At 46.1% G+C, this 42,696-nt stretch carries 29 protein-coding genes; 16 read left to right on the top strand and 13 right to left on the bottom strand.

What is annotated here, in order from left to right; all coding sequences use genetic code 11:
- Nucleotides 1-1,100 precede the first annotated feature (1,100 nt).
- The 5 genes from QUB35_RS21885 (at nt 1,101) to QUB35_RS21905 (ending at nt 10,793) form a co-directional block, all read left to right on the top strand.
- Nucleotides 1,101-2,351, top strand: a complete 1,251-nt coding sequence (locus tag QUB35_RS21885; protein WP_333143840.1) for an alpha/beta hydrolase — start codon at nt 1,101-1,103, stop codon at nt 2,349-2,351.
- Nucleotides 2,352-3,305: 954 nt separating this feature from the next.
- Nucleotides 3,306-5,480: a glutamine synthetase III gene (locus QUB35_RS21890; RefSeq protein WP_333143841.1), complete on the top strand. Its 2,175-nt coding sequence runs from the start codon at nt 3,306-3,308 to the stop codon at nt 5,478-5,480.
- A 110-nt stretch (nt 5,481-5,590) separates the two neighbouring features.
- Complete coding sequence (locus tag QUB35_RS21895) at nt 5,591-6,685, top strand: BMP family protein (RefSeq protein ID WP_333143842.1); 1,095 nt, start codon at nt 5,591-5,593, stop codon at nt 6,683-6,685.
- 41 nt (nt 6,686-6,726) lie between these two features.
- Nucleotides 6,727-9,558, top strand: a complete 2,832-nt coding sequence (locus QUB35_RS21900; protein ID WP_333143843.1) for a PAS domain S-box protein — start codon at nt 6,727-6,729, stop codon at nt 9,556-9,558.
- Nucleotides 9,559-9,785: 227 nt separating this feature from the next.
- On the top strand, nt 9,786-10,793 hold the full coding sequence (locus QUB35_RS21905; RefSeq protein WP_333143844.1) for an ADP-ribosylglycohydrolase family protein: 1,008 nt from the start codon (nt 9,786-9,788) through the stop codon (nt 10,791-10,793).
- 482 nt (nt 10,794-11,275) lie between these two features.
- Here QUB35_RS21905 and QUB35_RS21910 read toward each other — a convergent pair whose 3' ends face one another.
- The 6 genes from QUB35_RS21910 to QUB35_RS21935 all read right to left on the bottom strand — a co-directional run bounded on the left by QUB35_RS21910 (nt 11,276) and on the right by QUB35_RS21935 (nt 18,747).
- A complete protein-coding gene (locus tag QUB35_RS21910; protein ID WP_333143845.1) occupies nt 11,276-12,685 on the bottom strand; it encodes a cation:proton antiporter in 1,410 nt (469 codons plus the stop codon).
- A gap of 341 nt (nt 12,686-13,026) precedes the next feature.
- A complete protein-coding gene (hisA, locus tag QUB35_RS21915) occupies nt 13,027-13,800 on the bottom strand; it encodes a 1-(5-phosphoribosyl)-5-[(5-phosphoribosylamino)methylideneamino]imidazole-4-carboxamide isomerase (protein ID WP_333143846.1) in 774 nt (257 codons plus the stop codon).
- A 126-nt stretch (nt 13,801-13,926) separates the two neighbouring features.
- The gene (locus QUB35_RS21920; RefSeq protein ID WP_333143847.1) at nt 13,927-14,601 is read right to left on the bottom strand and encodes a TIGR02117 family protein; all 675 of its coding nucleotides are present in this window, start codon (nt 14,599-14,601) and stop codon (nt 13,927-13,929) included.
- 155 nt (nt 14,602-14,756) lie between these two features.
- Nucleotides 14,757-15,959, bottom strand: a complete 1,203-nt coding sequence (locus QUB35_RS21925; protein WP_333143848.1) for a glycoside hydrolase family 10 protein — start codon at nt 15,957-15,959, stop codon at nt 14,757-14,759.
- Nucleotides 15,960-16,090: 131 nt separating this feature from the next.
- On the bottom strand, nt 16,091-17,224 hold the full coding sequence (locus QUB35_RS21930; protein WP_333143849.1) for a serpin family protein: 1,134 nt from the start codon (nt 17,222-17,224) through the stop codon (nt 16,091-16,093).
- A 113-nt stretch (nt 17,225-17,337) separates the two neighbouring features.
- Entirely contained in the window at nt 17,338-18,747 is a 1,410-nt protein-coding gene (locus tag QUB35_RS21935) for an amidohydrolase (RefSeq protein ID WP_333143850.1), read from the bottom strand.
- 212 nt (nt 18,748-18,959) lie between these two features.
- On the opposite strand from QUB35_RS21935, the gene QUB35_RS21940 reads away from it, so the two are divergent.
- The 3 genes from QUB35_RS21940 to QUB35_RS21950 all read left to right on the top strand — a co-directional run bounded on the left by QUB35_RS21940 (nt 18,960) and on the right by QUB35_RS21950 (nt 20,793).
- Nucleotides 18,960-19,730 carry a cysteine hydrolase family protein gene (locus QUB35_RS21940; protein WP_333143851.1) on the top strand — a complete coding sequence of 257 codons (771 nt, stop codon included), beginning with the start codon at nt 18,960-18,962 and terminating at the stop codon, nt 19,728-19,730.
- 159 nt (nt 19,731-19,889) lie between these two features.
- On the top strand, nt 19,890-20,342 hold the full coding sequence (locus QUB35_RS21945) for a cupin domain-containing protein (protein ID WP_333143852.1): 453 nt from the start codon (nt 19,890-19,892) through the stop codon (nt 20,340-20,342).
- Nucleotides 20,343-20,445: 103 nt separating this feature from the next.
- Entirely contained in the window at nt 20,446-20,793 is a 348-nt protein-coding gene (locus QUB35_RS21950) for a DUF952 domain-containing protein (RefSeq protein ID WP_333102344.1), read from the top strand.
- A 265-nt stretch (nt 20,794-21,058) separates the two neighbouring features.
- On the opposite strand, the gene QUB35_RS21955 is transcribed toward QUB35_RS21950, so the two are convergent.
- Complete coding sequence (locus QUB35_RS21955; protein ID WP_333143872.1) at nt 21,059-22,315, bottom strand: CCA tRNA nucleotidyltransferase; 1,257 nt, start codon at nt 22,313-22,315, stop codon at nt 21,059-21,061.
- A gap of 107 nt (nt 22,316-22,422) precedes the next feature.
- Here QUB35_RS21955 and QUB35_RS21960 point away from each other — a divergent pair, with 107 nt between their 5' ends.
- The gene (locus QUB35_RS21960; protein ID WP_333143853.1) at nt 22,423-22,671 is read left to right on the top strand and encodes a Ycf34 family protein; all 249 of its coding nucleotides are present in this window, start codon (nt 22,423-22,425) and stop codon (nt 22,669-22,671) included.
- Between the two features lie 78 nt (nt 22,672-22,749).
- Here QUB35_RS21960 and QUB35_RS21965 read toward each other — a convergent pair whose 3' ends face one another.
- On the bottom strand, nt 22,750-22,935 hold the full coding sequence (locus tag QUB35_RS21965) for a hypothetical protein (RefSeq protein ID WP_333143854.1): 186 nt from the start codon (nt 22,933-22,935) through the stop codon (nt 22,750-22,752).
- Between the two features lie 45 nt (nt 22,936-22,980).
- Between QUB35_RS21965 and QUB35_RS21970 the strand changes: the two genes are divergently transcribed.
- Nucleotides 22,981-24,693, top strand: coding sequence for a serine/threonine-protein kinase (locus tag QUB35_RS21970; RefSeq protein ID WP_333143855.1), 1,713 nt, complete (start codon nt 22,981-22,983; stop codon nt 24,691-24,693).
- Nucleotides 24,694-24,695: 2 nt separating this feature from the next.
- Nucleotides 24,696-25,595 (top strand): tRNA (adenosine(37)-N6)-threonylcarbamoyltransferase complex dimerization subunit type 1 TsaB, encoded by a 900-nt coding sequence (tsaB, locus tag QUB35_RS21975; protein WP_333143856.1) that lies wholly within the window; start codon nt 24,696-24,698, stop codon nt 25,593-25,595.
- 43 nt (nt 25,596-25,638) lie between these two features.
- Here the strand turns inward: tsaB and QUB35_RS21980 are convergent, their stop codons facing one another.
- On the bottom strand, nt 25,639-25,902 hold the full coding sequence (locus QUB35_RS21980) for a hypothetical protein (RefSeq protein ID WP_333143857.1): 264 nt from the start codon (nt 25,900-25,902) through the stop codon (nt 25,639-25,641).
- A 150-nt stretch (nt 25,903-26,052) separates the two neighbouring features.
- On the opposite strand from QUB35_RS21980, the gene QUB35_RS21985 reads away from it, so the two are divergent.
- Nucleotides 26,053-29,352, top strand: coding sequence for a CHAT domain-containing protein (locus QUB35_RS21985; RefSeq protein WP_445252058.1), 3,300 nt, complete (start codon nt 26,053-26,055; stop codon nt 29,350-29,352).
- Between the two features lie 277 nt (nt 29,353-29,629).
- On the opposite strand, the gene QUB35_RS21990 is transcribed toward QUB35_RS21985, so the two are convergent.
- Complete coding sequence (locus QUB35_RS21990) at nt 29,630-29,989, bottom strand: hypothetical protein (protein WP_333143858.1); 360 nt, start codon at nt 29,987-29,989, stop codon at nt 29,630-29,632.
- A gap of 58 nt (nt 29,990-30,047) precedes the next feature.
- Here QUB35_RS21990 and QUB35_RS21995 point away from each other — a divergent pair, with 58 nt between their 5' ends.
- From QUB35_RS21995 to QUB35_RS22005, 3 genes are all read left to right on the top strand, one after another.
- Nucleotides 30,048-30,437 (top strand): transposase family protein, encoded by a 390-nt coding sequence (locus QUB35_RS21995; protein ID WP_333143859.1) that lies wholly within the window; start codon nt 30,048-30,050, stop codon nt 30,435-30,437.
- A gap of 192 nt (nt 30,438-30,629) precedes the next feature.
- Nucleotides 30,630-31,205 carry a transposase gene (locus QUB35_RS22000; RefSeq protein ID WP_333143860.1) on the top strand — a complete coding sequence of 192 codons (576 nt, stop codon included), beginning with the start codon at nt 30,630-30,632 and terminating at the stop codon, nt 31,203-31,205.
- A 246-nt stretch (nt 31,206-31,451) separates the two neighbouring features.
- On the top strand, nt 31,452-31,751 hold the full coding sequence (locus tag QUB35_RS22005; RefSeq protein ID WP_190743481.1) for a DUF7734 family protein: 300 nt from the start codon (nt 31,452-31,454) through the stop codon (nt 31,749-31,751).
- 92 nt (nt 31,752-31,843) lie between these two features.
- Here QUB35_RS22005 and atpC read toward each other — a convergent pair whose 3' ends face one another.
- From atpC to QUB35_RS22020, 3 genes are all read right to left on the bottom strand, one after another.
- Nucleotides 31,844-32,251, bottom strand: coding sequence for an ATP synthase F1 subunit epsilon (gene atpC / locus QUB35_RS22010; protein ID WP_333058306.1), 408 nt, complete (start codon nt 32,249-32,251; stop codon nt 31,844-31,846).
- A 176-nt stretch (nt 32,252-32,427) separates the two neighbouring features.
- Nucleotides 32,428-33,885: a F0F1 ATP synthase subunit beta gene (gene atpD / locus QUB35_RS22015; protein ID WP_333143861.1), complete on the bottom strand. Its 1,458-nt coding sequence runs from the start codon at nt 33,883-33,885 to the stop codon at nt 32,428-32,430.
- Between the two features lie 126 nt (nt 33,886-34,011).
- The gene (locus QUB35_RS22020) at nt 34,012-34,812 is read right to left on the bottom strand and encodes a PEP-CTERM sorting domain-containing protein (RefSeq protein ID WP_333143862.1); all 801 of its coding nucleotides are present in this window, start codon (nt 34,810-34,812) and stop codon (nt 34,012-34,014) included.
- A gap of 907 nt (nt 34,813-35,719) precedes the next feature.
- Between QUB35_RS22020 and QUB35_RS22025 the strand changes: the two genes are divergently transcribed.
- A partial coding sequence (locus QUB35_RS22025; protein WP_333143863.1) for a two-partner secretion domain-containing protein occupies nt 35,720-42,696 on the top strand: 6,977 nt, incomplete at its 3' end.

Here is a 42,696-nt window from a genome sequence, read left to right on the forward strand (position 1 = left end):
GTTGATGTTTTACTAGCTACGGCGCTTGACGCGGGTTAATCCACAGCACTTTAAAAACTGGTTTACAAGCTGCTGCTACTGTACTTCATAAACCTGGAATCCGCTGTATAGCGGTGTGAGATGGGCTTTTTGTACTATACATTTTAACCGATAAAAAGGCTCTTGACGCCGATTATAAGTCAATACGGTTCAGTTAAGATCGATCCCCCCTAGCCAAGCCAAGGGCGGGCACGGGGAGTAGGGGTCGCACCGCCCCTACAAGGGGGGGACAAGAAGTTGCTCAAAGTCAACCCCTACTCCCCAACAATCAGGGGGATTTAGGGGGATCTCCGGGGAATTAACAGTGTTAACTGAACCGTATTGGATTATAAGTGGCTCCACCTAATTCAACCGAATTAGCGCAGTTGATAAGCTGTCGGGCATCTAACTTGTATTTTGGGGCGGGCAAGATACGCACAATAATTTCATCAAACGTGAGTATAAAATTTAGATGCGCCTTAGCTTACCAGTTTCAAAAAAATGCAATTATAGAAAATGTCCAAACCCGATAGTCATCAGTCATATAGAAATCCTTGCAGGAGTCGTAAATTTTTACCCCACCCCAACCCTCCCCGATGCCTTGGGGAGGGAGTAAGAAATTCACAAATGATTTAGGATTGCTAGAGCTAATGCTTGAATCTAAAATGTACTTCCAATTATCCAAATTTATGCAATAGTGATGTAAGAACTCGTTCCCCAAAGATTTATCCTGTTGGTGGCGCAAGGCGATTAAATTATTTTTAACGACTTAGGTGTTAAATCAATGCTTTTTGGGAATCTACTTTGAGGCAATTTTTGTTAAAGTCTCAGTGTCATTGTAGCATATTTTAGGGCGATGATATTAGTTTAATACCAATTTAATGTGAAGTTGCACATATCTCGATCCCCCTAAATCCCCCTGATTGTTGGGGAGTAGGGGTTGACTTTGATCGGAATCTTGTCCCCCCCTTAGTAGGGGCGGTGCCAAGAGTGCCCGCCCTCTTGGCTAGGGGGGATCGGATTCTACGAGGCCTCATAAAAAATTGGTATAAACTGATTAAAAATTAGGCTGCAAAAATCCGATGATCCACAAGAAGAACCGCAAAAAGTTACCCTTATTGGCAGCATTCTTAGTCTCGCCATTTATTTCTTGGTTCCTAAGTACGATCGCCCTATTTCTCAGTCTCTGGGTGATCGTACCAGCACCCACGATGTTCCTGTACCCTTTGGCGGTGGGAGCACCAGAAATCAGTCCTTGGTTGGTTGCTATCAATACGATCGCCCTTCTGCTGAACCTGCTCAGACGGCATCAAGGTAAAGTCTACATTATTTTACTGATTTGTAACCTGTTCGCCCTCATCCTGGGCCTGCTTCCCCTGATTCAGTTCCCAGCAGCCAATGCAGCCATAGCTACCCAAATGCAAGCTGTTTTAGGGGAAAACTATTTAGCAGCGATTCCTCAAGCCGATCGCGCGCAGCTACGCCCTCAAGCGTTTATCCTCGCAGATGCGTTCCGAGGAATTCCCATCAGAGAGGTTAGGATCGATCGGGCTATTGGATTTGCCAACCCTGACGGAGTTTCACTGCAACTAAACCTTTATCGGCCGATGCAAATTGGCAAATATCCGGCGATTATCACGCTCTACGGAGGAGCTTGGCAGAGAGGCAATCCCGATTCCAATGAGGAATTCAGCCGCTACATGGCCGCCCAAGGCTATTGTGTGGTTGCAATCGCTTACCGCCACGCTCCCAAGTATCGATTTCCTGCTCAGCTTGAGGACGTACAAGCCGCTCTTTCCTATATCAAAACTCATGCTGCTGATTGGGAAATCGATCTCGATCGAATTGCTCTGATGGGAAGGTCTGCAGGTGCCCATTTAGCAATGCTAACTGCTTATGATTCTAGTGTGCTTCCAGTTCGAGCAGTAGTGAACTATTACGGGCCAAATGACCTGATCCGGGGATACAATGACCCACCTTTTCCTGATGCCATAAATGTTCGAGCCGTCTTACGTGCCTTTTTGGGAGGAACGCCAGATGAACTCAATGAGCTTTACCGTCGGGCTTCTCCCATAAATTATATTAAACCCAATCTTCCCCCTTCTCTACTGGTTTATGCAGGTCGCGACCATATCGTTCAGCCCAAGTTTGGTCGATCGCTCTACCAACGATTGCGAGCCACGGGCGAGCGGGCTATTTTGCTCGAAATTCCTTGGGCTGAACACGCCTTTGATGCAGTTTTTAATGGGCCGAGCAATCAATTAGCTTTGTACTACACAGAACGCTTTTTGGCTCATACTCTGAAGTCTTCCGATTACCAACGAGTTAACTAAAAATTATCAACTTATTCATTTATGCTCAATAAACTGCGGCTATAACAGTTTAATAAGTTCCCAAATCTCGTAAAGATTTCTACGGCAAATTGTCGCACCAACTTTTAGAAGAGTTGCCAGACTTTATTTATTATATAGCGGTTCGATCGCGTGGTGAGGTATGCCCCATGCCCCATGCCCCATGCCCCATGCCCTATGCCCCATGCCCCATGCCCCATGCCCCATGCCCTGTTACACTGAAACCCTGGGGTTGTGTGCGATCGGTGCGATCGACCTTTCTAAAAAAAACATAAAATTCTGTAGCCTGCGATACATTTATTTTGTTAATGATTGTTTAAACTCTCCAAGTGTAGATTGTGTACTCTCCATAATTCTCCAAAACCCCTAAACGAGTGCGTTGTTTGCTGGACTGCGATTTATCGATCGTCGAACCGTTAAAAACCATAAGTAGTTTTGACCTGAATTCATCGGAATTGATTCGCACAAAATTTTTGAGCTGACCAGGGTGAATATTAGTTACTAAATTTGTGCAGTGCAGACATCTATAATGTTGACTCAAGTTTGTACAGGCTCTTGCCATCTATCTTCTTGCTAATAACCGAAATCCAACCGCATCTCACACAGGATTGTCACGCCCGGTGGACGGCGAAGTGATTGCGCCTCGCTCATCCAATCTTGTAGAGCCTGCCAAAAAAGGCATTCTCGCAAAAGTTAGCTTTGACAAAAAATGTTGGGTAAATCTCATATGTTGCACCATTCTCAATTAGCCTTTTATGAACAGGCTGGACGGGCTGTGAAGCGAGAAAATTGATCTCTTGTGGAACGGGCCGAAGAGCCCGTTCTTGAGAATGGTGCAAAATCTTGGGTAAATCCAACATATTCGTCAATCGTTAGACTTTTGCTAACATCTATTTTTTATCAACAACTCGTCCTGCAATCCCAATAAAAATAACCATGAGTGGAAACCAATCGCGCGTTCAAGCAATTTCTCAAATCGTCAACCGCAAACAGATGCCTGCCCAGCCTCCCAAGCGGCTAGAAGATTTGTGGGCAACAGACGTTTTTAGTCTGAGCAAAATGCAAGAAAGTCTGCCCAAAAGTATTTTCAAATCAGTAAAAAACACCGTTCAAACAGGCCAAAAACTCGATGATTCCGTAGCTGATGTAGTTGCAGCAGCAATGAAAGATTGGGCTATTTCCAAAGGAGCCCTCTACTACGCCCACGTATTTTACCCGCTAACCAACAGCACCGCCGAAAAGCACGATGCTTTCATCTCAGTGCAAGGCGATGGCTCCGTCATCTCAGAATTTGCAGGTAAAGTTCTAGTACAAGGCGAACCCGATGGCTCCTCATTCCCCAACGGCGGCATTCGCTCCACTGCCGCCGCTCGCGGATATACAGCCTGGGATGTCACCAGCCCTGCTTATGTCATGGAAACAGACAACGGCATGACATTGTGCATTCCCACTGTTTTCATCTCCTGGACAGGTGAAGCCTTAGACAAGAAAACGCCGCTTTTGCGTTCCATTGCCGCAATGAACAAAGCAGCAATCCGAGTGTTAAAGCTATTAGGAAATACCGAAGTTGCTCCCGTCAATTCCAGTTGCGGGCCCGAACAAGAATACTTCCTGGTAGATGCCAATTTCACCACCAGTCGCCCCGATTTACTGCTAGCAGGTCGCACCCTTTTTGGCAAACCTCCTGCGAAAGGTCAGCAATTTGACGACCACTATTTTGGAGCGATTCCAGAGCGCGTTCAAGTCTTCATGCAAGAAGTAGAAGAAAGAATGTACCGGCTGGGAATTCCTGCCAAAACCCGCCACAACGAAGTAGCTCCCGGTCAGTTTGAAATTGCACCAGTTTTTGAAGCTGCAAACGTCGCCAGCGACCATCAACAATTAACCATGACAATTCTCCGCAACACTGCGAAGAAACACGGTTTTATGTGTTTGCTGCACGAGAAGCCTTTCGCCGGCATTAACGGTTCTGGCAAACACGTCAACTGGTCGGTCGGCAATGCCACCCAAGGAAACTTATTAGACCCAGGCGATACACCGCACTCGAACATACAATTTCTAGTATTCTGCGGCGCTGTGATTCGCGGAGTTCACAAATACGGCCCGCTATTGCGCGCGGTAGTTGCGACTGCCAGCAACGACCACCGATTGGGTGCAAATGAGGCTCCGCCAGCAATTATCTCTGTCTATTTGGGTTCGCAATTAGAAGATATCTTCGGGCAAATTAGCCGGGGAGAAATTAAGGACTCTCAATGTCGGGGAATTATGAACTTAGGTGTAGAAACACTGCCTACTTTCATGAAGGATGCTGGGGACAGAAACCGGACTTCGCCCTTTGCCTTTACTGGAAACCGATTTGAATTCCGTGCAGTAGGTTCCGGTCAGTCTGTTTCCGGGCCGCTGGTGGCGATGAATACAATTCTTGCAGATTCTTTGGACTGGATTGCTAACAAATTAGAAAGCGATTTGGCTAACGGAACTGAACTGAATGCTGCCATCCAAACTGTTTTGAAAGAAGTGATGGATGAGCACGGCGCGGTTATATTTGGCGGCAACGGCTATTCGGAAGAATGGCACAAAATGGCCGTTGAGGAACGGGGTTTAGCTAACTTGCGGACTACGGCAGATGCTTTGCCCGTATTGAAGGAAGGATACATTGAAGACTTGTTTGAAAAGACAGGTGTTCTGACTCCCGTTGAATTGGAAAGCCGTTACGATGTTTATGCAGAGCAGTATTTGCTGGCAATTGAAGTCGAAGCAAAACTGGTATCAAGCATGGCAAAAACCATTATTTACCCCGCAGCGGTGAGGTATTTAGCTGAACTTTCCGGCACGATTTCTAAATTGAAAGAGATTGGGATTGAGCTGGAAAAGGAAAGTGCCGAAAAAGTAGCGGTGCTGGTTAAGTCAATGATGGATACTGCGAGCAAGTTGAGTGATGCTTTGAGCAAGCACGATTTTGCTTCGACCGAAGACCATATGCAGTATGCTTCGCAAACAATTCGTCCTTTGATGGATGAGGTTCGCCAGTATGCGGATGCTCTGGAAGGTGAAGTGGCTGATGATTTGTGGCCTCTGCCTACTTATCAAGAAATGCTGTTTGTTAAGTAATCGCGAATTCGGTTAATTGCAGGTTAGATTTGTAAGGACACGGCAGTGCCGTGTCCTTACTTGTTTTTGAGGTTAAATGAGTGGTACGCTGAATCGGCCAGAGTCATTAAATGCCAGCTACAGTAAGAGTTGTGAAGATTGTTGAGGTACCATTCAACAAATTTATCGACCTAGAAAAAGTAATATTCCTGCGAAAAGCTATTATGCGAATTCAATCTCTTTTCAAACAAATGACTCTGGCGGCTCTAGCTCTATTTTTGGCGATCAGTTGCAGTCGATCGACTCCGAACGTAAACTCTTCCCCTGAAGCAACTACCTCTAGCAGCTTTAGAGTGGCAATGGTCACCAGAGGCTCCAAAGACAACAACAGTTGGGCTCAAGCTTCTTTTGAAGGATTGAATCTAATCAAAAATAAATTTAATGCTCAGGTAGACTTTACTGGTCTTGACGGTGAAGATAGTGAAGCTGCCATTAGCAAATATGCCCAGTCAGGCTATGACCTGGTAATTGTAGCCAATGGTGGCTATGCCAAAGCTGCCGAAAAGGTCGCTCAAGAATTTCCACGAACGAAATTTGCCCTGGTTACAACGCATCCAGGGAATAACAGAAATTTGGGGGCTGTTGCCTTTCGCTCGGGTGAGGTGGGGTACCTCACAGGCGCTTTGGCTGCCATGAAGACCAAAAGCAATAAAGTTGGCTATATTGTGGGTGCACCTTATCCGGTTTATAAAGAAGAAGAAGCCTTGTTTAGGCGGGGAGTGAAGGCAACGAATCCCTCTGTTCAAGCTTCGACTGCTTTTCTCAACACTTGGAGTGATACGGACAAAGCCACCAAAGTCGCAACGGATATGGTTGCCTCTGGAGTAGATGTTTTGACCTTCAACGCGGATGAGGCAGGATTAGCCGCCCTAAAAGCCGTTACGCAAAAGCCAGGAGTCTTTGTGATTGGTTGGGCAAAGGATCAGTACGAACTGGCTCCCGGCAAAGTCCTAACTAGCGTTCTGCAGGACATTCCCAATCTGGTGCTAAATGCGGCCGTGTTAACCCAGCAAGGTCGCTGGGAAGGAAAACTTTACAAGTTTGGGCTCAAGGAAAATATCTACGACTTTGCCCCTTTCCGTGGTAGTCTCACGTCTCAGGAAGAGGACACTTTCAAGACCATCCGAGAAGCTGTGACGACTGGCAAAATCGATGTTTCTCCTTAGTGCGCCGATTAATTGATTTACCAAAATTGATCCTAAGTCCGATGCAAAATCAACGCAACGATCGCGCTCTGCCGATCGCCAAAAGCTCTCCTTCTCATCCCTGGCCACGCTTCTTATCTATTGCACATCAGCTCCGGTATGGTTTGATATTTTTGGTTCTCCTGAGCTTACTGCCCACTGGTGGGTTGTTGATCTACCTCAGCTTTCAGGCGCAGATCCAGCAATCGCGATCGCTCCAACAAGCGCGTAGTCAGACAGCAGCAGGGCAGATTGATAATTATCTAGATGACTTGAAACGAAAACTGAGCTATTTAGCTAGGGTCAAAGGACTCACCAACTTTCAACCTCAAGCGCAGCAGAGCCTGTTGGAAGGGTTGACTCGTCATAATGATGCTTATGAAGCCGTTGCCATTTTGAACCGGAAGGGACAAGTTGTCGCGTCAGTTTCGCCCTACGAACCGCTCAATTTAGAAAATCCCGCCAATTCGCCACTGTTTATTCGTGCCTTTAAACAACAGGAAGATTATGTCAGTCCTGTAGAAATTAATCCTCAAACCCACGAACCAAAGACCATTCTGGCGGTTCCGATTCGGAATGAGCGAGATGAGGTGGATGGGGTGCTATTAGCAGAGATAAATCTCAACTTTCTCTGGTTTATTGTTTCCCAAACGGAGGTGGGCAAGACGGGTTATGTCTATGTAGTTGATGAGCGTAATTTTCTCATTGCTCAAAAGGGTAGTAAGCCAGAAACATTTCAACTTGAAGATATTTCTAAGCGTCCCTTTTTTCAATTCTTGAAAGCATCCCAAGATACTAAGCGCCTTAACGTTTATCAGGGTCTAAAGCAGGTAGAAGTATTGGGAGCCAGTGCCTTAGTTCGGAGCGTGAATTGGAATGTGGTTGTAGAACTGCCAACGGCTGAGGCGTATGCTCCCGTTTACCAAATGCTCTCAGTTATGGGAGGCTCATTGGCGCTGGTGACGATCGTCGCTGTTGGCATTGGCTTTGTATTTATTCGGCAAATTGTGGTGCCCCTCCAGCGCTTAACCACGGCAGCTACTGAACTCAGTGCGGGGCAATTAGAGACACGGCTCAACATCGACAGCCAAAACGAACTGGGGACATTGGCGATCGCCTTTAACAATATGGCAACCCAGTTAGAGGAACTGATTAAAGCTGTTGAAGTGGAACGCAATTTTGTTTCAGCTATTCTTGAAATTGCAGGTGCCCTGGTAGTTGTGCTCGACCCGCAGGGACAAATCGTTCGCTTTAACCGAGCTTGCGAACAAATGACTCATTACTCGTTTAGTGAAGTGAAAGGGCGCTACATTTGGGACTTGTTCCCCAACTCAGACTTAGCTAGACAAGCCAAAACTACTTTTGAGTCTTTACAATCTGGTAATTTTCCCCAGCAGTATGAAGGCAGTTGGATGACCAAAGATCGACAACTCAGACTGATTGCCTGGTCAGATACTGCTTTACTGGACGATCGGGGAGAAATTGAGTACATCATCAAAACAGGGATTGACATTACTCAACGGAAACAGGTAGAAGAAGAACTCAAAGCCTCGCAGCAGCGGCTATCTTTTCTATTCCGCCAAACTTCACTGGCCGTTTTGGAATGGGATTTAAACTTTAAAGTCACGGCCTGGAATCCAGCGGCAGAGAAGATTTTTGGTTACACGGCGAAAGAGGCGATCGGACACCATGCCGCAGAATTAATTGTGCCTGCGTCTGCCAGAAAGGTAGTCGATCGAGTTCTGAACGAGCTGTTGAGTGAGCCCAGAGGACGCTACAACGTCAACGAAAATATTACGAAAGACGGCAAAACCATTATTTGCGAATGGTTCAATACGCCTTTAGTAGGGGAGGCTGGAAAGATTGTTGGAGTTGGCTCCTTCACACTCGATATTACTGAGCGCAAGCAAGCCGAAGCTGCGTTAAGGCAAGCAAAAGAGGAAGCTGAGGTTGCACTCAAAACCTTACAGCAAACTCAGGCACAGCTTATTCAGGCAGAGAAAATGTCAGGTTTGGGGCAACTGGTTGCTGGTGTTGCTCACGAAATTAATAATCCAGTCAACTTTATCTATGGCAACCTGAGCCATACTGCCGACTACACGCAAAATTTACTAAAGTTGATTCAGCTTTACCAGCAAACCTATCCAACTAATGCCCAAATTCAGGAAAAAATTGAAGAGTTCGAGCTGGACTACATTAGTGAAGATTTGCCCAAAATGCTGACTTCAATGAAGGTAGGAGCCGATCGCATTCGTCAAATTGTCCTGTCGCTACGAAACTTCTCGCGGCTGGATGAGGCAGAAATGAAGCCAGTTGATATCCACGAGGGAATTGACAGCACATTGATGATTTTGCAAAATCGGCTGAAGGCAAACCCGGCTCATCCTGCTATTGAAATTGTCAAAGAGTACGGTGACTTACCGCGAGTAGAGTGCTATGCCGGACAGTTGAACCAAGTCTTTATGAATATTCTGGCAAATGCGATCGATGCTTTAGAAAACTACGACAATCAGCGTTCTCGAAAAGACATCCAAACAAATCCCAGTCGCATCACTATTCGGACTAAGCTAGTCACAAACGAAACTCATTCTGGTTATTCAAAAAATGTAGTAATTCAAGTTCAAGACAATGGGCCTGGGATGCCGGAAACTGTTAGACAACAGGTATTCAATCCCTTCTTCACCACAAAACCAACGGGTAAAGGAACTGGATTAGGGCTATCCATCAGCTATCAAATTGTAGTTGATAAGCACGGTGGCTTCATCCAGTGCTTCTCTCAACCCCATCAAGGAGCAGAGTTCCGAATTGAAATTCCTGTTTTGCAAAGCGGTGCTGTAGCAATTGTTGGTAAATAACTGCTTGCACATTCCTCTATATAGCATTTATTAAGTAGGTTGGAAACTGTTATATCGTATCTAAATTATTTGTTTAAATAAAATAAAAGTCGTCAGCTCAAATTCAAGAAAAAAAGGGGATAGACAAGTAGTTAGTGCTAGTAGCGGGCGCTCTGACTCTCCACAGCAGGCTTTAAGAATTCGGGGATTTAACATAAGATTAGATCGACCTACTCAAAACTACATAAATGACAGTACCGCGTCTCGAACAATTTAGAGGTTGTCTGATCGGTCAGTGTCTGGGCGACGCTATAGGCTGTAGAGTAGAAGGCTATCCTCCCGAAGTTTGCCAAAACTTTGTCAACTACGAAGTTAGACTCAAAAAAATCAAAGATCGCGATCGGTTCGGCTTGCCTTTTGGTCAATACACCGACGACTCCCAACTCGCCCGCGAACTCCTCCAAAGCTATGTCGCTTGCGGGGAATTCGACCCCAGCGACTACGCCACCCGTATTGCTGACATTTTCGCTCAAGAGCGCATTGTCGGGCGCGGTCGATCGACAGAAGAAGCTGCAAACCGCCTGATTCGGGGCGTTGCTTGGCAAGAAGCTGGTACTCGTGCTCCCAATGCTGGTAATGGCAGTGCGATGAGGGCTGGATCGATCGGCTTAATATTCTACGATGACCCGTCCCAGCTTGTACAAGCTGCTTGCGATCAAGGGCGCATCACCCATCAAGATTCGCGGTGTTCTGCTGGGGCTGTGGCGATCGCCGGGGCTGTGGCGATCGCCCTTCAATCTGACATGATGATAGAAACTGAGCCATTTCTCGGTCAACTGAGCGAATGGGTAGGAGAAGTCGATCCTTCCTTTGCTGCTTTGCTCAAAGATTTGATTGATTGGGTGAAATTGCCCCCAGAAGAAGCCGTAGAGTTGATTTCTAGAGCTGGACTCCCGTTAAACTACGAGCACTCTTGGCAAGGAATTTCCCCTTTTGTAGTTGGTAGCGTCTTGTGGAGTTTATATGCGTTTTTGAGAACGCCTCAAGATTACTGGGAAACTCTCTGCACTAGCATCGCCGTCGGTGGCGATGTGGATACCACCGCAGCAATGGCTTGTGCCATCAGCGGGGCATTTCTGGGCGTAGAAGCCATCCCGAATCAACTAGCGGAACTTTTGAACGATCAAGGTACTTGGGGCCTGGGCGAACTGATTAAACTCGCTGACAATTGTTATCAGTTGAAAGTCAAGCTGTAGCCGCTTCTCACAACTTAGGACTTATGATTACGGCTAGATAAATTTGGGCGATCGATTGACCATAATATCCCGGCCGGGGCGGGTTTTTGAGATTGTCAATTATTGGCAAATATGGTTGGTGAACCCGCCCCTACGTGATTTCGGGTAATCGAGGGGACAGGATATTACGGGTAAGACAATTTGGACGATCGATTGACCATAATATCCCGGTCGGGGCGGGTTTTTGAGATTGTCAATTATTGGCAAATATGGTTGGTGAACCCGCCCCTACGTGATTTGGGGGAATCGAGGGGACATGATATTACGGGTAAGACAATTTGGACGATCGACCTTTGTGTCTAAATTAGTCGATCGCCCAGACTCAAATTCCCTCTATCATATCGTTTCCGGTTGGATGGGAATGATTAAACCGCAGAGTACGCAGAGAACGCAGAGTTCGAGAACAGAGAGATGAATAATTCCGATGAAGGGCGGATTTGATATCAAACGATTTTCTCGCTAGAAAGTTCCCCACTAGCAGGAGGCTCTACCGTATCACCAAAGGCAATCCGCAGAAAAGGCGGCGCTAAAAATGTCGTCAGAATCACCATGATAATAATCGAGACTTCTAACGGTTTATCCAAAACCCCACTCGCGGAACCGATGCCGGCAAACACTAACCCGACTTCGCCCCGAGGAATCATCCCCACTCCGATCGCCAATCGATTGATTCCAGGCTGACCAAACACCACCCAACCTGTTACGATCTTGCCCAAAATAGCAACCACAATCAAAAATACGGCAATCAAAAGTCCCGCCCGATTATCCGGCACTGTTGGGTTCAAAACCCCCAAATCCGCCCGTGCTCCCACCGTCACAAAGAAGATGGGCACAAATAAATCGGCGATGGGTTTCACCAGTTCATCCAACTCATTGCGCGCATCGCTTTCATCCAACACCAAGCCCGCAGCAAACGCACCCAAAATCGCTTCGAGATGAATTGCGTTGCCCAGAAAAGCCATGAAGTAGGCAAAAATAAATGCCGGGATGAGAATATTGCCGCGAGTTTTGAGTTGACCCACCACCGCCGAGAAGGTTTTGTCGAAGACACCACCCAACAGAATCGAACCTAGCAGAAAAACAGTTGCACTGACAATCAAATAGATGACATTAACAACATCAATCTCCCCGGTTTTGGCTAAACTGGCGACAACAGCCAGGACAATAATTCCCAACACATCATCAATCACCGCCGCACCGACAATAATTTGACCTTCTTTAGAGTTCAGTTGTCCTAAGTCAGACAACACTTTAGATGTAATTCCAATGCTGGTTGCCGTCAAAGCTGCCCCCGCAAAAATTGCTGGAATTGCCGCCGTGTGGAAAATTATCATCAAGCCCGCAGTACCGGCGGCAAAGGGAACTGCCACACCTACGCAGGCGACAACGGTAGCTTGAATTCCGACTTGCTTGAGTTGTTTGAGATCCGACTCTAAGCCAATTTCAAACAGCAGAATAATTACGCCCAATTCAGCTAGCACTGAAATGACTTCACTCTGCGATTCAAACACACTGGTGAAGGCGGCAGGAGACAGATGATTAATCGATTGCAGAACTGTCATAATCCCTGAGTCTGAGGCTGACAGCTCGCTTCCGGGAAAAACGATCAAGTGTAAAGCAGATATTCCAATAATCACCCCTGCTACAAGTTCACCCAAAACCGGGGGAAAATCAAACTTTAGAGCCACTTCCGCGCCGATTTTACTGGCGATATAAATCACTACCAAACTGAGCAAAACTCCGCTGAGGACGATCGGCGAATTTTCTGCTTCGACTGTTGCTAACAAAGGTATGGGGGCAACTAGAGAAGCCATCCCAGAACTTAAAGCTGTAATTGTATGGTTCAAAAACATGGTTACGGTGATGGTAAGAAAGACAATGCTACGTTAATTGATGATTGAATTTATGAAGTGTAGTAGGGACACTCCAAGAGTCCATTAGTGTCAACTTAAGCCGAAAGACCGCCAGGGACTGAAGTCCCTGTCTAATAGCAAAAGTCCTCTGAAGAGGACTGATGAGTTGTTACCCATTTCTTTAGTCCTCTTCAGAGGACTTGTGCTTTGAGACAGGGGTTTCAACCCCTGTCGGACTGCGGGTTTGACGTGGAAAGTTGACACTCCTTGGGCGAAAGCCTTTGTCCCTACGGGGATTGAGCCAGAGGCGGGTGTACTTCATAAATGTGGAATTTGCTGTATCAAGCAAAACTTGAAGAACCCAAATCTGGCGGTACATCTTGCCACCGCCCTTGTCCGACTGCTTGAATTGCTTCTTTTAGCAAGATATCGCCGGTATAAATTGCCCTACCGACGATCGCACTTTTGACACCAATTGGTTCCAAAGCCAGCAAACTCAACAAATCTGCGATCGAACTAACGCCACCGGAAGCAATCACCGGAATCGAAATAGCGTTAGCAATTTCGCGCAAAGATTCCAAATTCGGCCCTTCCATAGTACCGTCGCGGTGAATGTCGGTGTAAATAATTTCAGCCGCCCCTAACTCGGCCATTTTTTGCGCCAATTCTGTCGCTAAAACTTCCGAAGTTTCTAGCCAGCCTCTAGTAGCAACTTTACCATTTCTGGCGTCGATGCCGACCAGAATTCGATCGGGAAATTCGGCGCACAATTCGCCGACTAATTGCGGTTGTTCGACTGCGACAGTGCCGAGAATGACGCGCCGAACGCCTAAATTGAGGATAGCAGCAACAGAAGCGCGATCGCGCATTCCCCCACCTACTTGACAGGGAACGTCTACTGATCGGACGATCGCTTCAATGGCTGCTTGGTTGACTGGATGACCTGCTTTGGCGCCGTCGAGGTCTACTAAATGCAGCATGGTTGCGCCTTCATTTACCCACTGTCTGGCGACTGCGACGGGGTTGTCGTTAAAAGTTTGAGACTTCGCGTAGTCTCCCTGATACAATCTGACGCATTTTCCATCCAATAAGTCGATCGCTGGAATTACATTCATAATATTTGGGAATGGGGAATTGGGCATCGGGCATGGGGCATCGGGCATCGGCCAAACAGGGCATTAGGAATTGGGAATAGTTTATTTTTGTTCCTTCTTCCTTCTTCACATCGATCCTCTTCCTTCTTATATACATTCGCAGCCGCTATTTAAATGAAACATAACCGCAGAAGAAAGCGTTGACCATAAAGGAGTATTGACATCAGCTTTTTGCAAAGCTTCTGCCGTCCAGTCGTTGCAAGTTCTCAAAATAGAGTAACTGCGATTTGCTTCATAAAAACTATCACTGTTGTGGTAGCCATAACTAATTTTTAGTTTATTACCTCCTGCGTCTAGTTGGAATGAATTTTTAATGAAATTCACAATGTTTAGATAATTAGACCCGCTAAGTTTAACACATTTTGTTTCTTTATTTTGTGGCCAAACCCGATAACCTTGTACTTGCACCGTAGACGGAGTAGGGAGAAATAGCGCCTTGAAAGCTGTAACTGGGTTGATACTTCCTGATGTGGGAGTTTCCAACATAAAAGCTCTATCTCCCCAGCCAAAAGACAAATATTGATAATCAGAAGTGGCATCCCGCCCTATTTCTGTTAGCCGTAAATATTGATTCCAGTCAAAAGATTCATTTTTAACTGGAACAATGATTTCGGTGTGGATGCCTTGGTTGGAAATGTATAGAGAGATTGTGCAATCTGCTTGCGAGTAATTTCCCCACTTTCTGGGAGTGAGATAGCCAATTGTTAGGAAAGCGCTTAAAAATAAGATGACAATTCCTAAGCGCTGTATGCTTTTTCTCATTTTAAGCGTGGGTTTCAAATGGGAGCATCTCATATTTGTAAAAACACTTCTTCTGGCTCCTTTCTTCTTCCTTCTGACTCTTTTCTCCTGACTCCTGACTCCTAACTCCTAACTCCAATTTAGGGCTTGGCTGCTTTCATTGAGATGCTCCCGTTTCAAATTCTGCCTTCGGATGGCGGGCGCTGCATCTTTGTGGGGAATAATTCTTGTAAGGCATAATTGCGCTGTTCGGGGGTTTCCCTAGCCCAATTCGACAAACTTTCGTAGAAAAAGAACGACACCCCAGCGAAATCTCTTTTTCGCACTTCTTGCACTTGTTCTTGAATTTGTTTGAGGGGCACGGAATTATTTTTAAGACCAGTCAAAATGCCGATCGCAGTTGGAATGTTAAGTTTAGCCAATTTAACTTCTTCCCGTTCCAGTTCGGCACTAAAACGCTTGATATCGCTGCGATAAACCTGCAACACAATTTCGTCGATGTAGCCGCGTCTTTCCCAGGTAAACCAGTCCTGCAAGTGGGCGGGTAAAGCAAAGTGAAAAGGGTTGGGAGATAAGCTGACAATACATTTTTCTTTGCGGGATTTGATGGCGCGGGAAACTCTGCCCACGAAGTCGTTAATTTTGTCAGCGCGCCAGCGCACCCAGAAGGTTTCGCGGGGGTCGTCGGAGGGAGGACTTTTGATTTGTTCCTGATACATTGACACTGTTAATGGCTCGTAGCCAAATTCTACTGGCAAGCCGAAATGGTCGTCAAATTGAATGCCATCTATATCATAATTATCGACAACTTCTAGGATTAAATCTAAGATAAATTGCTGCACTTGGGGATGAAAGGGATTCAGCCAAACTCGATCGTGTTTGCCTTCTTTCCAAATAGTTGAACCATCGCGCCGCTGCGCCAGCCAGTCGGGGTGAAGTGTGGCTAATTCCGATTCGGCGGGAGCCATGAAACCAAACTCAAACCAGGGGATTACTGCTATACCTTTTTGGCGGGATTGTGCTATAATTTCTTTGAGGATGTCTCGGTCTTTCAATCCGGGCGATGGGTCGATCGCCTGTCCGAATACTCGTTGGGCTGCAGCACTCGGATAAAGCGTATACCCTCCTTGCCAAACCGTGGGATAGATGGTATTGAAATTGAGTTGATCGAGTCGATTTACAGCGTCAATGATGTTGTTGCGGGAGAAAATAACGTCGCTGTCAATGTTCGTCAGCCAGACGCCGCGCAATTCGGTTGTTGGGGTTGGGGGGCGGGTTTGAGCTAATAGACGCGGGGATAATATGGCGGAGGAGGTAAGGGCGATCGTAAAAACAACTATTAAAGCCAGTATCCGCTGCCATTTGTGCAGTTTAATCATCAATTTGTCGCAAATATGATTATTTTTAGACTGATATTTTACCGTATAATTAGCTTGGTAGGGTGCGCCAGCGAGGGTTATTTTATTAAAAGGCGATCGAACATTTCCTGACGCACCTAATAATTTTGATATTATTGGGGGTCAAAGATGGTACCCATAAATAATATTGTTCCTGTAGTATCGTCTTGAATGGCACAAAAGAATGGACGGTTTACATTCATTAGAAAAGGCAAACTTCTGAATAACTCGATGGAAGTCACTGCGGCTGCTTCTGTACCTTCTTCGTTCACTTCGACAAATGTTTTGTGTTTTACTGAAGCTACTGCTACGTTGTCATCAGTCATCGGAGAAAAGTCGGCTTTTGAGATTTCAAAAATTCCTGCCATTCCCAAAGCTATGAGTGTGCTTTTGAGTTCAACTTTATACTCCATTGTGAAGCGGGGTATTTCAATTATACAATTTATTTCTCTAAATTCTTGCATCCATTTATTCCAGTTTTCGGCTGTTAATTGCTGCAAAAAAGTTTCCAAGTTGCTATTGAGCCTGGGCATAAAAATATACATACTCAGAGAACCTTCTTTGCCGTAAGGTAAACTAACTGCTTCAAATTTGTCTGTTTCGTAGTACCCATAAATGCCTGTCTGAGACATCATCGGATGCTGTTTTGAACTGCCGTCGCTTAAAGAAAAAGTTTTGTTGGCAGTTTGAGATTTATCAAAGGGCGTTTGCCAGTTGCCTTTGAAATAAATTGCGTTAATCAAAAACAAGACTTGAGCAGGGCTAATTTCCTCGACTATTTGATCAATTTTTCCTTGAGTTTTTTGGCTCACCCAGTTGTTAATGATGCTGGGAGCTTGCGGATTCGTAAAATCTAGTTCGGTAAGATTAGCTTTGTAGTATTCTTGATTTGTTTGCTGAAATTCGGGTTTTAATGAGAAGCCTTGTTTCGCCCAAAGCGAGTTGGCTATTGATACTTGGACATTGGGGTCAACTTTCTGCAAACTATTTTGCAAAGCTTGATTTGCTGCGTTGATTTCTTGGGGAGTCATTCCCGTTAATTCGAGAGCTTTTGTCATTTCTTGTTTGGTTTCTCCGCTGACTCCGTTGTATGCCATTGACAGTGCGAGGGCGACAGAAGTAGGGGAAATAAAGATATTTTGATTCGGCTGTTGTTTGGTGAGGGTGTTGAACAAGTTAAAACCAAATTTGGTATTAGCTGCAACAAGTCTGGCGTCTACATTTATCTGGTTGTTAGGGGGTGTCATGGCTAGAAGTTCTGAGTGATTGGGATGTGGGAGGTGGATGGCGTTAATTTTTAGTGGCGGCGCTAATTATGTGATTCAACCGGACATGATATCATATTCTATTGGTTAATTTTTTAAGAATAACCTTGCAGTTTCATAACTTGGCGGTAGTGCGCTTCAATCTCGCTCACCGTTTGCGATTGACGCTTGCTCGTCCACTCGCTGCGATCGAATAATTCCCGCATCAAAGCATCAACATCGATCGTTTTCACCTTACCTTCGGCGACAATTTGTTTGCCGTTTACCCAAACGCTGTCTACCGCATTAGTCGGGCGCCCTAAAATCAGCAAGCCGATCGGATCGGTGCGCGGCAGCAATGATAAACTGGTTAAATCATACAGCACAAAATCTGCTTTTTTCCCGACTGTCAGCGAACCCATTTCATCGGCGAGATTCAAGCCTTGCGATCCTCCCAGGGATGCCATTTCTACAGACTGGCGCGGTGTAATCCATTGGCGGTAATCCAAATCCGTGATATTGTGCAAAATAGAACCAATTTTAATCGCTTCCAGCAAATCTTGAGAGTCATTGCTAGCAGCGCCGTCGCAGCCAAAAGATACGTTAACTCCCGCTTGACGGTATTTCAAAATCGGTGCAATCCCGCTTCCCAGGCGCAAGTTGCTGAGGGGATTGTGTACGACTGTCGCTCCACTTTCGGCCATAATCGCAATGTCGGAATCGTCCAGCCAAACGCAGTGCGCTAAGGAAGTTCGGGGACTCAAATAACCAATTTTTTGCAGGTGCTCGACAGCGCTACAGCCGTATTTTTCGTGAGCTAACTGTTTTTGAGCGGGGGTTTCCAAGAGGTGGGCGTGCCGACAAAGATTGTAGCGATCGCTCAATTCGATGCAGCCTTCAAACAAAGCATCAGAACACAGTTGAATTCCCGTCGGCGCCAATAACATATTAACACCTTTTTCGGGATGTTGAAACTGTTTTATGGCTGTTTCCATTAATTCCAAAGTAGCTTTAGTCGAGCGAATGTAAGCCGCGTGTTCCATGCCGCTATCGCCCGCAGGCATCCCCGCTGTCAGGGATTCATCTTGAATTAACGGCCCGATAAAAGCGCGGATGCCGATTTCTTGATAAGCGCGAACTGCGGCGGCGATTGTCTCTAATTCTTGCCCCGGAATCAAAACTAAATGATCGACTACGCTTGTTCCGCCCGACAGTAATGTTTCTACCGCAGTTCCCAAGGCGCTCAAGTAAACTTGTTCGGGATCGAGAGGTGTAAAATCGTATAATTCGGCAATCCACAACTCCAGCGGCAGAGGGGGAATAATGCCCCGCTGCCACATTTCTGAAGAGTGAGTGTGCGCGTTGACAAAACCGGGTAGCAGCAGCTTATTTTTGCCGTTAATAACTGTTCCCGCAGGTTTTAACTTGGGGGCGATCGCACTTATGCAATTCTCCACCACTTGCACATCTGCGGTTTCATAACCGCTATCAACCGGAATTAAAGCATTTTGAATTGTAAAGCTCATAGATTTACCCTTTTTGTAAATTTACCTTAATTTTTATTTGATGATTGCCCGGCGTTAACATTTGCGATCGCCTGTAATAAAGTTAATAAATCCTAAAGATTATCAAAAAGTTGCCACGGATACTTAATTATTATAACAAAGATTTAAGATATGACAAGTTAGTAACAATCAAATAGTTATAAGATTGAAATTGTTTTTGAGCCAAAATCCATATGAATCCTGATTCTCTCCGCACCTTGGGTGTACCGCCGAATGCTTGGAAAGTTGATGCCAAAATTGCTGATATCACCCGATCGCCGATCGCGCCTCAACCTGTTACCCTGGAAACAGAAACTAAAACCCTGCGTTTGGACTTAGCAAAAGCAGCAATGTTGGTGATAGATATGCAAAACGATTTCTGTCATCCCGACGGTTGGCTAGCACATATTGGCGTAGATGTAACGCCCGCCCGAACTCCAATTAATCCTTTAACAAATTTGCTGCCAGAATTGCGATCGCACGCAGTACCAATTATTTGGATTAACTGGGGGAACCGCCCCGATTTGCTCAATATTAGTGCAGCTTCCCGTCACGTTTACAATCCCACAGGATCCGGCGTAGGTTTGGGAGATCCGCTGCCAAAAAACAACGCACCTGTACTGATGGCAGGGAGTTGGGCGGCGCAGGTTGTCGATGAATTAAAACCCAAACCGGAGGATATTTGCGTTGATAAATATCGGATGAGTGGCTTTTGGGATACTCCTTTAGATAGTATCTTGCGGAACCTCGGCCGAACTACACTTTTCTTTGGAGGAGTAAACGCCGATCAGTGCGTCATGGCTACCCTGCAAGATGCTAATTTCCTCGGTTATGACTGTATTTTAGTCAAAGATTGTACAGCTACGACATCTCCCGATTATTGCTGGCAAGCTACTCTTTATAACGTTAAACAATGTTTTGGCTTTTTGTCGGATTCTCAGGCTATGTTAGAAGCAATTAAATAGTAGTCAGCAATGATTCCTAGAATGAGTGTAGGGGCAATCCCTCCGTGGTTGCCCCTCTTGATTAAGAAACTGAGTAGGCGGGTACGGGGCTGGGCGGGCACGGGGCTGGGCGGGCACGGGGGCACCGCCCCTACGATAATTAACAATTAAACAAAAAAAATGACAAACCACTGCATGATTCCTGTTATAAAGTCTCCGAAAGACTACCAAGCATTTCGGATCAGTCCGGGCGATACTAATAGATTAGCTATCGTCTTCGATCCGGTAATAGCTAATGTTTCATTAACAGTTTGCGTGGAGATTTTCGATGTGGGCGGCAAAACCCCTCCCAACCGCCATCAATTTGCAGTAGAAATGTTTTTTGTACTCAAAGGAACAGGGCAAGCAACCTGCGACGGCAAAACAGTTAGTATTCAACCGGGAGATAGTTTGTTAGTGCCTCCAACAGGCACTCACGTAATTGAGAATACGGGCAGTGAACGTTTGTACGCTTTGTGCATCATGGTGCCGAATGAGGATTTTGTGGAACTAATTCGCAGCGGTACACCAGTCGAGCTCGATGAGGAAGATATGAGAGTTCTTGGGCGATCGGATGTACTCGTATCGTGTTAGGTTTTTAGTAAGGACTTTAATCCTTTAATCTCGTCCTAGGTAGAGCCTTGGAACATATATCTAGATGCTCTGCCTAGCTTCTTTTTTGCAGGTAAAATAATTTATGAGCGTTATATTTCACATTGCTAAAAGCCAACAGTGGGAAGAAGCAAAACACCTTCAATCCTATCGCGGCGATACCCTAGACTCGGAAGGATTTATCCACTGTTCGACACTCCCGCAAGTTGTTAGAACTTCCAACAAATTTTTTGCTGGACAAACAGGATTGCTGTTGTTGTGGATTGACTCGGAAAAAGTGGAAGCAGAAGTTAAGTATGAACCTGCTGCTGGAGATTTTTATCCACACATTTACGGGCCGCTGAATGTTGATGCTGTGTTGAAAGTTATTGAGTTTGAAGCAGGTGCCGATGGCAAGTTTGAATTGCCGGAAGAATTAAGAGATGTTGTTTAATACTCTGATTTTTGACCAGTATCAACTAACTTTTCATGGCGGGCTATAAGCACACCCCACGGGAAAGTTGAATGTTGTGGAACGGGCATCTTGCCCGTTCAACTTTTGAGGGGAAAGTTGAATTTTTGAGGGAAAAGTTGAATTTTTGAGAAGAAAGTTGAATTTTTGAGGGCGGGCTAGAAGCCCAACCCCTACTCCCCACAATACAATTAAGTGTCTTGTGGAACGGGCATCTTGCCCGTTATGATTGCTGCAATATATCAATTTAAATTGACTGATTAACCAACTCTGCCGCCAATTTCAGCGCATCTTCGCGAGTCGCAATTCTCCCCTCCACCCGCGCTAATTGAATCTCCATTAAAAATTGACCGATGCGTGGACTTCTGGGCAATTTCAAATATTCCATTAAATCATTGCCGCTAACTAATTGTGTGGGATGAGCAATAATATCATCAGCATCCAGATAGCGATTAATTAACAGTGAAATATCCTCAACCGCAACTCCCGCCGCCACCGCCAAAACCGCTAAAACAGGAAATACTATTCCCACATCCCGAAACAAAAAATACTGTTCTCTCAAAGACATTTGGGCGATAGGTTTTGCTTGCAACTTCGGCAAGTATTTCAAAAGCCCGATCGCACTTTTAATCTCCGCATTGCTGTACTTCAACCGCAGCAACTGCGTTTCAGCAATTGTCGGGTCGGAATCGGCCAAAACAGCCAACTTCGCAACCGCCAACAACGGCGTTTTAATCGTATCTCGAATCGATCGCGAAAATTCTCTCCCCAAATCTGGATAAATTGCCGCTAACTTGGCAGCAGACGCATCAATTTTTGTCAAAATATCAAAACGGTCGATCGCACTTTCAAACCAAATCGAAAACAAACCATCTTCCCAACCGCGACAAATCCAAGGAACACCGTTAGGATTGCTCAACAAATAACCTAATTCCGTCCGCACCCGTTCCACCGCTACCCGACTCAACAGCGGCGCCAATTCCCGAATCGCAGATTGAGTTTCAGGTTCGATCGCAAAACCCAACTGCGCCGCTTGACGGTAAGCTCTTAATAACCTTAGCGGATCGTCCTCCAAATTTGACCGCGAAACCATCCGCAGCAAACCCAACCGCAAATCAGTTTGACCGTCCAAAGGATCGATGATTTCTCCGGTAAAAGGATTGCAGGCGATCGCATTTATCCGAAAATCCCGGCGCAGCAAATCCCCCTCCAGACTCCCCCCTTCCGCCTGCGCCAAATCCACCGTACCGCCCGCAAATACCACCCGCGCAATTTGGCGTTCCGCATCCAACAAGACAAATCCACCTTTCGTGCGATCGGCAATTTTTCGAGCAGTCTTCACCGCCCGTGTTAGCATGACAAAATCCAAATCAAAATAGTGCGATCGCCTCCCCAGCAGCGCATCCCGCACCGCACCGCCCACCAGATAAGCAGGCGGTGTCAGCAGTTCCAAATCAAACGGCCAAGTATCAGAAGACAATGCAGAGGGCAAACTAATCGGCATCGCAACAAAAATAAACAAACTTACAAACAATTAAGCTCTTGCTACGCTAGATTAACAGAAAGCTCGAAATTCACCAATCTTTTTGAAATGCACAGAGGATATCAAGAATGTGTATTTGTATTAACTGCCACTATGTAGACCGCTGCTTCACCTACCACGCCGTAGAAGAACAGCACGAACAGATTCACCTCACCGAAACACCCGATTTCGACCCCGTAGAACCCACCATCAACGTCAACATCCGTCCCCGCCAAGACGAAATTGAAATGGAATGGGATGTAGTCGGGTGTCAGAGTTTCAAGCAAGAGACCGGCAAATGGGCCGCATTGCGGCCAGGCGAACTCGTCCCCACTTAAGTCATTAGTCATTAGTCATTAGTCATTAGTCATTAGTCAGTAGTCAGTAGTCAGTAGTCAGTAGTCAGTAGTCATTAGTCAGTAGTCATTAGTTATTTGTTGGTTGTTGGTTGCTATTTGTTGTTTTTTATAGGTTTTTTGTGAGTTGTTGGCGATAACAACCAATAACCAATTCCCAATTCCCGATGCCCAATGCCCGATGCCCGATGCCCAATGCCCGATGCCCCATTCCCCATTCCCCATTCCCCATTCCCCATTCCCCATTCCCAATTACAAATCTAAAATCTAAAATCTAAAATCTAAAATCCAATGTGCTATTGCTTAAACCCAACTTGTCAGAATCCGCAAAACCCAGGGGATGCAGAATTGTGCCAAAGTTGCGGCTCCAATTTGTTGTTAACTCTTGACGCAGAAACGCCATCAGCATCTCGCTACCGAACCATAAAGCCGATCGGGCAAGGAGGCTTTGGCCGAACATTTCTAGCAGTTGATGAAACCAAACCCCTGATTTTTTCGCAGTGCGTAATCAAGCAATTTTTGCAGCAAAATACCGCAGCCGAAAAAGCCGCTCAACTATTTCACCAAGAAGCAGCCCAGCTAGAAACCTTGGGAAAACATCCCCAGATTCCCGAATTAATCGCGCATTTTGAACAAGACGGGAGACAGTATTTAGTACAAGAATTTATAGACGGCAAAAACCTAGCCAGAGAATTAGAACAAAAAGGAGCATTCACCGAAACTCAAACTCGGCAAATCCTCAACGATTTATTGCCAGTGCTCCACTTCGTCCACAAATCCAAAGTCATTCACCGCGATATCAAACCAGAAAATATCATTCGCCGCAGGCTAACTCCAGCCCCTTTACCCGCCTTAGAAAATTCCTATCAACCCTCTCCTTTCCAAAAAGATATTGTTTTAGTAGACTTTGGTGCAGCTAAGAAAGTAACAGCAACCGGGTTGCCGCAAACTGGTACAATCATCGGCAGTGCTGCTTATACAGCCCCAGAACAATTGATGGGAAAAGCCGTTTTTGCCAGCGATATCTACAGTTTGGGCGTTACCTGCATTCACTTGCTGACTGAAATTCCTCCCTTCGATTTGTTCGACAGTACAGAGGATTCTTGGGCTTGGCGAAATTATTTGAAGACTGCTGTTAGCGATGATTTCGGCCGCATCCTCGACACCATGCTCCAAAGTGCCACCAATCGGCGCTACAGTTCAGCATCAGCAGTCATCCGGCACTTGAACCCCAAACCGGTGTATTTAGACGCACAACCGGTGCTAGACGCGCCGGAAACGCCCGCAGAACGGGTGGTTACACCTGCGCCCGGTGTCTCGCTTTTCACTCGCCAACAGCAAGCCGAAATTCAGCAAGCTTTGCAAGAGGATCTCGCCCCCTACAATGTTACAATCCAAGTCAGTCAAGCCAAGCAACAGCTCAATATCGTCATCAACAGAACCGAAGACAACCCCGTTTACTATCCGCACTTATCTCAAATAATTGCCACCAGACTTACCGATTTGCAGTTAAATAAAGTCGCAGCCGTGAAGCTGTTGGGAAGACTCAACAATTCTCGCCGCCCGGAGTGGAAGCAAATATTGCAAATCGATCCCAAGATTAAATTGAGAAACAAACTCGTGCGGCTGCAACACAATCAATTACTCAAGAAAGCGGCCTCTGTTACTACCCAAGAATTTTGGCTGCCGAAGTTGAAAACTCAGGATTTTTGGATAGATGCGCTAATGTTTGCCTTAGTTTGGTTTATCTTTGGCTCTCAAATAGTCATTTTTAATTCTTGGTTTGCTCTAATAGTTTCGTCGGGTTTTATGACGGTGAAGCATCAAGTTTCCCAACACAAAGAATTTGCCAATAAAAATTTATTTGCAAGTTTAGTAGTGCTGTTTCTGGTGAGTGGGGGCATGGGTAATTCGAGGATATTAAACACGGGAATATTTGGCATTCTTTTGGGTTGCTTAGTTGTGGCTTTGCCCCTGTTTTTTGTTAAGGAAAATTACCACTAATCGTGAATAGCAATCCCCAAGACGGAACATCAGTTAAAAAATACGGCTTAGCCCTGCACACAGCTAGTCGCGAACTCGGTTTAGCCATCAGCAATTTTGCAGGTGATTCTCGCTGCCAAACTTGGAATTTGGATCGCGATTTAGCCACTCATTTGCATCAGTATTTAGTCGAGTTTATTGGGCCGCAAACTTGGGCGGATTTGGCTTTTATTGCAGTGGCGAAGGGGCCCGGAGGTTTCACGGGGACTCGCATGGGTATGGTGACGGCGCGGACTTTGGCTCAACAGTTGGATATTCCTGTTTTTGCGGTTTCCACTTTGGCGGCTGTCGCTTGGGCGGAACCCCCCCAACCCCCCCTTAGCAAGGGGGGGCTTTTGAGTGCAGAACCTCCCGTTGCTAAGGCGGGGCTTTTGAATACGGAACCCCCCCGCGATTTTGTAGGGGCGGTGCCCCCGTGCCCGCCCCCACCCACAGATGATTTCCTGGGCATTTCAGGCATCGGGGCTCTTCACGAGGGTTTGCCCCTACAAGAAAATGAAACCGCCGTGCCCCAACCAGGGCGGGCACGGGGGCACCGCCCCTACAAGGGGGGGCTTTTGAGAGATGATATCGCGCTGCAAATGCCTGCACAGCGGGGACAATTGTTTGGGGCGGTTTATTCAGTTAACAAAGATTCTGGTTTAACTGAGTTGTTTCCTGAGACGGTGATGACTCCTGAATCTTGGCAAGAAAAGTTGGATGATTGGGGGAATTCTTATCAGTTAATTGAAGTTGGTAGCGAGTTGGGTTCGTCGGTTTCTAGTGTGTTGGAATTGGCTTATTTGGAGTGGCAAATGGGAAGTCGTCCTGATTGGTCGGATGCTTTGCCTTTTTACGGGCAACATCCGGTTAAGGGACACTGAAGATTGGGAATAGGGAATTGGTAATTGGTAATTGGTAAATTGTTTATTTAAGGGCGATACAAACTTCGAGGCAAAAAGTTAATGTTAGCGGGTCTGGGCTTTCGGTTCGCAATCGATCGATCTCAGCTCGATCGCAGCCGCGAGATTCCATAAAATCAAGCATCCAGTTCGTTATGGTAGCGAGATCGATGTATTTTGCTCCGAGGCATACGGGGCAAGTTTCTGGGCTGAGGGTACCGGTGCCGCCGCATTCGGGGCAATCCCAGTGGGTTGTTACGGGATCGGGGGTAGTTAGGATGTTGTTCATGCTGGGAAAAAGTACGCGCGGCGTAGCTATCCGGCAGGGAATCGCATTACTCGTTCACTCTAGCAAAAATGCCGATCGCCCTGACTTCTTCCTGCCTTTACACTAAGCGAGCTAGTGATTAAGATTGAAAAAAATACAAAAGGGGTGGCTATGCTCGATCGCACTCAATGGTTTTTGGCTGGTATGTCGATCGCACTTTCGCTTCAGTTAAGTCAGCCAGTGGCAGCAACCGTGTCTGTTGGCAAAGTCGTACAAACAGCACAAACTAACAGTAGCGACGCTGCTGAAAAAGCATTAAACGAAGGAGCACAACTCTACGAACAAGGAACGGCGGAAGCAAAAAGAAGTGCGATCGTCAAATGGGAAGAAGCATTAAAGCTGTATCGGCAAGCAGGCGACAATAGATGGCAAGCACTTAGCCTCGCTGGTCTTGCCAGAGTCTACTCAGAATTGGGAGAAAAACAGAAAGCGCTAGAGTATTTCAGCCAGTCCCTTCCCCTTTTTCGGGCAACAGGCGATCGTGGTGGGGAAGCTACCACCCTCAACAACATCGGCACTGTCTACTCAGCATTGGGAGAAAAACAGAAAGCGCTAGAGTATTACAGCCAGTCGCTTCCCCTATTTCGGGCAACAGGCGATCGCGGTGGGGAAGCTGCCACCCTCAGCAACATCGGCACTGTCTACTCAGAATTGGGAGAAAAACAGAAAGCGCTAGAGTATTTCAGCCAGTCGCTTCCCCTGATTCGGGCAACAGGCGATCGCAGCGGGGAAGCCACGACCCTCAACAATATCGGCAGTGTTTACTCACAATTGGGAGAAAAACAGAAAGCCTTAGAGTATTACAGCCAGTCGCTTCCCCTGAGTCGGGGAGTAGGCGATCGTGGCAATGAAGCTGCCACCCTCAACAACATCGGCAATGTCTACTCAGATTTGGGAGAAAAACAGAAAGCGCTAGAGTATTACAGCCAGTCGCTTCCCCTGATTCGGGCAACAGGCGATCGCCGTGGGGAAGCCGTCACCCTCCACAACATCGGTCAAGTCTACGATGATTGGGGAGAAAAACAGAAAGCGCTAGAGTATTACAGCCAGTCGCTTCCCCTTTTGCGGGCAATCGGCGATCGCGGCGGGGAAGCTGTCACCCTCGGCAGCATCGGCAATGTCTACGATAATTGGGGAGAAAAACAGAAAGCGCTAGAGTATTACAGCCAGTCGCTTCCCCTATTTCGGGCAATCGGCGATCGTGGCGGGGAAGCTTACACCCTCAACAATATCGGCAGTGTTTACTCAGATTTGGGAGAAAAACAAAAAAGCTTAGAGTATTACAGCCAGTCCCTTCCCCTGAGTCGGGCAACAGGCGATCGCTCCCTTGAAGCTACCACCCTCAACAACATCGGCTTAGTCTACGATGATTTGGGAGAAAAACAGAAGGCGCTAGAGTATTACAACCAGTCCCTTCCCCTTTTTCGGGCAATCGGCGATCGCAGTGGGGAACATACCACCCTCAACAACATCGGCGGTGTCTACAGGGATTTAGGAGAAAAACAGAAGGCGCTAGATTATTACAGCCAGTCCCTTCCCCTGCGTCGGGCAGTAGGCGATCGCGGTGGGGAAGCTACCACCCTCAACAACATCGGCGGTGTCTACGATGATTTGGGAGAAAAACAGAAGGCGCTAGATTATTACAGCCAGTCCCTTCCCCTGCGTCGGGCAGTAGGCGATCGCGCTGGAGAAGCTGTCACCCTTTCCAACATAGCTTATGTCAAACGCGACCAAAACAATCTTACCGAAGCCCTCAACGACATTGAATCCTCTATCAAAATAATCGAAAACCTCCGCACCAAAATAGCCAGCCCAGAACTCCGCACCTCATATTTTGCCACAGTCCAGAACCACTACGAATTCTACATCGACCTCTTAATGCACCTGCATAAAACTAATCCTAAATCCGGTTATGATACAAAAGCCTTAGAAGCCAGCGAACGTTCGAGAGCCCGCAGCCTCCTCGAACTCCTCCAAGAAAGTAACGCCAACATTCGTGAAGGTATTTCCCCCGATTTACTGCAACAAGAAAAGAGCGTACAACAGCAACTTGATGCCATTGAAAAGCAGCGCATCGAAACAATCAGCAGCCCCAACCCCAACGCAACTAAAATCGCTGAAATTGACAAACAGCGCCTCGCACTTTTGCAACAATATCAGCAAATTCAAACCCAGATTCGTAGCGCTAGCCCCCGCTACGCTGCCCTCACCCAACCCCAACCTTTAACACTCCCAGAAATTCAGAAACAGATTCTCGATGAAAACACGATTTTATTGCAGTATTCCCTCGGTGAAGCTCGCAGTTATTTGTGGGTTGTGACATCAACGGGACTAACTAGCTATGAATTGCCAAAACGCGCTGACATTGAAACAGCAGCAGTGGCTTTCCGCACCGCAGTAACTAGCCCAACCCAAAGAGATATTCCCCAAAAAGTTGCCGATGCGAGTGCAAATCTAAGTCAATTAATTTTACAGCCCGCAGCAGTCCAATTAGGAAATAAACGCTTATTAATTGTCCCCGACGGCGTGCTGCACTATACTCCTTTTCCAGCTTTAACTCTTCCCCAAACCGCCGGAAAAAATACCAACGTTCCCTTAATTGTCGAACATGAAGTTATCACTCTGCCTTCTGCCTCAACTCTCGCTATTCTCAGGCAAAATTACGGAGATAGAAAACCGCCCAGCCAAACTTTAGCAATTTTAGCAGATCCGGTTTTCAGTCCAGATGATGAAAGAATTAAAGGAAAAATCACCCCAGCAACTACCGAAAAGTTAGAAGCAAATAATCTCGGTTTAAATCGCTCGCTTCGTGCTTCCGAGATAGAATGGCCGCCAAAACGCCTCGCATTTACCCGCCAAGAAGCCCAAACAATATCCAGCTTATTCCCCTCAGCTTCTAGCCGTCAAATATTTGATTTTGATGCCAGTCGCACTACTGCTACCGATGGAAATTTAGTCAATTATCAAATTATTCACTTTGCCACCCACGGCCTTGCCAACAGCAAAAATCCCGAACTGTCAGGAATTGTGATGTCGATGGTAGATGACAAGGGCAATCTTGTCAATGGCTTCTTGCGCCTCACGGATATTTTCAATTTGAAACTTGCGGCAAATTTAGTGGTTTTAAGTGCTTGTCAATCGGGCATGGGACAGAATGTTAAAGGCGAAGGAATGGTGGGACTAACGAGGGGTTTTATGTATGCGGGGGCTCAGCGGGTGGCGGTGAGTTTGTGGAGTGTGGATGATGAAGGAACTTCTGTGTTAATGCAAAAGTTTTATCAAAAAATGGTGCAACAAAAGTTAGCGCCGGCGGCAGCTTTGAGGGCGGCACAGATCGAAATGATGCAGCAGGAAAAATGGAAATCTCCCTATTATTGGGCGGCTTTTACTCTTCAGGGCGAGTGGAAATGATATACAGCACTTTGGCTGGTAAGTAAGTACATAGCCCTTGTAGGGACACCGCAATGCCGATTGGTGTCAACAAACACGTTAAACCGATAGTCCGACAATCCGATAGTCCGATAGTCCGATAGTCCGATAGTCCGATAGTCCGACAATCCGACAGTCCGACAATCCGACAATCCGACAGTCCGACAGTCCGACAGTCCGACAGTCCGACAGTCCGACAGTCCGACAGTCCGACAGGGAATGAATTCCCTGTCTAATAGCTAAAGTCCTCCTAAGAAACTCAATCCAAGTGTGGAGTTTTAGCAACTAGCTCAAACCCGAAAGACTGAGCTGTTTTCTCCAGCTTAGAAACGATACGTTGTCGATATTTCTGTTCGTAATAGTCGGCACCTGAATCAGCATAAGCGGTTTTGGTACTCCACAGATGATAGAAGATGCGGGCTAGCTTGTGAGCAGCAGCGGTATTGGCTCCAGCAGCACCCAATCGAGCACGCAGCCGACGATAAAAAGCCCCCAAAGCTGATTGAGAGCGAGATAAAGATTGAGCAGCTAAACGGAAGGCATTGGCAGCCCGATCAACTACTCGACGGGTGTGAGAACTTTTGACCTTACCGCCAGTAATTTTTGTAGAAGGACACAACCCTAACGGCTCTCCTGAGTTTATGGTGTAAAATGTACCTACTAATACATTTACCGTTATGAGCTTCCATCTAGACTATCTATTAGCCTTGCCTGGAGTCAGGGTTGAAACTTGTACTCAAGTTGACGGAAAAATTTTCTTGGGACAGAGTATTCTATCTGAAAGAATTGTTTGTCATCATTGTAAACAATCTACCGAAAAACTGCATCAAAATCGACCAGTTTTAGTAAGAGATTTGTCGGTTTTTGGTCGTCCTGTGTATTTAAAAATCCCACGGCGGCAGTTTTACTGTCCTAGTTGCCAACGGTATCCCACAGAAATAATAGATTTTTTTGACGTTAAAAGACGGCATACTCAACGATACGAACAAAATATTTATGAGCCTGTAAAAAAAAATCGAGTATGGAGCAAATTGGACGAGAAGAAGGACTCAGTTATGACGAAATAAAAGGAATATTTGAGCAGGTAAATAAGAGCAAATAAAAAATTAATTGGAAACTCACTAAACGAATTTCTATCGACGAGATAAGTATGCGAAAAGGTCAAGGGAATTTCGGGACTGTTGTTGGTAACATTTGTGAGGGTAATTTAATTGAGATGATTGATTCTCATCGCTCGGAAGAAATCATTGAGGTCAGAAGTGAAACAGCCGATTGAGGTTCGGAAACAAGTTGAGGAAGTGAGTGTTGATATGTGGGGAGGATTCCCTAAAGTTATCAAAAAAGTATTCCCAAATGCCCTAGTTGTTATCGATCGTTTTCATGTAATGAAAGTAGTTAATAAAGGCTTAAATAAGTTACGTAGAGCAGCAGGAATCACAGATAGGCAAAGTAAATATTTATTATTAAGTAATCGAGCAAATTTAAATCAAGAGCAGATTGATCGATTAGAATTGACACTAGAAAAATCGGAATCTTTGCGAATTGCGTATGAGATGAAAGAAACATTGAGAGAAATATATGAGACTAATTTGACAGTCAAAAAATGGCAGAACAAAATCAAAGAATGGCTAAATCATGCACAAGTATTTTTTAAAGAATCTGCATCAACAATTGAGAATCATTTTGAGGGTATTTGCAACTACTTTCTTCATCGCACCACAAGTGGAGTCATGTCAGGAATTAACAATCGGATTAAGTTGATAATGCGACAAGGGTATGGTTTTTCTAATTTTAATAATTTTAGGAATCGCGTATTAGCTTGCTTTTCTGATTAGATAAACTTATAACCCTAAGTTCAGGAGATCCTTTAAACCAAGTCTTTTTGTGGCTCATGAAATATCGGATAAGTAGGTTTGACCTGATTAAATTTGTTTATTATTTTTAGAACAATTATATAATGGGCGCTTACTTCCTGCTGTTAAAAAAGGTTGAATTAAGAATAAAAGATTGGCTCGCTGTCCCTGAAATTAGCCACAAAATTAAGCTATATTATAGCAGATTTCAGGAAAGTGAGATTTGCTATGGCTGACTCTATTGCTCGTCGCTTGGAACAATACACGGTAAAACGATCGCACGAAGTTTTAATCGTCAAGGCCGAAATTGACGGCGAATTCGATGAAATTGCTATTTTTAAAGGCTTTTCTAGCTCTTTGACGCGATCGACCGCTTTCGATCCAGAGGTTCCTGTTTTGCCGGAGGAAGCAAAAATAGTCAGTGTCGATCGCGTGGAGAGTCCCTACAATCCAAATAACCCCCGCTATCTTCAGCAGGGGTTATCTTGGGAAACAATGCAATCTCTATTGTCCGAGGCCGGAGTTTAGCTCTCGCATTAGGGACACAACGCGAGAAAAACAGCAGGGACACAACATTGTTGCGTCCCTACTACAAAAGCACTATGTCCTTACCCTGAGAGCTAGAGCGTGCCGCCGGCAGCTTGGAAACGAGCTCTCGCGCGTTTGATTGCTTGCTTAGCTTGAATTTGCTCTTGCAAAGTGCCGGTAGTAGCCTTTTGCAAACGAGCTTCTGCTTCGGTGTAAGCAGTACGAGCAGCTTCTTTATCAATGGTTTCGCCTTTTTCAGCGCCGTTGACAAGAATAGTAACTTTGTTTTCTTGGATTTCTGCAAAGCCGCCCATCAGAGCAATAGACACCCATTCCTTACCGGGACGGACGCGCATCACTCCAGTATCCAAAGCTGTCAACATTGGAGCGTGACCGCTCAAGATACCCAGTTGGCCTGTGGTGCTCGGCAGAATTACTTCTTCAGCATTAGAATCCCAAACAGTTTTGTCTGGGGCCACTACGCGCACAGTTAATGTCATAAATTGTCAGTTGTCAGTTGTCGGTTGTCAGTTGTCAGTTGTCAGTTGTCAGTTGTCAGTTGTCAGTTGTCAGTTGTCAGTTATCAGTTGTCAGTTGTTACCAATAACCAATAACTAATAACCAATAACTAATAACTACTGACTAATGACTACTGACTACTGACTACTGACTAAAATTACTTGGCGTCAGCTTTCATTTTTTCAGCTTTGGCGATCGCCTCGTTGATATCGCCCACCAAATAGAAAGCTTGTTCCGGTAATTCGTCAAGTTCGCCAGCCAAAATCATCTGGAAGCCCTTAATGGTGTCTGCCAGCTTGACGTACTTGCCGGGGGAACCCGTGAACACTTCAGCCACAAAGAAGGGTTGAGACAAGAACCGTTCAATTTTGCGAGCGCGAGAAACTGTCAAGCGGTCATCTTCGGACAGCTCATCCAAGCCCAAAATTGCAATAATGTCTTGCAATTCCTTATAGCGTTGCAGAGTAGACTGCACCTGACGAGCAACACCATAGTGCTCTTCGCCGACAACGCTAACTTGCAACATCGTAGACGTAGAATCCAGCGGGTCAACAGCCGGATAAATCCCCTTCGCAGCCAAACCGCGAGACAACACAGTTGTAGCGTCCAAGTGAGCAAAAGTCGTAGCCGGTGCGGGGTCAGTCAAGTCATCCGCAGGTACGTACACAGCTTGAACCGAAGTAATCGAACCTTCGGTAGTCGAAGTAATCCGTTCTTGCAAGTCGCCCATGTCTGTACCGAGAGTCGGCTGATATCCCACAGCCGAAGGCATCCGACCCAACAGAGCCGATACCTCAGAGCCCGCTTGCACGAACCGGAAGATATTGTCAATGAACAGCAGCACGTCTTGCTTGCTGACATCACGGAAGTATTCGGCCATCGCCAGAGCCGACAGGCCCACGCGCATCCGAGCACCAGGCGGCTCGTTCATTTGACCGTAAACCAGAGCAATTTTTGATTTGCTGCGGTCTTCTTCGTTAATAACCCCCGACTCGATCATTTCTTTGTAGAGGTCATTGCCTTCGCGGGTGCGCTCGCCCACACCACCGAACACGGACACGCCGCCGTGAGCCTTGGCGATGTTGTTCACGAGTTCCATCATAATCACGGTTTTGCCGACGCCTGCGCCGCCGAACAAACCGATTTTGCCGCCGCGACGGTAGGGGGCCAGCAGGTCAATCACCTTGATCCCAGTTTCAAACACCGAAGGCTTGGTTTCCAGTTCGGTGAAAGCCGGCGGGTTGCGGTGGATGGGCATACTTTCGGAAGTATTGACCGGGCCGAGGTTGTCTACGGGTTGACCGATGACGTTAAAAATGCGGCCGAGAGTTGGGATGCCGACGGGAACTTGGATCGATTCCCCGGTATCTACTACTTCCATGCCACGCACCAAGCCGTCGGTGGTACTCATGGAAACTGCACGCACTTGGCTGTCTCCGAGCAGTTGTTGAACTTCGCAGGTAACGGCAATGTCTTGACCTGCTTCGTTTTTGCCGGAAATCGTGAGAGCGTTATAGATTTGGGGCAGTTTGCCGCCTGGGAATTTTACGTCTACAACCGGCCCAATGATTTGGGTGATGTAGCCTACGTTCGTTTTTGTTGCGGTGGATACCATGAATAGTGCCTTTGTTAGGATGCTATTTTTCCCGTTATGGAAAAAGTCTTAACATTTAGAAATGCTATTTCTCAGAGTACCACTGAACAGACGCACTATTTAGATTTGTATGGGGCTGGTTAAGAGTCATTTTTCTTGTTGCTGCCCTCGCTTTTTTTTCCTGCGAGCTGCTGCCAAAGCCCCGACCCCCAGCATTGTGCCGAATACTGTGACTGGTTCGGGGACTAACTCAGCCGACAGGCTAAAGTTTTGAAAGTCAACGTCATTTCCTTTGCTGCCATCGTCAAAGGAAATCTTTGTACCCTTAGCGAGTTGTTCTGTTGTCGCAGATTGAAACTGCTCTGGGCCCTTGCCATCGTTGACGGTACTAAATGGATTGCTCGATTTGTAGTTGAGATCAAAGTCGCCAAACACGGCTTGCTGGCATCCAGTTGTCAGACATTCAATTCTGCTGAATTTGGTGTCGGCGGCGAACCAGAGGCTGCTGTTCATAAAGGTGCTGCTGGAGACGTATTGCTCGAAGGGCTTGCCACTGCCGGTGTCGCTCCAAAGCAGGAGGGCGTAAATTTGATCTTTGAGAAAGGTGAAGCTTTGGGTAATTTTGCCGTCTGGGGATGTGACAGCGTTGCCGAAGGTTCCTTCTCCCTTGTTGGCGGAGCCGTTATCTGAGGGTTTAATTTCGTTAAACAGACTGGATATGTTGGTGTAGCCATTGTTTTGTGGCTCAGCTTGGGCCACCCACAAGCTGGATTGGTATAGTCCCTGAGATTTGTCGAATGTAAAATTGATGCTGGTGTCTCGATCGAACTGGATGCCGCTCGTGCCAAACATGAAAGCTCGGACGGGCGTGCAGATGCTGAGCAACATTGTGGTTGCCAAGCTGGCGACTGTAAAAGATGTTTTTTTGACTAGCGTTAAGGTAGTCATAACCCTGATTCCTCCAGTATTGTTAGGTAGTAAGGCCCAAAATGCCCTAAATGCCATGTTGCCGTGACGCGAATAGACGATCGCGAGCCTGCGATATTTAGGACGATCGTCAAACCTAAAGAAGAGGCTCCACACCAGTAAATCTACATACAGATATTACTTAAGGGTGTTTTGGAGTAAATGAGTGCTTCTTCTAAGAGTTTTCACTGACACCAGATTGACACAGTTTAATCTGTAAGAGCAAGATTTTCATCCTGCCTAGACTTCCAACCTACTACATTTACTTGGTTTCGGTAACGGTCTAAAGTTGAGTGCAAGACTTGCAAATATTGGCTTTCCTCAAAAATACATAAAAATTTTAATCGAGCTTTATAAAGTTTTGGTAAAGATCCTCCAAAAAATATAAAGTTTTTGAGAGAAATTCGGCTGTTGGGTTCGTTGCTCCTCAAAGCGCGCTGCCAACTGCTCGCCGTATGCAGAAAGAAGTGGCGGCGACCGCGAGTAGGGAGGTGAGCGAGTTTTTTGCCACTCTAAGCAAGCTGTATAACAGGCGATCGGTACTTACGTAGTTTTGACTAAAATTCAGAGTTTTTTAAACCCCTAACCCTCGCATTCCGCGCCATATTTTCACCAACAGTCCCGGACGCTTTAATCGGTTTTTTTAAGGTATTTGGGTCAGGGAAGCAGTGAAAGTAAAAAAAAGAAACCAAGTTTCATTTCCCGCGCCTGATTCCTAGTAAAAAAACTGTTTTTACGTAAATCGTAATAATTAAAAACATACATTTCCTTGTCCCTCCTAATTATTCGGTCACTAAAAATAGGCGGCTCCTATTGACATGAGGAATTTTTAGGAGTAAATATAGGATAGATAAATACGATCGCACTTTAAGCACCATCTTTAAACACAATGACAGCCAACAGACTACATTTGCTCGGATGGTTATTCATTGTTAGCTGGCTGAGTGCAGCGGCGGGTTCGGCAAACGCGCAACCCATCACCCCGGCACCAGACGGCACTAACACAGTTGTTACTCCCAACGGCAACCGCTACGACATTTCGGGGGGATCTTTCAGCGGAGACGGGGCTAATCTTTTTCACAGTTTTACTCAGTTTGGCCTCAGCGAGGCTCAAACGGCTAACTTTCTGACTAATCCCAATATTCAAAATATTTTGGGAAGGATTACTGGGGGTAATCCTTCTTTAATAAATGGCTTAATTCAAGTTACGGGCGGCAATTCCAATTTATTCTTAATGAATCCTGCCGGCATGATTTTCGGGCCGAATGCCAGTCTGAACGTGCCTGGATCTTTTAATGCTACTACGGCGACAGGGATTGGTTTTGGGAACAATCAGTGGTTTAGTGCGATCGGCAATAACAATTTGGCAACTTTAATTGGGACACCGAATAGTTTTGCGTTTACAAATTTGCAAGGGGGAAGCATTGTTAATGCCGGCCATTTGACGGTGGCATCAGGTCAAAATTTAAGTTTGATTGGCGGTACGGTTGTCAATAATGGTCAGGTAACTGCGCCTAGCGGCAATATTCTCATCAGCGCCGTACCGGGTAACAATTTGGTGCGAATTAGTCAAGCTGGAAATTTATTGAGCTTGGATATTCAGCCGACAGCAAATCAAAGTTCGCTGCCAAACAATTGGACGCAGCCAGTGTTATCTTTGCCGGAGTTGCTGACTGGACAAGGTGTGGCACAGGCGACGGGTTTGACGGTAAATCCCAATGGGGAAGTTGTGTTGACAGGGAATGTTGCTGTGCCTGTAACTGCGGGAACTGCGATCGCCTCTGGCAGTCTCAATGTCTCTGGCAACATTGGCGGTACTGTAAATATTTTAGGCGACAAAGTAGGAGTTATTGCAGGCAATATCAATGCTTCTGGGATTAACGGCGGCGGTAATGTACTGATTGGCGGAGATTATCAGGGTTTGGGGACTGTGCCCAATGCTTCGCGGACTTTTGTTAGCAGCGATTCGACGATTAATGCTGATGCTGTTAGTAATGGGAATGGCGGGCGAGTTATAGTTTGGGCTGATGAAACTACTCGCTTTAATGGCAATATTACGGCCAGAGGTGGCTTGTTTTCTGGGAATGGTGGCTTTGTAGAAGTGTCGGGAAAGCAATCGCTGGATTTTCAAGGATTAGTTGATTTGCGATCGACCTTTGGGATTGCTGGAACTTTATTGTTAGATCCCACTAATATTACTATTATCGAAGGTCTGAATAATGCTCCTACGGGGCCAGCATTTGTTGACTCTGGTCCTCCTTCTGTGATTACTAATGGGACGCTGCAAGCACAGCTAAATGTGGGAAATGTTACTATTTCTACTGCGTCAGGTAATACGGAGTCAGGCAATATTAACGTTGACGCAACGATCGCTTGGAATAATAAAAATTCCTTGACTCTGAATGCTAATAACAATATTAATGTCCAAGCCAATATCACAACTCAAGGAGGCAACGTTACCCTCAATGCTGATGCCGATAATCTCAACGGTGGTAATCTGATAATCAATTCGACGATTAATACAAATGGTGGCAATTTTACAGGTATTGGTCGAGGGAATAATTTCGGAAATGGAATCGTTCATGGTGGCACAATTAATGCTGGAGGTGGGAACATTAACTTGGACGGCACCGGAGGAAACGCGAAAGTCGGAACCAGTAACGGTATTATTATAACAAATAACGCCATAGTACAAACCACTGGAAGTGGAAATATTACTCTCACTGGAACTGGCAATAACGAGACAATAGCCGGAAATGATGGTATTGTTATTAGAGGCGCATCTAAGGTGACTTCAACCAATGGAAATATCACCCTGACTGGCACAGGTAACGGAACTCGAATCGGCAACAACGGGATTAACATTACCACCAGCACAGTGGAATCGCTCGGAACAGGAAGTATTACTTTCAACGGTACTGGCGGCAACGGGACTGATAGTAAAGGGATATCTATTGACAGCAGTACAGTGCGATCGGCAGGGACAGGAAGTATTACTTTCAACGGTACTGGCGGCCAGAACGGGACAGATAATAATCAAGGGATATCTATTGACACCAGCACAGTACGGGCTGGGGGAAGTGTCAGCCTGACTGGAACAGGTGCGGGGACAGGAGTCGAAAATACAGGCGTTAATCTAAACAACGCTACAGTGGAGTCAACGACGGAGAACGGGAATGTGACTCTGATCGGTGTTGGCGGTAATGGGACTCGTGAAAATCGAGGGATATTCGTTGAGAACGGCACAGTGAAAGCGCTCTCTGGAAATGTTAGTCTGACGGGTACAGGTGGTGGGACTGGATCTGCCAACGACGGTATATATATATCTAAAGCTGCTACAATCCAAACCGCAGGCTTGGGAAAGGTGACGTTGACGGGGACGAGCAGTGCAGGCACCGGTACAGTCGCGAGCGGTAATTCCGGGATCACGCTCTACCAAGGCACGCTAAAATCGGAGAATGGAGATATTGTTTTAACCGGTACGAGTGTAGGGACTGGATTGAACACCTACGGGATTAACACGTCCCTGATTTTTGCTGGCGAGGTACCGACCACGGTACAAGCTACGGGAACGGGTAATATTAGTCTCACGGGAAAGGCTAACAACTCCAATAATTCCATTAGTCTCGCCCAAGGTGTGATTGAGGCGACTTTAGGTGGCAATGTCACTTTGACGGGCGATGAAATTTCATTGTCATCAATAATTCAAATTAAAGGTACTGGGATTATCCAGTTGCAGCCGCTTACTCCCAGTTTAGATATTACTGTGGGGGGTAATACTGCGGACGGTCGTTTGAATCTCAGCAGTGCTGAACTCGCGCCTCCGGTTTTAAATGGGTTTTCCCAAATGATTATCGGCCACACGGATGGGACAGGGAATATCGCCGTTGAGCCCGCTGGTGTTACTTTTAATTTCCCCGTCACAATGCAAGCTGCCACCATTGCAGTGAATGGAAACATTACAGGTGTAAACAACGCTTCAATTACTTTTAAGGCTCCAACGACTAACTTAAACGCAAATATTCTTACCAACGAACAGAATATTACCTTTGGTGAGCAAGTCTCTCTCGCTACGGGTTCTAATGTCATCCTCGATACTGGGTTAACTGATGGAGGCGACATTAATTTTGGGGGAACGGTTGACGGCGATGGCAACCTAGTTTTGACTACGGGAACAGGTGTGATTAATGTCAACGGGCCCATTGGAAATCCAGTACCTTTACGTTCCCTGAAAACAATCAATTCTTTCGATGTTAAGAGTCCGATCGATTTTTCGATTGAAACTACAGGCAATCTTACCGTTGGTAGTATGAGAAATCCCGGACGGGCGATCGCCCTTACCAGCACTAAGGGCAATATTGATACGACAGCAGGGGCAATTGATACCACATCCCCTACCGGAAATGGTGGCCCGATCGCACTGAGTGCTAACAATACGATTAACGCTAGCAATCTTAACTCTAGTTCCACTGCTGGTGCTGGCGGAAAAATAGATATCACTAGCACAACTGGCGATATTATTGCAGCCCTAGGAGTTGTTTGGAATTCTAGTTCTAATTCTGGTAGCGCCGGAGATATTGCGATCGCAACTCCCAAGCAAGTTGGGATACAAGGCATTGATGCTAATGGATTGCCCGGTACTGGAAATATTACCATTAGTGGCAATGAGATTGGCTTTTTGGGAGGCCCAGATTCCGTGCAGGGTAAAGGTACTTTGTCAATTCAGCCTTTGCCAACTTTCGGAATCCGGTTCCAGGCTGAACCTGTTGACGATGATCCACAGGCGATCGATTTAGGAACGCCGTTTTTATCGGCATTGGCTAATGGATTTAGTAGAATTGTTTTGGGAACTAATACTACCACGGGCAATATCACTGTAGAGGATTTGCAGATATCTTTTAAAGATCCTGTGACTTTCAATACTCAAGGCACTATTTTTGTCAATCCCAATCAATCGATTTCGGGAACAGATAATGCTTCAATTACTCTCAACGCTACAACTAATAACTTAAGTGGCAATATTACCAGCCAATCTCAAGATATCACAATTAACGGCAATACCTTAGTTGGAGATAGCGTCTTAGTCAGCAATGGCAATTCAGCAAGTGGCAATATTCTGTTTAACAATAACATTGATGGCAGTGGCAATCTCACTTTAGAAACAGGAACTGGAAAAATAGAGGTTAAAGGTTTGATCGGCGACGCGACAGTATTAGGAATAGGAAATCTCACCGTCAAAAGTGCTGGTTCCACTACATTTAATGCTGTCAAGGCTACCAGTTTCACCACCAATGCTGGCGGTACAACCGAACTTAAGGGCGATGTCACTACAACTGGCACTCAAACTTATGGAGATGCTGTTACAATTGCCAACAATCCCATTCTCGCAGGCAGCGAAATTACTTTCAATAATACTGTTGACGGCAGCAGCGATTTGAGGGCGAATGCGGTTAGCGGTAATGTTACATTCAATGGTGCAGTTGGAAATCCCACAAATGCGATCGGCAATTTAACAGCTAACTCTACAGGAACAACTGCATTTAATCAAACAGTCAATGCCGCGAGTTTGACTACAGATGTTGGCGGCACAACTCAACTTAATGGCAATGTCACTACAACTGGCACTCAAACTTATGCAGATGCAGTGACTGTTGCCAAAAACTCGGTGTTTTCAGGCAGCGGGATTACTTTCAACAAGACAGTTGACGTACCTGGGAATCTCGGTATTGCTGCTGATAATGTTAATCTCAAAGGAACTGTAACAACCACCAATGACGGCGCACTCACAATTACCAATAAGGTTAATCTAAATATTGAGAACAACCTGAACTTAGACGGTGCATTTATTCAAAATGGCGGGGGAACTGTTGCGGTTAGCGGAAATATCACCACAACTAATGATAACATTAGTTTTAGTGGCCCGGTGACATTAAAAGCTCCTGTAAATTTTACACTCGGAGATGCAACTATTGCTTTCGGTTCGAGTTTGGCAGCCGGTAGTAATCCGCTGAATTTAACGGCAGGTGAAATTGATTTTTCTGGGAACGTTTCGGGTACGGGCGTGCTAACGCTGCAACCCGCAACAGCAGGACAAAATATTGTTGTTGGCGGAATAGATAACAATACTAGCCCTTTAGATTTGACTGCATCGGAAATTAATTTGATTCAAAATGGATTTAGCTCGATCGCGATCGGGCGATCGGATAGCAGTGCAAATGTTAGTATTTCCTCTAATCTTACATTTTTAGATCCAGTAAATATTCAAACGGGAACTGGTGCGATCGCACTTGATGGCACTCTTACCGGCAATGACAACAGCAGCATTGCTCTCAAGGCTGCCACAATTAATTTGAATGATGGCATCAATACCAATAAAAATCCGATCGCTCTCAACGGCGCTGTCACACTGGGCAACGATATTAATCTCAGTACCAGTGGCGGAGATATTAAGATAACTGGTGCGATAGGCGGTAATCATTTGTTGAACTTAGATGCCGCTACAGGCAATGTGTTAGTGCAAGGAAATATCGGAGAAACAACGCCATTATCTGTTTTGAATGTTACTGCCTCAAATGCAGAATTTATTGGAAACGTCAACAGCAATTCTGGTTTTAATGTTACGGGCTTAAATACTAAATTAGGCGGTAATGTTACGAGTAATAACGGCAAGATTAATATTAGCAATGCTGTGGTTTTGACAAAGGATGCGGTATTTAGTACCGCAGGGGGAAATATTGCTTTGGGTGCGATCGACAGTGACAGCATTAATGCCCGCAACTTAAATCTAGCCTCCGGTAGCGGCAGCATCACTTTCAACGGTGCGGTTGGTGCCACCAGCAAATTAGGAAATCTTGCGATCGAAAATGCTGGCAATGTGACAGGAAACTCGACAATTAACGCGCAACAATTGACAGCACTAAACACGGAAAAAGTCAACTTATCAGGAGATGTGACCGCCGGCAAAGTCGATATTACTGCCAAGGGCGATATAAGTGTTAAAAATATTACTGCTAATGGCGGAGAAATTCTATTTACAAGCGGTAACAATTTCACCGCAGGCAATTTGAATACATCGGGAGACAGTGGCGGCAACATAACTGTTAAGGCGATAACTTCAATTACCACCGGACAAATTAACTCTAGCGGTATAGTCGGAAATGCCGGCAATGTGTTCTTAGATCCGATCAGCGATATTCAAGTAGAGTTTATCAATGCCCAAGGCGGTACTGGCGGCACCGGTGGCGAGGTGACAGCAATAACAGGCAATTTTTTCCGCGCTACGGGTACTTTTTCCACCCCACTGTCGCCGACGGGATTTGCTAGCATTTCTACTGCTGGCGGCGCAGGTGGTGGCAAAATTACAATTGTGCACGCTGGGGGAGATGGAGGGACGCCGATTCAACCGTTTGTGGTGGGGGATGCTGCTAGCAACGGTACGGCGGGTGCAATTACAACGGGACAATCTATCATTACATCGCAGTCGTTTCCGCGTTCTAGTAGTGTTGGTAATATTGTGTTTTCGACTGATGACGCGATCGACCCGCCGCCAACGCCAACTCCAACTCCGGTAGAAACTCCGACTCCCACTCCGAGTGAAACTCCAACTCCGGTAGAAACTCCGACTCCCACTCCGAGTGAAACTCCCACTCCGAGTGAAACTCCGACTCCCACTCCGAGTGAAACTCCCACTCCGGTAGTAACTCCAACTCCCACTCCGAGTGAAACTCCCACTCCGGTAGTAACTCCGACTCCGACTGCTGTTGTCACTCCAACTCCGGTAGTAACTCCAACTCCGACTGCTGTTGTCACTCCAACTCCGGTAGTAACTCCAACTCCGACTGCTGTTGTCACTCCAACTCCGGTAGT

It is taken from the genome of Microcoleus sp. B13-B6, from assembly GCF_036705405.1.
Classification (GTDB): Bacteria; Cyanobacteriota; Cyanobacteriia; order Cyanobacteriales; family Microcoleaceae; genus Microcoleus.

Coding starts and splice junctions, on each gene's coding strand:
- QUB35_RS21945 (WP_333143852.1), top strand. CDS start 19,890: ATGACAAACCACTGCATGATTCCTGTTATAAAGTCTCCGAAAGACTAC.
- QUB35_RS21885 (WP_333143840.1), top strand. CDS start 1,101: ATGATCCACAAGAAGAACCGCAAAAAGTTACCCTTATTGGCAGCATTC.
- QUB35_RS21900 (WP_333143843.1), top strand. CDS start 6,727: ATGCAAAATCAACGCAACGATCGCGCTCTGCCGATCGCCAAAAGCTCT.
- QUB35_RS21940 (WP_333143851.1), top strand. CDS start 18,960: ATGAATCCTGATTCTCTCCGCACCTTGGGTGTACCGCCGAATGCTTGG.
- QUB35_RS21970 (WP_333143855.1), top strand. CDS start 22,981: ATGTGCTATTGCTTAAACCCAACTTGTCAGAATCCGCAAAACCCAGGG.
- QUB35_RS22020 (WP_333143862.1), bottom strand. CDS start 34,812: ATGACTACCTTAACGCTAGTCAAAAAAACATCTTTTACAGTCGCCAGC.
- QUB35_RS21935 (WP_333143850.1), bottom strand. CDS start 18,747: ATGAGCTTTACAATTCAAAATGCTTTAATTCCGGTTGATAGCGGTTAT.
- atpC (WP_333058306.1), bottom strand. CDS start 32,251: ATGACATTAACTGTGCGCGTAGTGGCCCCAGACAAAACTGTTTGGGAT.
- QUB35_RS21980 (WP_333143857.1), bottom strand. CDS start 25,902: ATGAACAACATCCTAACTACCCCCGATCCCGTAACAACCCACTGGGAT.
- hisA (WP_333143846.1), bottom strand. CDS start 13,800: ATGAATGTAATTCCAGCGATCGACTTATTGGATGGAAAATGCGTCAGA.
- QUB35_RS21960 (WP_333143853.1), top strand. CDS start 22,423: ATGTGTATTTGTATTAACTGCCACTATGTAGACCGCTGCTTCACCTAC.
- atpD (WP_333143861.1), bottom strand. CDS start 33,885: ATGGTATCCACCGCAACAAAAACGAACGTAGGCTACATCACCCAAATC.
- QUB35_RS21895 (WP_333143842.1), top strand. CDS start 5,591: ATGCCAGCTACAGTAAGAGTTGTGAAGATTGTTGAGGTACCATTCAAC.
- QUB35_RS21930 (WP_333143849.1), bottom strand. CDS start 17,224: ATGACACCCCCTAACAACCAGATAAATGTAGACGCCAGACTTGTTGCA.
- QUB35_RS21905 (WP_333143844.1), top strand. CDS start 9,786: ATGACAGTACCGCGTCTCGAACAATTTAGAGGTTGTCTGATCGGTCAG.
- QUB35_RS21955 (WP_333143872.1), bottom strand. CDS start 22,315: ATGCCGATTAGTTTGCCCTCTGCATTGTCTTCTGATACTTGGCCGTTT.
- QUB35_RS21965 (WP_333143854.1), bottom strand. CDS start 22,935: ATGGGGAATGGGGAATGGGGAATGGGGAATGGGGAATGGGGCATCGGG.
- QUB35_RS21950 (WP_333102344.1), top strand. CDS start 20,446: ATGAGCGTTATATTTCACATTGCTAAAAGCCAACAGTGGGAAGAAGCA.
- QUB35_RS21910 (WP_333143845.1), bottom strand. CDS start 12,685: ATGTTTTTGAACCATACAATTACAGCTTTAAGTTCTGGGATGGCTTCT.
- QUB35_RS21920 (WP_333143847.1), bottom strand. CDS start 14,601: ATGAGAAAAAGCATACAGCGCTTAGGAATTGTCATCTTATTTTTAAGC.
- QUB35_RS21995 (WP_333143859.1), top strand. CDS start 30,048: ATGAGCTTCCATCTAGACTATCTATTAGCCTTGCCTGGAGTCAGGGTT.
- QUB35_RS22005 (WP_190743481.1), top strand. CDS start 31,452: ATGGCTGACTCTATTGCTCGTCGCTTGGAACAATACACGGTAAAACGA.
- QUB35_RS21890 (WP_333143841.1), top strand. CDS start 3,306: ATGAGTGGAAACCAATCGCGCGTTCAAGCAATTTCTCAAATCGTCAAC.
- QUB35_RS21985 (WP_445252058.1), top strand. CDS start 26,053: ATGCTCGATCGCACTCAATGGTTTTTGGCTGGTATGTCGATCGCACTT.
- QUB35_RS21925 (WP_333143848.1), bottom strand. CDS start 15,959: ATGATTAAACTGCACAAATGGCAGCGGATACTGGCTTTAATAGTTGTT.